Source organism: Nocardia sp. CY15 (genome assembly GCF_009829295.1).
In the GTDB taxonomy this organism is placed as follows: Bacteria; Actinomycetota; Actinomycetes; order Mycobacteriales; family Mycobacteriaceae; genus Nocardia; species Nocardia sputi.
The window spans coordinates 57,672-114,284 of sequence record NZ_VUOT01000009.1 but is presented as its reverse complement, the minus strand read 5'-3'; the positions used below and the strand labels follow the sequence as shown (position 1 = coordinate 114,284).

Below are 56,613 nucleotides of genomic sequence, written 5' to 3'. Positions count from 1 at the left end.
TATGGCAACCAATGCAACCGTAGGGGGTGGGCGGGTATTCCCGGTGTGGTGGTGTGGTCGCTTCTCTCCCGTACCCCGGTGGTGGCGAGCCCGGCTGGATTCGGGTAGCCGACTACGCGCGATTTTCGGTGCCGTGTCCGCAGAATCGGTCGCCACGGGTTTGGACGCACCGGAGGCTGAAGGGATTCGTATGACTGGTTATCGCGATTGGTTGGCGCCTGCTCCTAATCCGGAGCCGCCGTTGGACAGTTGTCGCGGCGCCGAGGCGCGGAGCGCGCCGCGCGATCCGGCGGTCGCTCGGGCGCTACCGTGCCGGCCGCGACCACGCGCGGGCTCCGGGCGGGCGAGTGCCGGTGTACGCGGAGCGGTGCGTCGCGGGCATGCGTCCGCGACGTCTATCGAGAATGAGACACGGGCGCAGGCATGCCGGTTCGCCGAGTCGGCGGTACGAATCGTCCTCGAGGTGCTCGACCGCAGGCGACCGGTGCCACAACTCGCCGCGGTCGCCGACGCCACGGTCGTCGCCGCGGTGCGCACGTTGATCGGCGCCGGTCTCGTGCCGGGCAGCGCTCTCGGTGCGGCGGTGCCGATCCGGGTGAGCGTGGTCCTCATGGATGCGCGGACCGCCGAGGTCTTCGCCGCGTACGGCCGCGGCAGTCGTCGTTTCGCCTTGGCGGCGCGCATCGTCCGGACCCGCTCTGCCGGCTGGCGGCTGACGGCCCTGCGTATCCGATGACGCGGCCCGAAGCGCTCAGCCGAGCTGAATGGGTCGGCGCGCCATGTCGGACCAGTACCCGGCAGCCGTGCACCAGGACACGGCCCTCGACGTGTCAGCGCAACCCGCGCGCCAGTACCACCCGCTCGATGTGGCGGCCTCGGCCCCGCCGATGACGATGCGCGACGCGCCTCTCCCGCGCCGCGTGCGACGAGCACGGCGCGAACGGATCGGCGCGTGGAGGGGCGAGCGGGCCGCCGGCGCTGTGCGCCCGCAGTCCAGCAGCACGGCCGAGTCGCTGAGCGGCCAGCACCTCCGCGCCCCTGCCACAGGGCGCCGTCGCGGACGGGGTGGGGAGGTCGCGCGCCGACTCGCCCGCTGACTCAGGCCAGCGAGGCCAGCCAGTCGTGCATCCACGACAGGGCGGTAGCTCCGCCGCCGACGGGGTAGCTGCCGTAGGCGGTGTGCGCCTCGGAGCGGTAGAACTCGTCCAGCAGCCGCGCGCGTTCCTGGTTGGCCGACTCCGACAGCTGGCTCTGCAGCACCGGGAGTCCGCCGTTGGACATCAGATCGCCGACGATGGCGCCCATTTCGAGCTGGTAGCGCCAGAGATAGGCCGGGTCGGGATAGGAGGTCTGGGCCAGGAAGCCCGCGAAGCGGGTCACGAAATCGTCGGAGGCCGTGGAGCAGTAAAGGTCGCCGATCGCGCAGATGGTGCGGGTCTGCGGGGTGAGGAAACCGAATCCGCCGATGCGCGGGCCGCCCGCTCCCGCGCCGCCCACCGGCGGGCCGACCAGCGCATCGGTGGGGGAGCGGCGCGGGTCGGACAGGAGTCCGACCGCGACGATCCGATGCGGTGGCACCACGCCGATGCCGGTGCCGATCTCGGCGGCGAGATCGCCCGCGGCGTCCGCACCCTGGCTGTAGCCGAGCAGCGCGATCTTGGTCGCACCGCATTCCCTGGCCATCGCCGCGATCAAGCCGCGGGCATTGTCCGCGGCTTCGCGCTTGGAAGCGCCGTAGACGTCGCTCTCCCAGGGGAACGCGGTCGCGGCGTAGCTGACGTAGTCCACGCGCACCGAGGGCGGCAGGCCATTGGTGACTCCGGCCAGCATCCCGGGCCCGGGTCGCTCGTTGTCCGGATGGTCCGTGGTCTCCCATGTTCCCGGGATCGCTACGACGTACATGCTCGGACAGTCCGGTGTGGCGAGGGCGGGTCCGCTGCCCGGTCCCACACACGACAGCGCCATCGCCGTGATACCGATGGCCGCCGAGATCCACTTCGATCGCATGGCGTTTGCTCCTGGTAGTCCACGCGCCGCAGGCGCTCCCCGGCAGGAATCGGCCTCCGCCGGAGCCGTGCGGTGGTCGAACCCGGCCCCGTCGAAGGCTGCATTGAGACTCGCTGGTCTCAAAGTGCAGCCAGGATAGCGAGAGTGTGGGAGACAGCACAATCGAGTGGATGAGTGACGCGCATCACAGCGGATTGAGTCACGGCGGCGCTTGATGATTGCTATCAGCCTTGTGTGAGCAAGACGTTCATGGCCTGCGCCCATTGATCGATGGTTGCCGTGGCGGCGCGCTCGGTGGTGCGCAGTGGGCGGGACATCGCGGTGCCGCGCAGTATCGCGATGGTGAGATCGCGAACGGCCGGATAGCGCGGATGGGCGACAATGTCCGGATCGAACAGGGTGTCCACTACGCGGTGCAAGTCGCGCCCGGCTTTTCGTTCGGCCGCGCGCAACGCCTCGGCAAGCGCGGGATCGGTCCGCGCGGCCGCCCACAGTTCGAATTCGGCTTGCGCCGCCGGCCGGGTCATCGACTCGTACAGGGCGGTCAAGGCGCGCACGGTGGGATCGGCCCCGGCGCCGAGTCCGGTCGCGACTTCGCGAACGGCCGCCTCGTTTCGCGCGACCAGATGGCCGACCAGTTCGGCGATCAACGCGCCGATGGTCGGGAAGTGATGCAGCAGCGCTCCGCGGCTGACACCGGCCGCGCGCTGCACGGACAGGGTGGACAGTGCCCGGTACCCCTGCTCGGCCAGCAGGTCGGCGGCGGCCTCGAGGATGCGAACCCGGGTCGCCCGCTTCTGCTCCTCGCGCACTCCGGCCATCATCGTCTCCCTCCGTCCACGGCGACATTTTCACAGTCAATGTTGACTGTCAAATGGTCGGTGCACCAGACTGCGAAGACAGGTGCCGGACGACGTCGAAGGGAACAGCGATGACCGACAGTGACATCCAGGCCGATGACGGTGCGGGCGCGTGGTATCGCGATTGGACGGAGACGCCGGATTCGCCGTGGACGGGCCGCCCGGAGCCGGACGCCGCGCGCGAGTACCGGACACTCACCTACGAGCGAGACGGCCGTATCGCGCGCATCACCTTCAACCGCCCGGACAAGGGCAACGCCATCACCCCCGACACCCCGCAGGACCTGGCGCACGCGGTCGAACGCGCCGATCTGGACCCTCGGGTGCACGTGATCCTGTTGTCCGGGCGCGGCAAGGGATTCTGCGGGGGATACGACCTGAGCCTGTTCGCCGAGCAGAGTTTCGCGGTGGCGGGCGGTCCCGGCGACGCGGCGGGGACGGTCGTCGACCCGGTGGTCCAGGGCCGCAACCACGACCCGGCGCGGACCTGGGATCCGATGATCGACTACGCGATGATGAGCCGGTTCAATCGCGGTTTCGCCAGCCTGATGCAGGCGAACAAACCGACCGTGGCCAAGCTGCACGGCTTCGCGGTGGCGGGCGGCAGTGACATCGCCCTGTTTGCCGACCAGATCATCTGCGCCGACGACGCCAAGATCGGCTATCCGCCCACCCGGGTCTGGGGCGTTCCCGCGGCGGGAATGTGGGCGCATCGCCTCGGTGACCAGCGCGCCAAGCGCCTGCTGTTCACCGGGGACTGTCTCACCGGAAAACAGGCGGTCGAATGGGGCCTGGCGATCGAATCCTGGCCCGCCGACGAACTCGACGCGCGCACCGAGGAATTCGTCGCGCGCATCGCGCGCATGCCGATCAACCAGCTGATGATGGCCAAACTGGCGCTGAACTCGGCGCTGTACGCCCAGGGAGTGGCGAACTCCGGCATGATCAGCACCGTCTTCGACGGCATCTCCCGGCACACCAGGGAGGGCTACGCCTTCCAGGAGCGGGCCGTCACCGCGGGCTTCCGCGCGGCCGTCCGGGAACGCGACGAACCGTTCGGCGATCACAAGCGGCGTGGGGCGCGGGAGTGAGCCGCTGCTGATCGGACATCCTCGTGCGAGGGCGGCGGCCGCGTCCGGATGCCGTCGGATCGAGAGACCACCGGCGCAGGAGCACGCCGGGAGCGGTGATCGATCCGCCCGCGCCCGGCGTCCTTCCAGCGGCTCAGCGGATGGGCGGCGTCTTTCCGGTTTCCTCGTCCTCGAGGTCGTAGCCGAGCCGCACGTCATGAGCGACTTCGCCGCCGCTCACCGTGATCCGGCTGGTCACCGGGGGGTAGCCGCGCGCAAGGACCGTGTAGTCGCCTTCGGCGAGATCCGTGACGACATAACGCCCGTGCTCGTCGGTGCGGGTCGTCGCGGTGGGCACGCCCGCCGCGTCGAACACGCTGATCTGCACGTCCGAGACCGCCCGCCCGTCATCCGACCACGCCGATCCGGCCAGCACCGCCATCGGCGCGAGCTCGATGTCGTGGTGCAGCAGCCCGCTGTCCGGCACGGTGAGCGCGGTCGCGCTGGGCCGCATGTGCTCGGCGACCGCGACCAGGGTGTAGGTGCCGGGTACCACGCCGTGGCACACATAGGCGCCGTCGGCCGCCGCGCTCGCGGACCTGACGACCTCACCGTCCAGGTCGGTCAGTGTGACGGTCGCGCCCGGCAGCGGTTCGCCGCCGGTGCCCGACCGGACCACGCCGGACACCTCGCCGGAGCCGAGCAGCGTGATGTCGACCTGCTGCGGCCGCTCGCCCACGACGACATTGACCGCCGCGGGCTGGTGCCCGGCGGCCGACACGATCAGCACGTAATTGCCCGCGTCCGGCGCCCCGAGGAGGTAGCCGCCGTCCGCGCCGCCGCTCGTCCGGGCGGCTTGCCGTCCGTGGTGGTCGATCAGGGTGAGCGCGGCAGCGGGTACCGCGCGGCCGTCTTCGCGATGGACGTAGCCGCCGAGTGAGCGGCCTTCGTACTCCGCGCCGTCGAAGCTCGCGCGTGGCTCGCGCCGGTGCGCGCCGTTACCCGCGGGATCGCCCGAGGCGTAACCGCTCGCCGCCGCGGCGAGTACCGGCTCCGGTTCCGACAGCGCCCGCGCGGCGCCTTCCCAGACTTCATCCGCGTCCCAGTGCGATCCGACGGCTTCCGTCTCCTCGATCGGTGCCTGCGCGACGGGCACGGGATCGTCGCGCAGCGGAATCTCTTTCATGAACAGCAGCACGAAGCAAGCGAGCAGCGCGACTCCGGCCGCCGCGTAGAACACGCCGTGCATGGAGTCGGTGAAGCCGGTGAGGATGGGCGCCTTCAACTGCTCGGGCAGCGCCGCGATGCCGCTGGTGTTGGCCTGCATGGCACTGAGCTGGTCGGCGCCGAAGCCGGGCGGTAGCTCGCCGCCGAACGCGTCGATGATCCGGTGCGGCAGCAGGTTGAACAGGATCGTCAGGAACACCGCGACGCCGAGCGTGCCGCCCATTTGCCGGAAGAACGTGGCCGACGCGGTGGACACACCCATGTCCGAACGGGGTCCGGCGTTCTGCGCGGCGATGATCAGCGTCTGCATGCAACAGCCGAGCCCGAAACCGACCACGCCGCCGTAGGCCAAGGGTTGCCACAGCGGGCTGTCGTAGTGCACCTGCGCGTACAGCAGCGCGCCGACCGCGACGATGAACGTGCCCGCCACCGGCAGGATCTTGTAGCGACCGGTCACCTTGGTGATCCGTCCGGCCAGCTGTGAGCCGATCGTGATGCCGAGCACCAGGGGAAGCATCAGCAGACCGGCTTTGGTCGGCGAGTAGCCGCGCACTACCTGGAAATACTGCGGGACCATGGTGATTGCGCCGAACATCGCGACGCCGACGATGAACCCGCCCACGATGGTGACGCTGAAGGTCGAATTCCTGAACAAGCGCAACGGGATCAGCGCCGAGTCCTTCATCAGGAACTCGACCAGGACGAACAGCAGCAGGCCGGCCGCCCCGATGCCGTAGCACAGCAGCGACCGCTGCGCGGACCATCCCCAGTGACGCCCCTGTTCGGCGACGATCAGCAGCGGCACGACGCCGATCGCCAAGGTCAGCGCGCCGAACCAGTCGATCCGGTGATTCTGGCGCTGGTGCGGCACGTTGAGCACTTTGGCCACCACCAGCAGGGCGAGCAGGCCGACCGGAACGTTCACCAGGAACACCCACCGCCAGCCTTCGATGCCGCCGAGCTGTTCGTAGTCGGAGAAGAAGCCGCCCAGCACCGGGCCGAGCACCGTCGCGGTACCGAAGACCATCATGAAATAGCCCTGGTAGCGCACGCGTTCCCGCACGGGGACGATATCGCCGATGATGGTGAACGCCAGCGACATCAATCCGCCCGCGCCCAGGCCCTGGAACGCGCGGAACGCGGCGAGCTGGTACATCGACGTGGCGAAAGTGCACGCCACCGACCCGATGACGAACAGGCCGATGGCGGTGAGATAGAAGGGCTTACGGCCGTAGATATCGGCCAGTTTGCCGTAGAGCGGCGTGGTGATCGTCGCGGTGATCAGGTAAGCGGTGGTCGCCCAGGCCTGTTCGTCGAAACCGTGCAGGCTGTTGGCGATCCTGACGATCGCGACGCTGACGATGTTCTGGTCGAGGGCGGCCAGGAACATGCCGAGCAGCAACCCGGACAGGATGGTCAGGATCTGCCGGTGGGACAGTGACGTGTCCGCGCCTGCGTCCGGGTTCCGCGGAGCCCGGGTGGTGGAATTCGTCATGGATGGGCCCTATTTCGGATCGGCTGGGTGTCGGGGAGTGGTCTCTATTCCTGCGGTGAGCCGGTCGAGCAGAGCGGTCAAGGTATCGCGGTCCGGTGCGGGCCAGTCGGCCAGGATGCCCGCCAGCCACCGGTTGCGCAGCGCCCGGTTCTCCTCGAAGACGCGAACGCCCTCTTCGGTGGCCGCCAGCACGCACGCACGGCCGTCGACCGGGTCGGCCCGACGCTCCACCAAGCCGTGCGCCACGAGCGATCTGCTCTGTCTGCTGATGGTCGAAGCCTCGGCGTGCAGCAGCTCGGCGAGTCTGCCCGCGCGCTGTGGTCCTTCGTGCACCAGGCAGAACAGCACGGAGTAGGCGAGTCGCTCCAGCCCGTCCGGCCCGGGCCGGGCAGGCTGCCACTTCGCCCGGTTGAGAGCGCGCATGAACCGGACCAGCCGCTGACCGAGTTCGTCGGCGGCCGCGAGTTCGGCCGCTGTGACCGGGCGCTCGCGAGCGGTTGCGGACATGACAATCACCTCGACGTTCCCCACCGGCAGATTTGTTTGGCAACGACAACTAGTTGCTTTTGGCAACTATACATCTCGGTTGCCAGAGGTCTGCGAGGTGGGTCACTCCCGAGCCGCGTTGCTACCGTCGATGGCGTGTCCGAGTCGCTCGTCCGCTTCCGCGCCGCCTTGCCGCCCGACCGCCGATGGGAGCCGGTCGTCGGCGGGGAGTCCGACGCCGTGGTGTTCCGGTCCGCCGACGGCGCCCGTTATGCCAAGTGCGTCGATCCCGGTGGGGTCACGGCGCTGGAGTTGGAGCGGGACAAAATCGCCTGGCTCGGCGGCTACGGTATCCCCGGTCCCCAGGTGCTGGACTGGCGGACCGGCGACGGCGGCGCCTGCCTGGTCACCAGCGCCATCCCCGGCGTGGCCGCGGACGCTGTCGGCCCCGACGCTCTCACGCGCGCATGGGAGTCCATCGCGGACGCGGTGCGACGCCTGCACGATGTGCCCACCGGAGAGTGCCCGTTCGACCGAGGCTTGGCGCGGATGTTCGCGATCGCCCAGGATGTGGTGGCCCGGGGTGCGGTCCATCCCGAATTCCTCCCCGAGGAGCAGCAGGACACCCCGCCCACCGTCCTGCTCACCAGGCTGGCCACCGAGTTGGCGCCGAGGATGATCCAGGAGTCCGTCGAAGCCGTGGTGTGTCACGGCGATCTGTGCCTGCCCAACATCGTCCTCGACCCGGACACGCACACGGTCGCGGGTTTCATCGACCTCGGCCGCCTCGGTGTCGCCGACCCGTACGCCGATATCGCTCTCCTGCTGGCCAATTCGCGGGAGTCATGGCAGGACGAGCGGCGCGCCGAACACGCCGACCGGGCCTTCGCCGACCGCTACGGCATTGATCTGGACGCCGAGCGTCAGCGTTTCTTCTTGCATCTGGACCCGTTGACTTGGGGTTAGCCGGGGCATATCGCGGGCTCGGCCGGCACGGGCGGGCGTGACTGCGAGCGCACCGACCGTTCGGTCCTGATAAACCGGTGTTTCCGTGCTCCGGGGCAGCTGGGCGTGGTTCGGTCTTGTCTGTTGAGCATTTGACCGACAAAATCCAGGGAAATATGCAATGTTGTTATTGCGCAACGGCATTGAGAGGGAACCCACGGTGGCCGAGTAGGCACCGGTAAAAGGGGGTGCGGCGAGATCATGTCGTCGAACACATCCGGGCCCGGCGGCCGACGCGCCCGCCCGGGCCAGGTCCGGGCCGAACGTGTGCCCACGTGGCCAGGGATGCTCTCCGCCCACGAGCCGCCGTCCCACCGGCGCGGGGCGCCGCGCGATCGCCGCCGCGCTCGTCGCGGCCGACGCCGCGCTTGGCTGGTCGGAGGTGTCGGGCTGGCCGCCTCGCTCGCCGCCGCCGCGCTGGTCCTGGTCTACACGGGCGCGGCCTCCGCGCCACGGCAATCGGCCACCGTGGCCGACCCGGTGCTGGGCGGCGGCCCCGGCTGCGAGCCGACGCGCGGCGAACAGCTGGTACGCGGCAACGGAACCGGCTCGACGGCCTCCGGCGCGGAGGTGATCCTGGCCTTCCAGCATGCCTACTATGTGGCTCGCTCGGGCGCGGTCGCGCGATCGCTGACGGTGCCCGACGCCGCGGTACCACCGGTGGGCGTGATCGACGCGGGCATCGCCTCGGTACCAGCGGGAACCCAGCACTGCGTCATGATCACCCCCATGCTCGACGGGCGCTACGACGTGGTGATCACCGAGTTGCGGCCCGACTCCGCCAACCGCACCTATCGTCAGTTCGTCACCGTGGCCACCGTCGACGGCAAATCCACCATCATCAAGATCGCCGCGCCGAACTGAGCCGCCCAGCGCGGTGACTGCCGCGGACCGGCGAGCCGGACGGCTCGACGCTCGAGACGCGACCGCCGACGAGCATTCGGCGACGCCGCGTCCGCGCTACTCGAGCCCGGCGACCTTCCGGCAGCGCCAGTCCAGGTAGTTGATCAGCATCCAGAAGTCCTCGAACGCCGGGTTGGTGGTCTGCCCGTGGTGGTAGCGGTAGTAGATCTGCTGCGCGATGACGGCTAGGCGGAACAATCCGAAAACCTCGTAGAACGGCCAGTTCTCGGCGGAACGGCCGGTGCGCGCGCAGTAGTGTTCGACGATCTGGGCCCGCGTGAGCATGCCGGGCAGGTGACTGGGTTGGCGGCGGGAAGCCCGCATGACCTCGTCGTCGTCGGCCTGCACCCAGTAGGCCAGCGCGCCACCGAGATCCATCAGCGGATCGCCCAGGGTCGCCATCTCCCAGTCGAGTACGCCGACGATCGCGCCCGAGCCCGACGGGTCGAGCACCAGATTGTCGAGGCGGAAGTCGTTGTGGATGACGGTGGTGGCGACGTCCGCGGGCTGGTTGGCGTCGAGCCAGGCCATCACCGCGGCGAAATCGCCGACATTGTCGGTGCGGGCGTCGACGAAGCGCCGCGACCAGCCCGCGACCTGGCGGCCGACATAGCCCGCGCCCCGCCCGATGCCGGTCAGTCCGGCGGCCACCGGATCCACCTCGTGCAGTTCGATCAAGCAGTCGAAAGCCGCGGTGGACAATCGCCGCGCCTGGTCGGGAGACAGGCTCATGCCCTCCGGCAGATCGCCGCGCAGAATCGTGCCGGCCACGCGCTCCATCACATAGAACTCGCTGCCGATCACATCAGCGTCGGCGCACCGGGCCACCATCCGCGGGACGTAACGATAGTGCGGGCGCAACCGCTGCTGCACCAGGAACTCCCGGCCCATGTCGTGCGCGGAAGCCGCCTTCTTGCCGGTCGGCGGGCGGCGCAGGATCAAGTCGCGGTCCGGGTAGCGCAGCAGATACGTCAGATTGGACGCGCCACCGGAGAATTGGCGCACCTGCGGCGGCTCGGCCAGACCGGGCACCTGGCCGGCGAGCCAGGTGTGCGCGGCGTCGACGTCGAAGGCGTCCTCCGGCCGGACGGCGGCGGCCTCCGTCGCGCTCACCGGTCGCTACCGTACTTCCGTAGCTCTTGGCGCGCGATCAGGTTGAGGTGTACCTCGTCGGGGCCGTCGGCGAAGCGCAGCGAACGAATGCCCGCGAACGCGCGCGCCAGCGGGAAATCGTCGGAAAGTCCGGCGCCGCCGTGCAACTGGATCGCCATGTCGAGCACCTCCTGGGTCATCCTCGGCACGACCGCTTTGATCTGGGAGACCTCGCTGCGCGCTCCGACCAGGCCCTTGGTGTCCAGCAGCCAGGCCGTGTGCAGGACGAGCAGCCTGGCCTGATCGATCGCGACGCGCGCGTTGGCGATCCGCTCCCGGTTGCCGCCGAGATTGGCCAGCGGCTTCCCGAACGCGGTGCGCGAAAGGCTGCGACGGCAGGCGAGTTCGAGCGCACGCTCGGCCAAGCCGATCGCGCGCATGCAGTGGTGGATGCGGCCGGGCCCGAGGCGGCCCTGGGCGATCTCGAATCCGCGTCCCGGCCCGGCGATCACGGCGTCCAGCGGCAGGCGCACGTCGGTGAAGGTGACTTCACCGTGGCCGTAGGGCTCGTCCAGGTAGCCGAAGGTGGTGAGCATCCGCTCGATCCGCACGCCGGGGGTGTCCAGCGGGACCAGCACCATGGAGTGGCGCTGGTATGGGTGCGCCTCCGGGTCGGTGAGGCCCATGAAGATGACGAATTTGCAGTTCGGATGGCCGACGCCGGTGCTCCACCATTTGCGGCCGTCGAGCACGATCTGATCGCCGTCCACTACGGCGGTCGCGGCCATATTGGTCGCGTCGGAGGAGGCGACCTCGGGTTCGGTCATGCAGAACGCCGAGCGGATCGTGCCTTCCAGCAGGGGGCGCAGCCACTGTTGGCGCTGCTCCGCGCTGCCGTAGTGCAGCAGGACCTCGGCGTTGCCGGTATCGGGCGCGTTGCAGTTGAACACTTCCGGCGCCCAGCCGGAAGCGCCCATCGCCTCGGCCATCGGCGCGTAGTCGACGTTGGTGAGGCCGGCGCCGAGCTCCGGGTCGGGCAGGAAGAGGTTCCACAGACCCGCGGCCCGCGCCTTCTGTTTCAGTTCCTCGACCACCGGCGGGACCTCCCAGGGCGACTCCCGCAGGAAGGCGGCGTGCTCCTCGTCGCGCGGCTCGATCTCGTCGCGCACGAACTGCCGCACCTGATCGGTGAGGCGGACGGCTCGGTCGGAATGCGTGAAATCCATACCCATCCTCGAGGCTCGCTGAGCATTGCTCAACTTCCGGTCGGGTCATTGGTAGCATATTGTTGAGCATTGCTCAATAGAGGAGGGTGGATGTCGGAGGTTGCCGTGGAGCCCGGCGGCCGCCGCTCGGCGGACGATCGACGCAGACAACTGATCGGCATCGGTCTGCGCATGCTGATCGACCGTCCCTGGCACCAGATCACCGTCGACGCGGTCGCGCAGCAGGCCGGCATCTCACGCGGGCTGCTGTTCCATTACTTCCCGACCAAGCAGGACTACTACGCCCAGCTCGTCGGCGCCGCGTCGCAGCGATTCCTGCGCGCCACCGGTCCGGATCCGGACGCCGCGGACCCGCTCGCGTCGATGATCGCCAACTTCGTCGGTTACATGCGCAGGCGCAGTGGCCCGCTGGTGGCGCTGCTGCGCGCCGCGGGGCAGGACCCGGTGCTCGAGTCGATCATGGAGCAGATGCACGACGAGCTGACCGACCGGGTCTTCGCGGCTCTCGGCAGGTCCGCCCGGTCGACCGCCGAACGCCTGGTGGTGCGCTCCTGGTGGGCGATGGCCGAGGATCTCACGGTGCAGTGGTCGGCCCGGGACGACGTCGAGCAGGACCGGCTGGACCGGTTGCTGTTCGACACCTTGTCCCGAGTGCTCGATTCGGTGGACAGCGAGCGCGCGGCGGGTCGCCACTGACGGCTCGCGCACAACCAGTTATCGCGCGCCGAGATCCGCGGTTCGAGCCGTGGCGGCGGAATGGCTCGCGGGAAACCGAACCACCTCGACATAGGGTGGTCAATGGTTGGAAGCGCGGTTCGACACCAGCGGCAAGGACGTGCTGCCCGGGCTGCGGCGCCAGGGCGTCGAACCAGGGCACAGAGGGGAAATCACGCCGTGCCGCGTGTGTCGTCCACGGCGCGCCGAATAGTTTTACGAGTTGGCAAATGAATAGTTTCGCCGACGGCGGTGGATCGACTATGAATGAAACGTGCCGTTGCCATACGTGATCACTTGTCTGCCATCGAATCTCCCCGGCGGGGAGCGCTGATGGTCATCGAACATCCCATCGAGGACGAGGTTACACAGCTGGCGAGGCGGGTCGAGAAGGCCCGTGGACGGCTCGCCTACCAGTTCGATCCGGCGCTTACCGAGGCGCTGTCGGAAGACGAACTGCATGCCGAACGTGAGCTCGCCGAACGGATTCGCACCCAGGAGCGCGGACAGCGCTGGAAAGAGGCGCAGGCTGCCGCCGCGGCATCCGACCGCGCCAGGCAGACCACCGAAGCGATCGAGAAGGCCGACATGCGAGACCTCCTGCTCGCCCGCAAGGCGATTGCCGCGCAACGACGCGAATCCAGCCCGCACGCGAAGCTGGCCTCGCTCTACCGGCATCGGTCCTGGTCGCTGCGCGCGCTGGCGGGTGTGGTCGCGGCGGGCATGTTGTGGTCGGCGGTCAACGTCCAGCACAACATCGCCCCGGGTGGCGCGACCGATCCGCTGTACTGGTTCAGTTACCTGCTCGAAGGCATGATCAGCGTCTGCCTGATCATCATCATGATCGGCACCAACAAGGTCGCCGAATGGGGCGTCGTCGACAACCGCCGTCAGGTCGCGGCGGCCGAAATCGCCCTGCTGGCCCTGACCGTCAGCCTCAACACCTATCCCTACCTGCGTGCGGGCGCCTGGTACGACGCGGCCGTGCACGCCATCGCGCCGGTGATGATCGGCGTCGCGCTGCTCATCCACGACGCCGCGAGCGCCCGCTACGGCATGGCCATCGCCAGGGCCACCGAGCAGGTCCGCGACCTGCCCGACCCGGCCGAGCAGATCCGGCTCACACTGCCCAGATACCGCATGCCGGTCGCGCCCGAGGCGCCGGGCATCCCGCACGAGTACACCGATCACGACCCGCAGCCCGTCGTGGCCGCGGCAGCGGTGGAGGTCGTCGAGCAGGAGCAGGCCGAGGTCGCCGAAACCGTCGGTGCGCCGGAAGTTTCCGACGAGCAGCCCGTGGACATGGTGAAAGCCGAGAAGAAGCGTGCGCCGGTCCCGACGCCGCGCAAGCCGGTGCTGCCCGAGTCCATCGAGGATCTCGACGCGATGGAAGTCTTCCAGACGCGTCCCACCACACCGGTGAAGGTCAAGGACACCGAGGCCACGATCGCCGCCAACGGCAGCGCGCCCTCGACCAACGGAAAGAAGCCCGTGGCCGCGGAGCCCGTGGCGCTCGGAGCGGTTTCCGCGACCGAGACCGCTACGCGTGGCCCGGCCGAGGAGCCGACCGCGGCGAAAGTCGTTGTTCGTCAGACCGCTTCGGCCAAGCCGCGTACGCCGGTGCCGGACACCGAGGTCCCGACGGCCGAGATCCCGGCGGTCGCCCAGCGCCCGCTCGCTGACATCGACAGCCTGATGCCGGAACCCAAGAACGGCAAGAACAGCCCCAAGCCGGACGTCGCACAGCCGCCGACAGCACGCCAACCGGACATCTACGACACCGGTTCGTTCCGTGTCGCCGACATCCTCGAGCAGGAACTCGCCGAACTGCAGGCCGAACGCCGCCGCGCCCGCGCCCAGAGCAGGCAGCGCTCCGCCTCCACCGCGGGCCGCGAGTCCTAGCGAGCCCCGTTCCCGGCATCGATGCCCGCCGGCGCACCACGCGTCGGCGGGCATTGTCGTCTTCCTCGCGTCGCATCGGAGCTCGACGGCGCTCGAACAGACACCGGTAGACCGGCGAGCCGTCAGTTCAGCGCTCGACTCGGCCAGAGGGCTGGCTTCGGCCCATTCCGCCAGTAGGCGAGGGCGTCGTACAGCGGGACGCGGCCTCGACCGTCACGCGCAGCGAGTGGGCTGGGGGTGTCGCCGAAGTCGCCGCGGTCCTCGGCGTCCGCGTCGTCGCTCGACTGCTGAGAGCAGATCCGCCGACGGCAGCACGGGCGCGGTTCGCCGCTGTGAGTCCGGCACCGTGGAACCATGACTCACGATGACAAGACCCCGATGTTCAGCTGGCGGGCCAGAGAGCAGCTGCTCAGCCGCCGCATAGTCGTGCTCGACGGCGCCCTCGACGACGACAACGGGACGCTGCTGATGACCCAGCTGCTCACTCTCGCCGCCGAGGACCCGGAAGCGGGCATCTCCTTGTGGATCCATTCGCCGGGCGGATCGGTTCCGTCGATGCTCGCCATCCGTGACGTGATGCGGCTGGTGCCATGCGAAGTCTCCACGCTCGCTCTCGGATTGGCCTGTAGCGCGGGGCAATTCCTCTTGTCGTCGGGGAGCAAGGGCCGGCGCTTCGCGTTGCCGCACGCCAGGGTGCTGATGCACCAGGGATCCGCGGGCATCGGCGGCACCGCCGTCGATGTCGAGGTCCAGGCCGACGACTTGCGCTACACCGTGGACACGGTGCTCGGCATCATCGCCGAGGACACCGGCCAGCCGTTCGACCGGATCTACGAGGATTCGCTGCACGACCGCTGGTTCACCGCGGCGCAAGCCAAGGAGTACGGCTTCATCGACCACATCGTCGACTCGTTCGGACAGATCGTCCCGCAACGTCAGCGGATCGGGATCTCGGCATGAGCGGTCAGGCCTGGAGGCGGCAGCGCCAGCTTGACCCCGCAAGGCCCCGCTGATGCCGACAGAAGACACAGCATGAGCGGTCAGGCCTGGAGGCGGCAGCGCCAGCGTGACCCCGCAAGGCCCCGCTGATGCCGACAGAAGACACAGCATGAGCGGTCAGGCCTGGAGGCGGCAGCGCAGCGTGACCCCGCAAGGCCCCGCTGATGCCGACAGAAGACACAGCATGAGCGGTCAGGCCTGGAGGCGGCAGCGCAGCGTGACCCCGCAGGGGCCCGCTCATACCGGAAGTGGACACATCATGAGCACCTACACCATCCCCAACGTGATCGCCCAGCATCCACGCGGCGGCGAGCGGATCACCGACATCTACTCCCACCTGCTCGCCGAGCGGATCGTCTATCTCGGCACGCCGATCGACTCCGGTGTGGCCAACGCGCTCATCGCGCAGCTGCTGCACCTGGAATCGGAGAGCCCCGAGCAGGAGATCAACCTCTACATCAACTGTGAGGGCGGCGACCTGTCCTCGATGCTGGCCGTGTACGACACCATGCAGCACATCCAGTCGCCCGTGCAGACCACCTGCGTCGGCCAGGCGATCGCGGTGGGCGCGGTGCTGCTCGCGGGCGGCGAGCCCGGCCGCCGGTCCCTGCTGCCGCACGCCAGGGTGGTGCTGCACCAACCCGCCGCGCGCGGGCAGGGAACGATCCCCGATCTGATCCTGCAGGCCGACGAGCTGGTGCGGATGCGGGCGGAGATCGAGTCGATCCTGTCGCGGCACACCGGGCAAACGGTGGAGCGGCTACGGCGCGACACCGACCGCGACCGGGTCTTCACCGCATCGGCCGCGGTCGAGTACGGCCTCGTCGACCAGGTCCTGGGGCGCCGCGACTGATCAGGCCGCCGACGCCATGAGCGTGGGCCCGGTGCCGGAGCGCGGCGCCGACCGCCGCAGGAAGGCGACCCTGCGGCGGGCGCGGAGTTCGTCCGCCACCTGGCCGGTGAGCTCACCCAGCGTGGTCCCGAGTGATCCGGCCAGGGCGGCGATCATCTCGCTCGACGGCTCCTTGCGTCCCCGCTCCACCTCCGACAGGTACTGCGGGGAAATGCCCGCCCGCTTAGCGGTTTCCACCAGCGTCTCGCTCCGGTCCTGCCGCAGCGTGCGCAACTGTTCGCCGAGCACCTCGCGCCAGAGGGGTTCCGGGGGCGTCTGCGGTTCCGGCTGCCGAGGCCGGTCGTCGCGTCCACCGGGGATCGAGTGAAGTCTCGGGTGCTCGGTCATGGTCCGAGCGTACGGTTGCGGGTGACGGGTTCGCCCGGCATTACGCTCTGGGCGTACAGGGCCGTTCCAGTGGACGGAATTCGCGGATCCGGCGTGGTCGCCGCCGTAATCGGAGCGGACCGAGGATGATGGGGAACCGTGCCAGAGAATCCGAAGGTTCCCGATCTCAAGCCGCGCAGCCGCGACGTCACCGACGGCCTGGAGCGAACCGCCGCCCGCGGGATGCTGCGCGCGGTCGGTATGGGCGACGAGGACTGGGAGAAGCCGCAGATCGGAGTGGCCTCCTCGTGGAACGAGATCACTCCGTGCAATCTGTCCCTGGACCGGCTCGCCAGGGGTTGCAAGGACGGCGTCTTCTCCGGCGGCGGCTTTCCCATGCAGTTCGGCACCATCTCGGTGTCCGACGGCATCTCCATGGGGCACGAGGGGATGCACTTCTCCTTGGTCTCGCGTGAGGTGATCGCCGACAGCGTCGAGACGGTGATGCAGGCCGAGCGGCTCGACGGCTCGGTGCTGCTGGCCGGCTGCGACAAATCGCTGCCCGGGATGCTGATGGCCGCGGCCCGGCTGAACCTGGCGAGTGTGTTCCTGTACGCGGGGTCGATCCTGCCCGGCCTTGCCAAGCTCTCCGACGGCAGCGAGCGCGAGGTGACGATCATCGACGCGTTCGAGGCGGTCGGCGCGTGTGCCCGCGGGCTGATGAGCCGCGAGGACGTCGACGCCATCGAGCGGGCGATCTGTCCCGGCGAGGGCGCCTGCGGCGGCATGTACACCGCCAACACCATGGCGAGCGCGGCGGAGGCGCTGGGTATGTCGCTGCCCGGCAGCGCCGCGCCGCCCGCGACAGATCGTCGCCGTGACGGTTACGCCCGTCGTAGCGGCGAGGCCGTGGTCGAGTTGATCCGGCAGGGGATCACTCCCGCCGACATCCTCACCAAACCCGCGTTCGAGAACGCCATCGCGGTCGTCATGGCCTTCGGCGGGTCGACCAATGCCGTGCTGCACCTGCTGGCCATCGCGCACGAGGCGAACGTCGACCTGACGCTGGACGATTTCGCTCGGATCGGGCGCCGTGTCCCGCACCTCGCCGACGTCAAACCCTTCGGTAACCATGTGATGACCGACGTGGATCGCATCGGCGGCGTGCCGGTCATGATGAAGGCATTGCTCGACGCCGGGTTGCTGCACGGCGACTGCTTGACCGTGACGGGAAGGACGGTGGCCGAGAACCTGGCCGACATCGCCCCGCCGGATCCCGACGGCAAGGTGATCCGCGCGATGGCGTCGCCGATCCATCCGAGCGGTGGCATCACCATCCTCACCGGTTCTCTCGCGCCCGATGGCGCCGTGGTCAAGTCGGCGGGCTTCGACTCCGACGTGTTCACCGGCACCGCAAGGGTTTTCGATCGGGAACGACCGGCGATGGATGCCCTCGAAGACGGCACGATCGTGGCGGGCGACGTCGTCGTCATCCGGTACGAGGGGCCGAAAGGCGGCCCCGGGATGCGCGAGATGCTGGCCATCACCGCCGCCATCAAGGGCGCGGGCCTGGGCAAGGACGTGCTGCTGCTCACCGACGGACGGTTCTCCGGCGGCACCACTGGCCTGTGCGTCGGACACGTCGCACCGGAAGCCGTGGACGGCGGCCCGATCGCGTTCGTGCGCGACGGCGACCCGATCCGCCTCGACGTCGCCGCGGGCACTCTCGACTTGCTGGTCGACGCCGACGAACTCGCCCGCCGCCGCGAAGGCTGGGACCCCCTGCCGCTGCGCTACACCCGCGGCGTCCTGGCCAAATACACGAAGCTGGTGGGCTCGGCATCGATCGGTGCCGTCTGCGACTGAGCGTTCGTCCTCCTGCGTGATCTCCCGGCGATCTCATGGTCGTCTGGCTCGCTGCCACATGCTTCGAGCCGTGCGTCGAAGTCTTCGGCGCACCGTTGAATTCGATTCCACGGCCTGGAGGCGAAGCGGTGCCAAAATTAAGCTACTAATTTGTAGCTACAGTTGCATAGCTACTTTTTCGTAGCTATATTGGCGATCGTGAATGCGATGAAGCCAGCGGAGAAGGGTCGCCGCACCAAGCACGAGTTACGTGCCGATTGTCATGCGGCCGTCATCGCGGAGGCTGCCGAGACCGGCCTGGGGCGGCTGGCGATGGAGGGGGTCGCGCGGCGCGCCGGCGTCGCCAAGACCTCGCTCTACCGGCACTGGTCGACGGTCGAGGAATTGCTGATCGAGGCGCTGGCACAGGCGTACCCGGTCGAAATGCCGTCCCCGGCGGGCGGGAACCTGCGCGGGGACCTGCTCCGGGCGCTGGAGCAGCTGACCGATTGGCTGTCCGGTCCGACCGGGTCGGCCACGGCCGCGATCCTCGGTGAACGGCAGCGACGGCCCGATCTGGTCGAGTCGTTGTACCGCAATGTCTTCGACCTGCGCGGCGGCCGGTTCACCCGAACGGTCCTCGACCACTACGCGGCGCTCGGCGAAATCGACGGCGCCCTGATCACGCCGATAGTCAGCGATATCGGCGAGGCGCTGGTGATCAAGCATCAGATCGACACCGGGCAGTGGCCCGACGAGCGCGTCCGAACGGCCATCGTGGACGAAGCCCTGCTGCCCGCGCTCGGTTTCCCACCTCCCACAGAGAAGAGAAAGACGAAATGACTGGCGCACCTGCCAACCCGATCCACGTCGACTGGGCCGCGACCACCGGCACTTCGCGCACCACGTTGACCACCCACCTGTGGACAGCACCGCCGCTGCGCCGGGGCTCACCGATCCACGACAAGGCCTTCGACGCACTGCGTGCGCTCGACGCCGAGCTCGTTCGATTCCTGCCCTGGTACTCCCATCCGCGCATCGCGGTCGCGGAGCTGGCCCCGCCCACCGCGACCGAGACGTCCTGGAATTTCGAGCTGCTCGATCCGCTGGTCGAGGACTTCATGGACGCCGCGGATGGGCGTCCGGTCGTCGCGAACTTCGCGACCATCCCGGCCTGGATGTTCCGCACCGAGGAGCCGGTGACCGTCGCGGAGGACCCCGACGAGATCCACTGGGACTACGAGCGAGGCACCGAATTCCGCGATCCGACATTCACCGAGGTCGCGGACTACTTCTACCGCGTCGCCAGCTGGTATATCGCCGGCGGGTTCACCGACGAACTGGGTCGCCGCCACGAGTCCGGACACCACTACCGTTTCGCCTATTGGGAAGTTCTGTGCGAACCCGACCTCGGGCACCGGATCGCGCCGGCGGACTACACGAGGCTGTACGACGCGATCGTCGAACGACTGCGTCCGCTCGACCCCGACATGAAATTCGTCGGCTTGTCGCTCAGTCACATGCACCGGGATCCGGAGTATTACTGGCAGTTCCTGGATCCGGCCGTACACCGTCCCGGCGTGCCGGTCGACGCGTTCTCCTATCACTTCTACGCGTCGTCGGACATCGTCAACCCGTTCGGCCCAGAGGGTAACGCGCCATACGAACACTGGCGCGACATCTTCTTCGCGCGAGCCGATGGGTTCCTGGAGCAGGCGCGGTTCATCGACGGGATCCGGCGCAGGCTCGCCCCGGCCGCCAAAACGTTCATCAACGAAATCGGCACGTACCCCGCTGATGTGATGAATCCGAACCCCGAGATCCCCGAGGAATATTGGGCGCTCAGCGCTGCGGTCCAGTCCTATCTCTGGGCCGAACTCGTGGCGCTGGGCGTCGACGTGGTCGGCATCGCGGAGTTCATGGACTACCCCGGGATGATTCCCGGCACATCGCTGATCGACTGGGAGACCGGCGCCCCGAACCTGCGCTACGAGGCGCTGGCATTGCTGCTGCGGCACTTCGGCCCTGGTGATCAGCTGGCCGCGACCAGCACCGCCTTTCCCGACCCACGGGTACACGCCCAAGCTTTCGTCACCGCCTCCGGCGAACGAAAACTCGTGGTGATCAACAAGACCGAGGCTGTGCTGACGATTCCCCTCGATTCCTCTTTCCTGCCGGTCGGCGTCGAGCAGGTCGGGTCCACGGGCCTGCGAGCCACACCGCTCACCGATCCCGTCCTGCTCCTCGACGGCTTCGCCACCGCCGTCGTCAGCTGCTGAGGGCACAGCGCGGACCGTCGGCAGTCGCGCGGCCCGAGCGCGGGTTCCGTCGGGAGTAGGAGGCCGTGCACCTTGGGTCCCGCGCTGCGAAAAACGCTGCTGCGCGGGACCTTCGGCTGTGCGACCTACCTGGACTCCGGCTACCTGCCCGCCGCGCGAGCGATCAGGTCACTGACCGCATCGGGCGCGGAGACCGAGACGGCGTGTGAAGCGGAGACCTCCACGACGTGCGCGCCGGCGCGTTCGGCCATGAATCGCTGCGCTTCCACCGGAATGTTCTTGTCCTCGCTGGTGACCAGCGCGAATGACGGGATGTTCCGCCAAGCCGTTGCGGTCGCGGGCTGTTGCAGGGCAGCAAGCGCGACCGGCCGCTGAGTCGCGGCCATCAGCTCCGCGGTGGCGGCGGGCACGTCGGCGGCGAACTGCCGGTGGAATTCCTCTTGCCGGATGTAGAGCTCGGTGCCCGCGCCCCCGTCGGGAAGCGGATAGGAGGAGGGCCTGGTGGTCGGCCCGAGCGTCGATCCGGGGAACTTGTCGGTCAATTGCAGTGCGCTCTCACCTTCGTCGGGAATGAACGCGGCGATGTAGACCAGCGCTTCGACATCGGTTCTCCCCGCGGCGGCGACCGTGATGACGCTCCCGCCGTAGGAATGACCGGCCAGGATGCACGGCCCCTCGACGGAGTCGAGAACCGAGGCCACATACGCGGCGTCACTGTCGAGGCCGCGCAGCGGATTGGCGGCCGCGATCACGGAATGCCCTTGTGCGCGCAGCCGTTCGATGACTCCGTTCCAGCTGGAGGAGTCGGCGAACGCGCCATGGACCAGCACGATGGCCGGTGCGGGGGAAGAACTGGTGGACTCGGTGCTCACAGGTGCGGTTCCTTCGAATTCGGTCGTCGGGTACAGGTCAGGCGGTGTGCAGGGCGGACCGCAGCGTCGCGACGGCTTGCGCTACCGCGGCTTTGGCGGCTTGGGTGTCGTGCAGCGCGTTGACCATCACGAAGTCGTGGACGATCCCGCCGTAGCGCACCTGGGTGACCGGCACGCCCGCGGCGCGCAACTTGCCCGCGAAGGCTTCGCCCTCGTCGCGCAGCACGTCGGCTTCGGCGGTGATGACCAGCGCGGGCGGCAGTCCGGCCAGCTGGTCGGTGCTCGCGCGCAGAGGAGAAACGGTGATCTGCGCGCGCTCCTGCGCACTGGTGGTGTACTGATCCCAGAACCACTTCATGCCCTCGCGCGTGAGGAAGTAGCCCTCGGCGAACTGCTCGTAGGAGCCGGTGTCGAAGTTGGCGTCGGTCACCGGATAGAACAGCACCTGCTGGAGGAACGAGACGTCGCCGCGCTCCTTGGCCATCAAGGTCAGCGCGATGGCCATGTTGCCGCCGACCGAGTCACCCGCGATCGCGATCCGGGACGAGTCGAGGCCCTTCTCGCCGCCCTCGGTGGTGACCCACTGGGCGACGCGATAGGACTGCTCGTTGGCCACCGGGTAGCGCACGTCCGGTGACCGGTCGTACTCGGGGAACACCACGGCCGCGTGCGCGCCGACTGCGAGATCGCGCACCAGGCGGTCGTGGGTGTGCGCGTCGCCGAACACCCAGCCCGCACCGTGGGTGTAGATGATCACCGGCAGCGTCTCGGTGACGCCTTGCGGCTTGACGATCCGGGCTCGCACCGAGCCGGTCGGCCCACCCTCGACGGTGACCCACTCCTCATCGATCTCGGGCTTGAAGATCGGCGAGTCCTGCACGGAGTCCACCGCTTTGCGGCCCTCCTCGGGCGGGAGCTGGTAGAGGAACGGCGGCTGCGAGGTCGCGTCGACGAACTCCTGCGCCGCCTGTTCGAGCGAGATGCCCAGCGGGTTTCCTGACATGATGGTGCCTTTCTCGTAGAGGGGACTGCCTTGACTCAGGACAATTGAGCGATCGCGTCGGTGATGACGGCCACGACTTCGTCGGGGTGGGTCTGCATCACCAGGTGTGGTCCATCGATCTCGACGATCGAGCGCAGTCCGGCTCGCTTGTAGCCGAACCGTTCGACGTCGGGATTGATGGTGCGATCGGCGCTGGAGACGATGCCCCACGCCGGTTTCGTCTTCCACGCGGCCGCCGAGGCGGGCTCGTTGAAGGCGATCGCCGACAACGGCCGTTGCGAGACCGCGAGGACCTTGGCCTTCGCCGGATCGAGACCCGCGGCGAAGACATTCGGGAAGGCGTCGATGTCGACCGAGACGTCCGTGCCGGGCTCGGCGCCCTCCACCGGATACGGCGCGTAGACGAGGTTGGCCGCCAGGTCGGAATCCGGGAATCCGCCCTGCAACTGCCCGAGGCTCTCGCCTTCTTCCAGGGCGTAGCCGGACACGTAGACCAAGCCGGCGACATTGTCCGCGACGCCGGCGACGGTGATGACAGCGCCGCCGTAGGAGTGCCCGGCCAGCAGCACCGGGCCGTCGATCTGCTCGACGAACGACTCGATGTAAGCCGCGTCCGCGGACAGGCTGCGATTGAACACTGGGGGCACGACGACGCGATGGCCTCGTTCGAGCAGCCGTTCGGTGACGGGGGACCAGCTCGAGCCATCGGCGAACGCGCCGTGGACCAGGACGATGGTCGGACTTGCCGGGGCGGACATGGCATTCCTTTCTCCAGCGCGCGGTGACGGCGCTGTGCATGCGCCAGTCTCGGTCGGATACCCAGTGCCGCGCCCCTCCCCACGGGCCACAAAAGCCTCCGATCAGGACACGGCCTGTTCCATCACCACGTCCAGCCCGGCGGCCGAGCCGGTGGAACGGAAGCGCTGCTGGTACTTGCTCGGGGAGATGCCCAGCCGGGCCACGAACGCGCGGCGCAACGCCTCGCTGCCGCCATACCCCGCGGCCATGGCGGCCTCCGTCACGCTGTATCCGGCGTGCAGCATGTCCCGGGCCATCCCGAACCGGATGAACGAGACGTATTCCGCGGGCGAGCGCTCGAGTTCCGCGCGGAAGAGCCGGGTCAGATGCCGCACGCTGACCCGCGCGTGGGCGGCCAGGGTCTGGACCGTGTGCGGATACGCGGGATCCGCGCAGATCAAATCCACCACTCCGCGGACGAGAGGACTGCGCGGCACCGGTCCGCTCAGCGACGCGGAGAATTGTGATTGACCGCCCGCGCGCTGCATGTAGACCACCAGCGACTGCGCTACACGCCGCGCGACGTCGGCGCCGTGGTCCTCTTCGACCAGCGCCAGCGCGAGATCGACGCCCGCGGCGACCCCCGCTGAGCTGTACAGGTTGCCGTCCCGCACGAAGATCGCGTCCGGGTCCACCTCGATCGACGGGTATCGCCGCGTGAGGTCGGCCGCGAATTTCCAGTGGGTGGTCGCGCGCCTGCCGTCGAACAGGCCCAGGTCGGCCACCACGAACGCGCCGCTGCAGACCGACGCCAGCCGCCGGGTGTTGCAGGCAAGATGCCGCGCGGCTGCCAGAACCTCGGGCGTCACGAATTTGCCCGGTGGAAGCTCGCTCCCCGGAATCACCACCGTGTCGAAGCGGCCCGCGTCCGCGACCGCGCAGCTCACTTCGATCCGCGCGGCGATCGAGGTCTGGGCATCCTTACCGTCGGCCGAGACCAAGACCACCTCGTACCCCGCCACCGATTGGTTCGCCTCGACGAACACCTCCGCGGGCCCGGCGAAGTCGAGCATCTTCACGCCGTCGAAGACCAGAATGCCCACTCGTTTGCGAGGACGGGCGGTGAAGTTGGAAGACATGTCAACAGTATTGTGGAGTAGCGGCTCCAGAACAAGTGGATGTGTGTGACCTCGCACAGTGATTGGTACGGTGAGGACATGGGACGGCCGCGACAGTTCGATGAATCGAACATGCTCGACGCCGCGACCGAGCTGTTCTGGTCGAAGGGTTTCGACCGCACGTCGGTAGAAGATGTCTCGCTCGCGACCGGTGTCGGCAACGGGAGCATCTACGCCGCTTACGGCAGCAAGCGCGGACTTTTTCTCGCTGCGTTCGAACGCTATTGCGAGCGGCGTGCGCACTTGGTCCGCGAGGCCATGGGTTCGGCGGGCGGCTCGGCGCGATCCGCGGTGCGTGCGCTCTACCGCGCGATCATCGAAGACTGTGCCGCGCATCCGGATCGGCGCGGCTGCCTGATGATCAACAGCATCGCCCATCTCGGTACCCGGATCCCCGAAGTCGCCGCTATCGGCAGCCGGACCACCGCCGCGATGGAGCACGGCGTCGCCGAGCGGTTGCGACCCGCCATGCGCGGCGCCGGAGACGACGACGAAGCCACGCTCTCGGCCGTCAGCGCCAACGTCGTGGTGGTCGCTCAAGGGCTGATCCAACTCAGCCGCTTGGGAACTCCGACGCAGCGGTTGCACGAGATCGCCGATGTGTCGACTGCGGCCCTGCCGCAGGCATGGGCCGACCAGCTCGTCCACTGACCCGGTCCAGGGGAGTTCGCGCCGTGCCGACGATCCGCTTCGCGCTCGACCCCTCGCACCGGGGACCGGCTCGACGCACGGTGTTCACCGACAGGCCTCGGCTCGTCGTCCGGCTCGACGGCGCGTGATACGAATCAGGGAAGCGTGGTGGTCGCGCGGCCGACCCGGCTGGTTGGCGACCGACCTCAGAGGTAGGGGAAGCAATCGATGTCGCGGTGGGTGAAGCAGGGCTGCTCGACCGGTCGCAGCCAGCGGGCGGGGACCCGTAGCGGTTCGACCTCGGGCAGGCGCACTGGCCGGTCTTCACCGTCGAACAACGTCCCGCGCACCCGGAACACGCCGAACGGCAGGCCGAGATCGTGAGCTTGTTCGGTCGTCAACACCACCGCGATGCGGGAGTTCGCGGTGATCCGCAGTCCTTCGACGATGATCGGATCACAGGTGTGGTCGATCTCCGTGACGGTGAGCCGGAACCTGCCGCCTCGTAGCCACGACCACGCCCACGAGAGCGAGCCCGGCTGGTCGCAGTCGGGGTAGCGGCTGCGCGGCAGACGCTGCGGGACCAGCACCATGTAGGTGCACCCGACCTCGATTTCGCGGGTCCGCATACCTTTCAGCGTGACCGTCGCACCGGCTCCCTCGCAAGGAAACCGGCAAATACAGCGCATCACGTGGGGGCGCAGCCGCAGGTCCGGGCGCCCGGGTCGCCCGGGCGGAGGTTGGCCGCCGGGGCTAGCAGTCGGTTCCGGCGTCGAGGCTTCCCACGATCAGGTCGGTGAGCGCCGCGATGGCTTCGGCGACCGTGGTGCGTTCTCGGTTCAGCTCGGTCGCTATCGCCTCGGCCGCACCCAGCACACCGACGCAGCGCAACCGAAGCGCGTCGGCCGGGAGGCCGGAGTGCGGCAGGAGCGCGTCGGCCATCAGGTCCGCGTAGCTGTCGTACATCTCGTGCTGGATCGCCTCCATGTCCGGATTTCCTTTCAACGCGGCGGAAATGGCGTTGAACTCCGGCATGTCGGCGGCGCAGGCGAAGTATGCCGTACTCGTGACACGGGCGAGCTCCGCAGCGGTGGGCGCGGCCTCCCGCAGCGCCTGGGCAGTAGCGGCTCGCTGTCGTTCGTCGAGTCGCCGGTACAGCGCGAGCAGCAGGCCGGGACGGGTGCGGAAGTGGTCGTACACGATCGGCCTGCTCACCCCGGCGGCCTCTGCGAGGGTGGGCAGGGTCAAGCCGTCGGCGCCCTCGGCGCGCACGATCGCCAGGGCGGTGTCGAGCAATTGCTCCCGCCTCGCCTGCTTGGAGAGACGGGTGGATGTCGTCGTCATGGTCCTCCCTTGCGTCTTCGCCTCAGTGTAGCTACAAAGAGTAGGTTACAAAATGTAGCTTCACCCTTAGGAGAGGAATCACAGTGGAACATTCGAAATCCGTCCTGATCATGGGCGGTTCGGGCCAGGCGGGCTCGGGAGCGGCAGCGGTACTGCGCCGGTGGTATCCCACGCTGCCGCTGACGATCGCGGGCCGCGATCTCGGTCGGGCGCAGCGAGTCGCCGACGAACTCGGCGCGGCGACGGCCGTGACCATCGATCTGGAGCGCAGCGATCTCGGGCTCCCGGCCGACCACGGTTATTCGGCGGTGATCGCGACGGTGTGGGACGCTCGCCTGCACGGGCTGCGCTACGCGCTGGACCATGGGGTGCCGTACCTCAGCATCTCCAGCGGCATGGTGGACATCGCACCGGAGGTGGCCGCGGGCGTCCAGCGGCCGAGTGCCGCTCCGATCCTGGTGGCCGGCCACTGCTGTGCCGGTCTGGTCGTTCTCGCGACCTTGGACGCGGCACGGGAGTTCGACCGGATCGACACCATACGGATCGGCGTCGTACTGGACGACACGGACACCGGCGGCCCAGCGGCTGCTGCCGATCTGGAGCGCATGTTTGCCGCCACCCCGGCGGGATTCGTGCGTCGCGACGGGATCTTCACCTGGCTGAGCGAGCCCGACGCGCAGGTGGACGTGCCGAGTGTCGACGGCGTCGTGCTGCCGGGCCAGAGCGTCCCCATCCTGGACGTGCCCAGCCTCGCCGTCGCGACGGGAGCGCCGAACGTCCGCTTCGCGTTCGCGTTCGGTGAAACCGCGAGCAGGCGCCGCGGCGAACCAGCTTCCATCGAGGTCCGGATAGAACTCGAGGGAGTGGGGCGGGCGGGCGCGCCGCTGAGTACGAGCCGTTATCTCGTCCACCCGGTGGGGCAGCGCCCCTGGACCGCCCTCGGCGTCGCGCTCGGCGTCGAACGACTGCTCGGACTGCGCGGGGAACCCGTCACGCCGGGCCTCTACACTCCCGAAGCATTGCTCGACCCGGCCTACGTGGTCGAGCGGATGGCGGAGATCGGCACCACCTCCGTCAGCGTGTGAGGCATTGAAGCGCTGTGACTGGCTTCGCTTGCCGGTACACCTACCCGTCGGCCTGAAGGCTGCGACGTGGGCACATCAGGCCGGTGGGAATCGGAAACGTCAGGAGGCGGTGACGGTCAGGGTGTAGCCGGTCGCAGTGCCGTCGGCGGAGGACACGAGGAGTTGGTAGTCATTGCCGTCGGCGACGAGATCGGCGTGCGGAACCTCGGTGGCGACCATCGGCCCGATCAGCGGGGCCACCGAGACGCGGGCGTTGCCGTTCGGAGAGGACACGTCGAAGCTCAGGCGCTGCCCCGGCACCGTGGCGATGGAGTAGCTGTCGGACTTACCTTTGAGGACATTGCCATTGGCCTCGGTGCTGTTCTTGCCCGGCTGGATCTGCAGGCGCTGCACAGGGCCGGGCAACGAGGGAATGTCGGGCAGGGCTTGTGTGGTCGCGATGCCGACGGTCGCGGTGAAGGTGACGGCGGCTAGCACCGCGGGCAGGGTACGCGACAACGAACGAAACACTCGAGAAGCGGTCATGCGCCACATCTTTCCTCACGGGGTACGCGAGATAATATGCGGCCGAGTAAAACTGACGTATCTCCCCCGAAATGTGTCGATGGCGGCCGGGATGATCATCGTCTCCGCCGCCTACGGCGTCGTCGGCGTATTCGGTACCGACATGCCGCAGTTCGCCACCGCGGGCAGCCGCCCGGCCGGCTGCCCGCGCGTCTTGTGCAGTCCATGGTGGTATTCGGCGTGATCGTGTGATCATGACCTACCTCGGGCTCGCGGTGCTCGGTTTCGTGCGCGACTCGTTCGCCCGCATCACCGCCCGTTTCCCAACTCGCCCCGGGTCTTCTTCGGCGGCTTGATCGGCGCCTTCCTGATCGGACGCCCGTCAGTGGCACCGGCAGCTGCACCGCTGGATGTCCCTCCTCTTCACGGCGACGGTCGTCGTCTGTTTCGTCGCCGCCGCGCTGGGAATGATGGAGTCCGCGCTCTGGGTGTTCTACCTGCCGCTGCCCCGCTCTTCGTGCTCATGGGCACCGGTTTGTACATGTTCGTGCTGCCGTATCGCACGAAGCCCGGCAGCGGTCGCCCCGACCTCGTCGGACGCGCCTGATCAGGTGATCGCTACGAATGGGTTTCCTGCGTGGAGTCGCGACCGACGTGGAACCGTTCGTGGTAAAGCCGGGCGGCTTCGGCGATCACATCGGGACTCAATCGAGCCAGGGGCTTGATACCGGTTAGCAGAGGTTCGTGATCGGGTCCGGCCCCGGCGACCTGGCCGGTCAACAGCCACGCATAACGGTCTTGTTCCGCGCCCAGGTCGGCGTACTGCCGAATCCTGCGCGCGATCCACTCCACGGGCGTGCGCGTCCACCAATCCTCGGGCTCGATGGTGCTGACCGAGAGACCGGGCATGTCGTGGTCGGCCTCGTAGTCGCGGCTTCCACCTGCCTCACGGTCCCGGTCCGGGCCGTGGGAGTAACGCAGATATACCGTCGAGTCCGTGCGCTCGATGAGCCGAGCGATTTCGGTCAGCCGCCGCAGGGTGGGCAGTTCGGTCCCACCGACTTGCCGGCCCTGCCGCACCGAAGACGGGGGGAGGTCGTCGGCCGTGGAAACCGAGCGCGGACGAGGGGAGCGGTTCCGTTCGGTGTTGTCAGCGTCTTCGCCGCCCATGCGGTCTGGGTGCCCACTCACGCCGCAAAACACACAACCGGTCGGTCCGAGTTCTGTGCCCGCCGTGCTGTCGGGACGGCTCGTCGCCGGTGCCGAGCCGTCCCGATACCGCTCGTGGACGCCGCGCCAGGGGGATACCGCAGTTTCCGCCATGGGATTCCGGGAAAGCGACCACTATGCCCAGACCCGCGCAATTGGCGGTGGCCGCCTCGAGCCGGTGGACCGGCGAGGACGGCATTCGCTACCCCGGTGGCGACACCCACGCCTGGGTGCGTGGCACCAACCAGACCCTGTGCGGCGTGCCGTTGTCCCGTGCTCACTTGGCCCGCTTCCCCCATGTGCCCTGGGGTGAAGCGCAGTGGTTGGCCGACACCGGTGATCACCGGCTCGCGTTGTGCCGCCGATGCGCCGCCGCCATGCGCTCCGAGCGACCCCGCTGGCAGCGGATCAACCCACGCCCATGACCTCGAAACGGTGTTCTGCTTATGACGGACTCTGATCGGCGCGGTCGTGAGCTGCGGCGCCTGGCGGCGGAGATCTTCGGGTTGCCACGGCTGCGGGACGAACAGTTGACGGCGATGGAGCTCGTGCTCGACGGGCACGACGTGCTGGCCGTACTGCCGACCGGAGCGGGTAAATCGGCGATCTACCAGGTACCAGCCTTGCTGGTGGACGGTCCGACGGTGGTGGTTTCCCCCTTGATCGCGTTGCAGCACGACCAGATGGAGGGCATCGAGGACAGCAGAGCTCCCCGCGCGGTGGCACTGAACTCCGCACAGAGCCGCGGCGAGCGCCGGGACGCCTGGGACGCCCTGCGCCGAGGCGACGCCGAGTACGTGTTCTTGTCTCCGGAGCAGTTGGCCAAAGAGGAGCTGGTAGAGGCGTTGGCCGCGCTCGAAGTCGCTCTGTTCGTGGTGGACGAAGCCCACTGTGTTTCGGCGTGGGGCCACGACTTCCGGCCCGACTATCTGCGTCTGGGTCCGATGTGCGAACGTCTCGGGCACCCGCGGGTGATCGCGTTGACGGCCACCGCGGCGCCGCCGGTGCGCCGCGACATCGTGACCCGGCTCGGCATGCTGGATCACCGCGAGGTGATCGCCAGCTTCGATCGACCGAACCTGCACCTGGCGGCGCGCCGGTTCACCAGCGAATCCGACAAGCACGACGCCGTCATCGCGCATATCCGCGGATTGGCCGGCGACCCGCGGAACGGATGTGGTCTCCTCTACACCGCCAGCCGCAAGGACACCGATCGCTACGCCCGTGAACTCGACGCGGCCGGTGTGCGGGCAGCGGGCTACCACGCCGGGATGAAGACCGCCGACCGCGAACGGGTGCACCAGGATTTCCTGAACGGCGAGGTGGACGTGGTGGTGGCGACCTCCGCATTCGGGATGGGCATCGACAAGCCCGATGTCCGGTTCGTCGCGCACGCCTCGGTGCCCGACTCGCTGGACTCCTACTACCAGCAGATCGGCCGGGCCGGACGTGACGGCGACCCCGCCGAGACCATCCTGTTCTATCGGCCCGAGGATCTGAACCTGCAGCGGTTCCTCACCACCAGCAAACCGCCCACCGATACCGTCGACGCGGTCGCCCGCGCACTCGCGCGGCACGATCACCCGATTCCGCCGAAGCAACTCGCCGACGAGGTCGACGCGGCGCCCGCCCGCCGCACCCGCGCGGTCAACCTGCTCGAACAGGCCGGCGCTCTCACCACAACCGGGTCCGGCCGCCTCGCCTTCGATGCGGACCTGACCCCCGACGACGCCGCCGATCTGGCCCGCGATGCCGCCACCGCGCACGAAACGCTGATCACCTCTCGCCTGCGGATGCTGCGCGGCTACGCCGAAACCACCGACTGCAGGCGCCGCTACCTGCTCGGGTACTTCGGCGAGCAACTGCTCGAACCGTGCGGCAATTGCGACACCTGCGATGCGGGCACCGCCTCCGGCCGCGCCCGCGGCACCGATGAATTCCCGCTCGACAGCAGGGTTCGCCACGAACAATGGGGTTGCGGCGTCGTCCTGTCCGCCGAACAGGACCGCATCACTGTCCTTTTCGACGACTTCGGTTACAGAACCCTCTCCCTGCCCGAGGTGCGCAAACGCGGACTGCTCGTTCGCGCCCCCGACCCTTCCGGCGGGGTCTGCCCTGACGACGCCGACACCGAGGTGCACGGCGCGGACAGTAAGTCGCGGTCGCGGTAGTACAGACACCGCCGGAGGGGCTGTACGCGGCATTCGGGCTACATCAGCCGTCCGCTACATATCAACCGTGGATGAAAGCGGACTCCAGCCGCAGGTTGCGCCTAGGCGGACGAGACGGCTTTACTGACCGCGTTCGGACCGTCATAGGTCCGGTCGGGCATCGACTCGAGAGCATCGAGAACGTTCTCGTCCGCACCATTGTCCTTCGCGGCGGAAACGATCCCGTCACGATCACACGGATAATCGACGCCGGACAAATACTTCTGCACCTGAATGGGATTGACCTGGCTCATCTTCTTCTCCTCTCCGAGGATCCGAGATAGCGGACATCAGACGCACTACCACTGCCGGAGCTGCCCAAGCCAGGGATGACCACCGGCTCCCGTCCGTCGTGAATTCACCGCGGACACCTTCAAGGCTCAGGCCGGCTCGTGTGGGCGCAGATCACGTCGTAGGCGCGGACGGCGTCCTCGGGGGAGACGAGAACGAGCAGGCGATGGCGTCGACCGCGCCGGTCGGTCCATCCCACAGGTGAACGAATCCCGTGGGCGCGCAGAGTGTCTCTTACGACCTGCCCTGCGAACTCGCTGGCGACGGTGGCCGCAGGGACCAGCAGTCCGTAGTCTTCGGCGTGCCTGACACGGCGCAGTCTCATCGGTCGTGTCGTTCGCCGTCGCGGCGCAGCTGGTATTCCCGGAGAACGGCCAGTTGCCTGCGTTCCTCGGTGTGCTCGGTCGTCAGGAGACGCTCCGCTTCGGGCGCCGGATCCGGGCGGAGGAACGAACCCGGTCCGGGTTTGCCCGCCGACCCCAGCTTGTTCATCTTCTTCGGTACCGGGGCGCCTTGATGCTCGAGCGGAACCGGGTGGCCGTGGTCATCGACCGGGCCCAACGGCTGGTGCATCTCGATGTACTCGCCGTGCGGCAGGCGTTTGATCACGCCGGTCTCGATGCCGTGGGCGAGTAACGCGCGATCGCCGCGCTGCAAGCCAAGGCACATCCGGTAGGTCAGGAAGTAGGCCGTCGGCGGGCACAACAGCACCGCGATGCCGAAGAACCAGGTCGTCGCGTTGAGCGAGATGTTGAATCGCAGTGCGATGATGTCCATATATGAGAGCAAATGCTCCATAATTAAACCAGAGCACGGGCTCCACTTATTGGGTGAGTCGCGTCACCGAGCTCCCACTGAACCGCCGAGGGGTCATTGAGCTGCGAAAATCCCACATCGACCACCCGGCCGGTGAGTTACAGAGCAAGCGCTCTGTTATGCTTCGATCATGCCCCGTCCTCGTGTGCACGCTCTGGATCCACTCATGGATGCTGCCGAACAGCTGGCAGTCGACTCCGGACCCGCTGCGGTCACTGTCCGGGCGCTCTCGGAGGCCGCCTCGGTGTCCAATGGCGCGATCTATCACGCTTTCGGCTCCCGCGCCGGGCTGATGGGCCGGGTCTGGCTGCGCGCCGCGCAGCGTTTCCTGACTCTGCAGCGCGAGGCCGTGGATCGGGCACTGGCCGCGGGTAGCTCCCGCGAGGAGGTGATCGAGGCAGTCGTCGCCGCTGCCGACACTCCTGCCGAATTCCTGGTCCAGCAGCCGGTCTCGGGGCGTTTCCTGCTGACCGTGCCCCGCGAGGAGCTCCTCGGTTCCAGCGAGCTTCCCGACGACATCGCCGAGGAGTTACGCCAGCTCGATCAGACCCTTATCGAGCTGTTCGTGGGTTTGTCGCGCGGTGTGTTCGACCGCGCCGATCGCGAGGCCGTCGGCGTCATCCGTGAATGCGTGGTGGAACTGCCCACCGCGCTGCTGCTGCGCGGCCGCCGAGACCCCGATCCCGCGGTGCGTCAACGCCTTGCAGCCGCGGTCCGCGCGGTACTGGCCGTCCCTCTGGTCCCCCGCACCCCCACAACGAAGTGAAAGGCCACACCATGACCGCGAACCTGCGCTACCAGGACAAGATCGCCGTACTGAACCTCGGCGACGACGAGAACCGGTTCTCCCCGGACTGGCTCGACACCGTCCACGCCCACCTCGACACCGTCGAACGCGACGCCCAGGGCCTGATCACCACCGCAGACGGGAAGTTCTACTCCAACGGCCTGGACCTGGACTGGCTGATGGCCAACGGCGACCGCGCCGAATGGTACGTCGGCCGCGTCCAGGAACTGTTCGTCCGAATCCTCACTTTTCCGCTGCCCACCATCGCCGCGGTGAACGGCCACACCTTCGGCGCGGGGGCCATGCTGGCCATCGCCCACGACTACCGCGTCATGCGGCAGGACCGCGGCTACTACTGCTTCCCCGAGGTCGACATCAACATTCCCTTCACCCCCGGCATGGCCGCCCTCATCCAGGCCAAGCTCAGCCCCCACGCCGCCGTGACCGCCATGACAACCGGCCACCGGTTCACCGGCCCGGATGCCCTGGCCGCCGGACTCGTCGACGCCACCGCTGCCGAATCCGCGGTCCTCACCACCGCCATCGACCGGCTCACCCCCATCCTCGGCAAGAACCCCGCCACCCTCGCCGCCATCAAAACCACCATGTACAGCGCCGTCACCGCGGCACTGCGCTGACACCGCTCGAACCGAGGAAGACCGTCGATGACAACCACCACGGACCAGCCAGGCAGCACCAACCTCGCGCTCTGGAACACGCTGCAACGCTTGCCATTCGGCAACTGGTTCTTCACCCAGGCGCTGTGCTTCAAAGCCCCCTATTTCCGCAGTGTGCACCCTCTGCTCCAAGAGCTGCGACCAGGACTGTGCCGAGTCAGCGCGCCCAACCGCCGCAGCGTCCACAACCACCTCGGCACCTACCACGCCATCGCATCCTGCAACATGGCCGAGCTCGCCGGCGGCATGATGACCGACGCCACCATCCCGGCCACCCACCGGTGGATCCCGGTCGGCATGACCGTGGAATACAAATCCAAGGCAACCACCGCAGTGACCGCCGTCGCCCGACTCGACCCCATCCCCGAGTTCGGCGATGAACCCACCGAACTCCTCGTCCCGGTCGATGTCCTCGACGCCGACGGCAAAGCCTTCGTCACCGCCCGGATCATCATGCATGTCTCCAAGAAACGCTGACGCCCACACCGCCGTCTCGAAGCCACCTGGCACCGCGCCGCGCAATCCAGGTGACCAGGTGCGGACGCTGGTCGTGGGGAAGCTCGCCGGTCACGACATAATCGGCCCCAAGGTCGAGAGATGCTGATTGTTCCGGATGTTCGGAAAGACGTATGCCCGGACGCCAGCCCAGCGCGGTGAAGGTGATCTTGTCGAGGATCCGGCCTCCCGACACAGCAGAGCCCGTAGACGAGGTCGCCATGGGCGGGACGGACCACGCGGTTCGTGACCAGCGGTCCGTGAATGTGTTCCTGCAACGGCGACTGCGGCGGGATGACCGGCGCGATCACCGCTGACCACCCCCGGCGGCGGTGCCAGCGAACTTTCCGAGAGGGTCACCACTGTCGCGAAGTGGCAGATCTGGCCAAGAATCGAGGCAGGTCAGAGCATGTTTCCACTGGTCAGCCTCCGTGTGTGAGAGTGCACTCCAACACGCGGCACGAAAAAGTGTCACGACTGACGGGAATCTGTGCGCGAGAGGGGACTTGAACCCCTACGTCCGTGGACACCAGAACCTAAATCTGGCGCGTCTGCCAATTTCGCCACTCGCGCTTGATGGTACGACCGTCCAAACTCTACCGGGCGTTTCGTCCTTTACGCAGCATTGGGAGGGTGTGGCGTACTCGTCAGTAACCTTACCTGGGATTATAACGATTCAGTAACCCTCAATATGAGGGGCACTCATGTTTCCTACGCGTTGGTAACCCGATGGACCAGGGGGTTCAAACATGAGGCGCAGTCATGTTCCCCACGATTCTAGTACGTGTGTACCGGAATACTCCAAAGTAACGGCCACACGCGGGGGCAAACGTGAGGATTTCCTCATGATTTTGTGCCATCCTCGCCGGTATCAGGCCGATCACCCGCGATCACTCGTGAACCGGTAGGGACCGGCGTGTCGCCGAGGCATGTCGCATGGAGAAGGAAGTCGAAGCGTCTTGACGATCAACGAGAGCACCAAGGCCGAGGCCGGACAGAGCACGAAGGCGGTTGCCGCCGCCGGGAAGGCCGCGTCGGGCTCGGCGCGGTCGCCGCTGTTGGATCGTCTGCTCGGCGGCGAGCCGTACGCACTCGCCTTCGGTGGGCAGGGTGCGCAGTGGCTGAACGAGCTGGAGGAGATCGGGCGCGACAGCGCGCTGGAGCCGGAGCTGACCGCGCTGGTCAATGAGGCGGCCACGCTGCTCGAGCCGGTCGCGGCACAGTTGCTTGTGGTGCGCCCCGTCGGTTTCGACCCGATCGGCTGGATGCTCGAGAACGAGCTCGCCGACACCGAGGAGGGCGAGATCTCCGCGGCTCCGTCCGAGCGGGTGCTGCGCTCGGCCGCGGTGTCCATGCCCGGTGTGCTGCTGACCCAGGTGGCGGCCGTGCGCGCGCTGCGGCTGCAAGGTCTGGATCCGGCCGAACACGCGCCGGTGGCGATCGTCGGGCATTCGCAGGGTCTGCTCGCGGCGGCCGCGGTCGAAGCCGGCGGCGCGCGGGACGCGGAACTGCTCGCGGTGGCCCAGATGATCGGCGCGGCAGGTGGTTTGGTGGCGCGCCGGCGCGGACTGATGCCGGTCGGCGATCGTTCGCCGATGGTCGCGGTATCCAATGTGGATCCCGAGCAGTTGCGCGCTGTGGTGGCCGAGGTGTGCGAGGGAGCCGATCCGGCCGCGGCCGTGGTGGTCTCGATCCGCAACGGTCGTCGGCGCGCGGTGCTCTCCGGCCCGCCCGCGCAGCTGGAGCGGGTGCGTCAGCGGTGCGCGCAGATCCATGACGAGCAGGCGCGCGAACGCGACACCAAGGTGCGCGGTGGCTCGGTGTTCGCTCCGGTCTTCGAAGACGTGGCCGTCGACGTGGCCTTCCACCACCCCGCGCTGGCCGACACCGTCGACCTGGTGAGCAGCTGGGCCACCCAGTGCGGCTTGGACGCCGAGCTGGCGGGCCGACTGGCGCGCGAGATCCTGGTCGATCCGATCGACTGGGTGGGCATCGTCGAGGGCGTGATCTCCGCGGGTGCGCAATGGATTCTGGACCTGGGCCCGGGCGATCTGCTGTCGCGGGTCACCGGGGGCACGTTGAAGGGCACCGGTCTCGGCATGATCGCGGCCGCCACCCGTGCCGGACAGCGCAGCCTGCTCACCCCGGGTGCGGCGCCGGAGCCGGCGACGCCGTGGTCGGCGTTCGCGCCGCGGCCGGTGCGGCTGCCCAACGGGCGCATCGTGGTCGAGACCACGTTCACCAAGCTGACCGGGCGCTCGCCCATTCTGCTCGCGGGCATGACCCCGACCACGGTCGACGCGAAGATCGTCGCGGCCGCGGCGAACGCGGGCCACTGGGCCGAGCTGGCCGGCGGTGGACAGGTGACCGAGCAGATCTTCGCCGACCGGGTGGCCGAGCTGAAGAAGCTGCTGCACCCGGGGCGTTCGGTGCAGTTCAACTCCTTGTTCCTCGACCCCTACCTGTGGAAGTTGCAGCTGGGCGGTAAGCGGCTGGTGCAGCGGGCCCGCTCGGCGGGCGCCCCGTTCGACGGTGTCATCGTGACCGCGGGCATCCCGGAGCTGGAGGAAGCCGTCGCGCTGATCCAGGAGCTCACCGAGGTCGGCATCCCGCACGTCGCGTTCAAGCCCGGCACGGTGGCCCAGATCCGGGCCGTGCTGCGGATCGCCGACGCGGTACCGGACTACCCGGTGATCATGCACATCGAGGGCGGCAAGGCCGGTGGCCACCACTCTTGGGAGGACCTGGACGATCTGCTGCTGGCCACCTACGCCGAGCTGCGCAACCGCGCCAACGTGGTGGTGTGCGTCGGCGGTGGCATCGGAACCCCCGAGCGCGCGACGGAGTACCTCACCGGCCGGTGGGCGGTGCGGCACGGTTATCCGGTGATGCCGCTGGACGGCGTGCTGGTCGGTACGGCGGCCATGGCCACGCTGGAGGCGACCACCGCGCCGGAGGTCAAGCAACTGCTGGTGGACACGCCCGGCACCCCCGACTGGGTCGGGGCGGGCACCGCGTCCGGCGGCATGGCCTCGGGCCGCAGCCAACTGGGCGCCGACATCCACGAGATCGACAACGCCGCCTCGCGCACCGGCCGCCTGCTGGACGAGGTCGCCGGCGACGCCGACGCGGTCGCCGCACGCCGGGACGAGATCATCGCGGCGCTGAACGCCACCGCCAAGCCCTACTTCGGCGACCTGGTCACCATGACCTACCAAGACTGGCTGGAGCGCTACGTCGAGCTCGCGGTGGGACTGGACCGCCGCAAGGACTTCGACTGCGGCAGCGATCTGGGCGAAGCGATCGCCGAGGCCACCCGCTCGGTGTGGCTGGACATCACCTGGCGCGACCGGTTCGCGGAGATGATGCGCCGCACCGAATCCCGGCTGCATCCGGCCGACCGCGGCGAGATTCCCACGCTGTTCGCCGGCGACGAGGACTTCGAGGACCCGGTCGCCGCGCTGTGCACATTGAAGGACGCCTACCCGGCGGCGGCGCAGACCCTGCTGCACCCGGCCGACGTCCCGTTCTTCGTGTCGCTGTGCAAGACCCCCGGCAAGCCGGTGAACTTCGTGCCGGTTGTGGACGCCGACGTGCGCCGCTGGTGGCGCTCGGATTCGCTGTGGCAGGCGCACGATCCGCGCTACTCGGCCGATCAGGTGTGCGTCATCCCCGGCACCGTCTCGGTCGCGGGCATCACCCGGGTCGATGAGCCGGTCGGCGAACTGCTCGACCGCTTCGAACAGGACACGGCGTACTCCCTGGTGCGTGACGGCGTGACGCCCGCCGCGGTGGACGCGCGGCGCACAGCGGGTGTCACCAGCGGCCCGATCGACGCCGTGCTCGCCGCACCGGACGTCCAGTGGGCCGGGCGCACCACGATCAGCCCGGTGCATCGGCTCGGCGATCTGTCCGAATGGGTCGTCGACGGCCAGGGCGCGGTGCATCCCTCCAGCGGCGCGACACTGGTCGAGACCACCGGCCCCGAGCCGGAGCACGCTTACTTGGAGCTGACGGTTCCGCTGGCGGCGGGCAAGGCGGTGCGCATCCGGATCACCGTGCCGACCTCCGTCTACAACGGTGGTGCCCCGGTCGTCACCGAGGCCGACGCCGACTCGGCCATGAGCGCGCTGCTCGCGGTCGCCGCGGGGCAGGATCTCCCGGAGGTCAAGGGCAAGGTCGCGCACGTGAACCTGGCCTGGACACCGGATCTGATCGCCGACCACGCTGGAGTCACCGGCTCCGGTCTGCCCGCTACGCTGAGCACGCTCGGCCGTACCGTGCCCGACGTGCTGGTCGGCGCCTGCTGGCCCGCTGTGTTCGCGGTGCTCGGCGCGACCCGCACCGCCAAGGGCGAGAGCGTCATCGAAGGCATGCTCGACCTGGTCCACCTGGACCACCAGGTGCACCTGGCCGGCGACTTGCCCGCCGATACCAGCGTGCTCGCGGTGCGCGCGGAAGCCGGGGAGACCCTCGACACCGACCTCGGCCGCGTCGTCGAGGTGCACGTGCGGATCACGGCCATGCTGGACAAGCCGGAGACCGGGATGTCGATGCCGGTGCTGGCCACGCTCACCGAGCGATTCGCGATCCGCGGACGCAACGGCGCGGGCGAGCTCACCGATCCGCCGCGCGCGGCGGGCACGGTGTCCGACGCGGCCACCGACACTCCGCGCAGGCGTCGCCGCGACGTCACGATCGTGGCCCCGCGCACCATGCACGCCTTCGCCGCCGTCTCCGGCGACCACAACCCGATCCACACCAGCGAATCCGCCGCGAAGCTCGCCGGGCTCGGCAGCCCGATCGTGCACGGCATGTGGCTGTCGGCGGCCGCTCAGCACGTCGTGTCGGCGGTCGATCCGGATAGTTCCGCGCCCGCGCGGTCGCTGACCGCGTGGACCACCCGATTCCTCGGCATGGTCCGCCCCGGCGCCGCGATCGACGTGCGCGTCGAGCGCGTCGCGGTCGACGCGGGCAGCGAGATCGTCGAGGTCTCCTGCCGGACCGAAGGCGAGCTGGTGATGACCGCGACCGGTCGCACCGTCGCACCCAAGACCGTCTACGCCTTCCCCGGACAGGGCATCCAGCGCAAGGGGATGGGGCTGGACGCCCGCTCCCGGTCGAAGGCGGCCAAGGAGATCTGGGAGCGCGCGGACAAGCACACCCGTGCGGCGCTCGGCTTCTCGATCCTCGCGGTGGTGCGGGACAACCCGACCTACCTGAAGGCGCGGGGCGTCGAGCACCGGCACCCGGATGGCGTGCTGCACCTGACCCAGTTCACCCAGGTCGCCATGGCGACCCTCGGTGTCGCCCAGGTCGCGGAACTGCGCGAGGCCGGTGCGTTCGTCGAGGGCGCGATGCTCGCGGGCCACTCGGTCGGCGAGTACAACGCGCTCGCGGCCGTCGCCGGGGTGCTTCCGCTGGAGGCGGTGCTCGAGGTGGTGTTCCAGCGCGGTTCGGCGATGCACGAGCTGGTGCCGCGGGACGCGCAGGGGCGCAGCGACTACCGCATGGCCGCGATCCGGCCCTCGCAGATCGGGCTGCCCGACGCGGAGGTCGTCGATTTCGTCAAGGAAGTCGGTGACCGGGTCGGGGAATTCCTCGAGGTGGTCAACCTGAACCTGCGCGGGTCGCAGTACGCGATCGCGGGCACGGTGGCCGGACTGGAGGCGCTGGAGGAGGAGATCGACCGCCGCCGCGCCGAATTCGGTGGCAAGCGGGCGTTCATCCTGGTCCCCGGCATCGACGTGCCGTTCCACTCGACGGTGCTGCGCAAGGGTGTGCCGGAATTCCGGCAGAAGCTCGAACAGCTGCTGCCGGTGGACCTGCGCCCGGAGGTGCTGGTCGGCCGCTACATCCCGAACCTGGTGCCCAAGCCGTTCTCGCTGGAGCGGGCATTCGTCCAGGAAATCGCGGATCTGGTGCCGTCCGAGCCGTTGGCCGCGGTGCTGGCCGACTTCGACAGCTGGGCGGCTCGGCCGACCGAGCTGTGCCGCGTGGTGCTGGTCGAGTTGCTCGCCTGGCAGTTCGCCAGCCCCGTGCGCTGGATCGAGACGCAGGACCTGCTGTTCACCGACGTCGCCGACGGCGGCCTCGGGATCGAGCGGTTCGTCGAGATCGGTCTCGGCGCGACGCCGACGGTCGCCAACCTGGCGAGCCAGACGCTGAAGCTGCCCGCTTTCGGTGGCGCCAAGGTCGAGGTGCTCAACATCGAGCGCGAGGCGGCGATCGTCTACGCGACCGACACCGATCCCGCGCCGATCGACGAGCCTGTCGAGGAGCCTGCGGCCGCCGCGCCTGCGGCAGCGGCCGTCGCCGCCGCCCCGGTCGCCGCGCCCGCCCCGGCTTCGGGCGGCCCGCGACCGGATGACATCGCGTTCACCGCCGCCGACGCCACCCGCGTGCTGATCGCGCTGTGGACCAAGCTGCGGCTGGACCAGATCGGTCCGGTGGACACCATCGAAGGCCTCTGCGACGGTGTGTCCTCCCGCCGCAACCAGTTGCTCGTCGACCTCGGCTCCGAGCTGTCGCTCGGCGCGATCGACGGCGCGGCCGACGCCGACATGGGCGCGCTGTCCGCGACGGTGGAGCGGCTGGCCCGCACCTACCGTCCCTTCGGCACGGTGCTCACCGACGCCATCGGCGATCACCTGCGCAAGGTGTTCGGCCCGTCCGGCAAGCGTCCGGCCGCCATCACCGACCGGGTGAAGAAGGTCTGGGAACTCGGTGACGGCTGGGCCAGTCACGTGACCGCGGAAGTGTCGCTGGGTACCAGGGAAGGAACCAGCGTGCGCGGCGGCGACCTGGGCGGACTGGTCTCCGGTGCGCTGAGTGACGCCGCGTCGGTCGACGCGGCCATCGACGCCGCCGTGCAGGCGGTCGCGGCCCGCCGCGGTGTCTCGGTGTCGCTGCCCTCCGCGGGTGGCGGTGGCGGTGCGACCGTCGACGCCGCCGCACTGGGTGAGTTCACCGAACAGATCACCGGACGCGACGGCGTGCTGGCAACGGCGGCGCGCGTCGTGCTCGAACAGCTCGGGCTGTCGGAGCGGGTCTCCGCGCCGGAGACGACCGAGGACTCCCTGGTCGATCTGGTGTCGGCCGAACTCGGTTCGGACTGGCCGCGTCTGGTCGCGCCCGCGTTCGACGCCCGCAAGGCGGTGCTGCTCGACGACCGGTGGGCCACGGCGCGCGAGGATCTGGCCCGGCTCTGGCTTTCCGACGACGCCGGCAGCGGCAACGGGCCGGTCACCGGGTTCATCGGGGCAGGCGAAGCCGTGGCCGCGCAGGCGAACTGGTGGCGGCAGCGGGCGATGCACGAGGCGCGCTCGGTGCTCGCCGGGCTGTACGAGCGCATCGCCGAGGCGGCCCGCAGCACCGAGGAGCCCGGCCTGTGGTCCTCGGACATCGCGGTGATCACCGGAGCGAGCAAGGGGTCCATCGCCGCGGCGGTGACCGGCAGGCTGCTCAGCGGCGGAGCCACAGTGGTGGTCACCACCTCGGCGCTGAACGACGAGCGCCTGCGCTTCTACCGGAAGCTCTACCGCGACAACGCCCGCCACGGCGCGGCCCTGTGGGTCGTGCCCGCCAACATGGCGTCCTACCAGGACATCGACGCACTGATCGACTGGATCGGCACCGAGCAGGTCGAGAACGCCGGCGGCACCAAGGTCAAAATCAAGGACGCGATGACGCCGACGCTGCTGCTGCCGTTCGCGGCGCCGCGAGTAGCCGGTGACCTCGCCGACGCAGGCGCGCGCGCCGAAATGGAAATGCGAGTGCTGCTCTGGTCGGTCGAACGGCTGATCGGCGGGCTGTCCAAGCTGGGCGCCGACCACGACGTGGACGCGCAACTGCACGTGGTGCTGCCGGGTTCGCCCAACCGCGGCTTGTTCGGCGGCGACGGCGCCTACGGCGAGGCGAAGGCGGCGCTGGACGCCGTGGTCGCCAAGTGGCGGGCCGAGAAGTCGTGGTCGACCCGGGTCACCTTGGTACACGCGCTGATCGGCTGGGTGCGCGGCACCGGTTTGATGGGCCACAACGACCCGGTGGTCGAGGCGGCCGAGAAGGCGGGCGTGCAGACCTGGTCCACTACCGAAATGGCCGACGAGCTGCTCAAGTGGTGCACCTCGCGGGCCCGTCAGGTGACCGTGAGCGGACCGCAGCAGATCGACCTGACCGGTGGATTGGCCAGGGCCAAGCTGGATCTGCCCGCGCTGGCCAAGCAGGCCGCGGAGCAGGCGGAGGCGCGGACCGACGCCGACACGGGGCGCACGATCGCCGCGCTGCCCGCGCCGCCGACCGTGACCTCCGCGATGCCGGTGCCCGAGTGGGGCGAGGTGAGCGCGGATCCGGCCGACATGGTGGTCATCGTCGGCGCGGGCGAGCTCGGCCCGTACGGCTCGGCGCGCACCCGCTTCGAGATGGAGGTCTCCGACGAACTGTCGGCGGCGGGCGTGCTGGAACTGGCCTGGACCACCGGCATGGTCAGCTGGGAGAACGACCCGAAGCCGGGCTGGTACGACACCGCCTCCGGCGACTACGTGCCGGAGCACGAGCTGGCCGAGCGCTACCACGACGCCGTGGTCGCCCGGTGCGGTGTGCGCCGCTACGAAGACGACGGCGCCATGACCGACAACACGGCCCCGCTGATGACCTCGGTCTTCCTCGACCAGGACCTGTCGTTCACAGTGGGCGGCGAGGCCGAGGCCCGCGCCTTCCACGCCGCCGATCCGGAGCACACGGTGATCACGCCGGTCGCCGATTCCGGTGACTGGACCGTGACGCGCAAAGCAGGCACCGAGATCCGCGTGCCCCGCCGGGCCAAGCTGTCGCGCACCGTCGGCGGCCAGATCCCGACCGGCTGGGATCCCACCATCTGGGGCATCTCGCCCGATATGGCCGCCTCGGTGGACCGCGTGGCGCTGTGGAACATCGTGTGCACGGTGGACGCGTTCGTCAGCTCCGGGTTCAGCCCCGCGGAGCTGTTGAGCTGGGTGCACCCCTCGCTGGTCGCCAACACGCAGGGCACCGGCATGGGCGGCATGTCCTCGATGCGCTCGCTCTACGTCGACAACCTGCTCGGCGAGCCGCGCCCGAACGACATCCTGCAGGAGGCCCTGCCGAACGTGGCGCTGGCGCACGTGGTGCAGTCCTACGTGGGCAGCTACGGCGCGATGGTGCACCCGGTGGCGGCTTGCGCCACCGCCGCGGTGTCGGTCGAAGAGGGTGTCGACAAGATCCGGCTCGGCAAGGCCGATCTGGTCGTGGCAGGCGGATACGACGATCTCGGGATCGAGGGCATCGTCGGCTTCGGTGACATGTCGGCCACCGCGGATTCGGCGGCCATGAGCGCCAAGGGCATCAGCGACCGTTACTTCTCCCGCGCCAACGATCGCCGCCGCGGCGGGTTCATCGAATCGCAGGGTGGCGGAACGGTTCTCCTGGCGCGGGGCAGTGTCGCGCTGGAGATGGGCCTGCCGGTGCTGGGCGTGGTGGCCTACGCGCAGTCCTTCGCCGACGGCGTGCACACCTCCATCCCGGCTCCGGGTCTGGGTGCGCTCGGCGCCGGTCGCGGTGGGACGGAGTCCCGGTTGGCGACCGAACTGCGCAAGCTCGGCGTGACCCCGGACGAGATCGCGGTGGTGTCCAAGCACGACACCTCGACGGCGGCCAACGACCCGAACGAGTCCGAGCTGCACGAGCGCCTCGCGACGGCCATCGGACGCTCGGACGGTGCTCCGCTGTTCGTCGTCTCGCAGAAGACCCTCACCGGGCACGCCAAGGGCGGTGCCGCCGCCTTCCAGCTCATCGGCCTGTGCCAGGTGCTGGAGCAGGGCGTCATCCCGCCCAACCGCAGCCTCGACTGCGTCGACGAGAAGATGCGGCCGTACCCGCACCTGGTCTGGGTGCGCGAACCGCTGCGGCTGGGCGATCGCCTTCCGCTGAAGGCCGGTCTGGTCACCTCGCTCGGCTTCGGCCATGTGAACGGCCTGCTGGCGATCGTGCACCCGGAGGCGTTCATCCAGGCCATCGAGCCGGGGCGGCGCGAGGAGTACCAGCGCAGGGCGCAGGAGCGTCACCTTGCCGGACGGCAGCGGTTCGTGGAGGCGATGTGCGGCGGCGCGCCGCTGTACGAGCGTCCCGCGGATCGCAGGCTCGGCGGAGAAGGCGCACCGGCCACGCGGGTTCGGCAGCTGGAGGCCGACATGCTGCTCTCGCCGGAGGCACGCCTCGGGCAGGACGGCGCGTACCGGGTGGACGGAATCGGATGCGCGTAACCGGAAGCGCGGCGGGGCAACTCGCCGCGCCGGGTTCACGCCCGCGCTCGTCGAGCACGCCGTAGGCTGCCCGCCTATGACGATCCTCGGTATCGGCTTGGACTTGGTGACCATCTCCGAGTTCGCCGAACAGCTCGAACGCGCCGGTACGACCATGCTCCGGGAAAGCTTCACCGCGGGAGAGCGGCGCTACTGCCAGAGCAAAGGCACCGACCCGGCGCGCAGCTACGCGGCGCGGTGGGCGGCGAAGGAGGCGGTGCTCAAAGCTTGGGCATCGTCGCGGTTCGCCCGCCGTCCGCAGATCGGGGACAACCCCTATCCGCTGATCGAGGTGGTCAACGACGCGTGGGGCAGGCCGAGCATCAAGCTGCACGGCCTGGCCGCCGAATTCCTGCCCCGGGTAAGGGTTCACCTGTCGTTGACGCACGACGGCGACACCGCCGCCGCGATGGTGGTGCTCGAGGACCCGGGGGAGCTGGCCGACCTCATCGAAGGCCGCGACAGCGCGGGTTGAGCCGCGCGGTGGTCCCGGTTCCCGCCGGGGCCACCCGCTATCGTTCGCTGCCGGTACGCGATTCCTTCTCCGCGACGAGCAGGTAGGCGACCATCAGCCGCTTGAGTTCGGCGACGGCTTCGGCGCTGCTCTGCTCGTCCTGCACCGAGAAATTGAGCATGGAATAGACCACGTGCACCAGCACTTCGGCCATCATGGTGCGCCGCGCGCGCGGGGTGCGCGGTGTGAGCGGCCGCAGCATCTGGGACACGACCTCGGCGAACTGCTTCTCGTGGATCGCGCCCGTGGCCCGGGTGGAGGGGGTGGACTGCATGGCCAGCCACACTTCCCGCCGGGACGGGTCGGTCATCCAGAGGTTGGCCAAGTGGTCGACGAACTGGTTCATGTGCCGCAGCCAGTCCAGCGACGGGATCTCACCGTGGAAGTCGGCCAGCTCCTGGGAAACGGCAACCAGGTCTTGACGGTTCAGCTCGCAGACGATGACGTACTTGTTGGCGAAGAACTGATACAGCGTGCCGATCGGCACCTCGGCCCTGGCCGCCACCTCCTCACAGGTGAACGACTCGAAACCGACCTCGACGAGCAGTTCCCTCGACGCCTGCAGTAAGGCGTCGAACTTGCGTTTGCTGCGTTCCTGCGTCGGCCGGCGTCGCGGCATGAGCTCCTGTGGGTCGTCCTGCAGCTCCAACGCAGGGTCCAGACGGTGCTTCGACCTGGCCTCCGCGCGTACTTCCACGCCTCCAGGCTAACGGTAGGGACAAGCGGGCGATACGCGCATCCGCTGTTCGTGTCCAGGCGTCTCGCTTATCGCTACCCATCCGTGGCCGATGTGGTGCCGAACCTATACCGAGCGCGCGTGCATCGCGACGTGTGTTCCGAGCAGGGGAATCCATGGGGCTCATGGCTTTCGGCAAGTCCGTGAGCTCGGTCAATGCGCAGAGGGAAGGCGTGATCAGTGGTGGCTGAATCTGTGGTGACTCTCGGCGTTTCCACCGAACGAGGAGCCGTGCACGCGGTGGCCCTCGCCGAGGGCGAGAAACTGGCCGACCGGGTACTGCTGCGCCGGGTGGTGCGAACCGACGGCGACGGCAAGGCGGACGTGGCCGCGGCGGTCGAGACCGCGCTCAACGCCCTGGCCGCGGGGCTGGAGGCGGATCGAGAGGTCGGCGGCGTGGCGGTGGTCTATCGGGATGCCGCGGAGCGGCGGGCCATCGTGACGCGGTTGGCGGCCGGTCCGTGGCACAGCGCCTCGATGGTCTCGGCGAAGTCGGCTCATCTGAGCGTGGCGAGCATGATGACGTGGCTCGATGCCTACGACAACTTGCTGATCTGCGAGGTGGTGCCCGGATACCAGGCGTTCACCCTGGTCGACCGCGGCCGCCGGCGGGTGCTGGCCGCGGTGGGGCAGGCGGGCCGGGCTACGCCGCGGTCGCTCGGCATGGGCGTCGCGGCGGCGTGGGAACAGTTGGATGCGGCCGCGGCGCGGCCGGACGCGGTGGCGCTGATCGGCTCGGCGGGCGCCGCGTCGGCGGTGCTGACGGCCGTCGAGGAATTCGGCGCACCGGTGATCCCTTGTACGGTGGCCGCTTTCGCGTCCGCGGCGGGTGCGGCATTGAGCGCGCGACTCGAGCAGGACAGCTATGGCGAGTCGTTGAGCGAGCCACAGCGTGCGCGCGGCGGGGTCGCGGTGTTCGCCGCCGCCGGTGTGCTGGCCAGCGGAATGGTCGTCGGCGGGAGTTACATGCTCAACGACTCCTCCCGCTCGATGCCCACCGTCGTCATGGCGGACTCCCGGGTCGAGGACGCCGGTGCGGCGCAGGCGGGAGATCCGGCCCGGCCAGGCACCACGCACGGGCATGGCTCGTTCGGCGGGCCGCTCGGCTCCGGCGCCGATGGCATCGCGACCGAAGAGGGTCTGGAACAGCGCTGGGGTGCTGCCACGCGCAATCATCCGCTTCCGCTGGTGGCCGCCGACGCCACGGAAGAAGCCGAGACCGATGCCACGGAGGAGGCTGAGACCGATGCCACGGCGCCGCTGGTGCCGGGTACTGGAGTCCCGTCCGATCGCGTGGTGGGCGCGCCCGACGGCGCGCTGCTCTTCCCTGGTGAGGCTCCACCACCTGCCGTGTTCACTCCGGAAGCCGCGGACTGGTGGGACGAGCATCTGCGTTTGATGGCGCAATGGGCCGCGCAGCAGGTACTGCAGGCCTGAGCCTGTCCAGCGGCATCTCGACTTCGGCCCGGCGCCCCTGCGGCGCCGGGCTTTTCGCTGCCGGTCGGCTACACCGACAGGTCGCGGCGCAACTTGGCGACGTGGCCGGTGGCGCGGACGTTGTACTGCGCGACGGCGATCTCGCCCGCTTCGTCCACCAGAAAGGTCGAGCGGATGACGCCGACGACCGTCTTGCCGTACATCGTCTTCTCGCCGTACGCGCCCCACGCGGTGAGCACGGTGCGGTCGGGATCCGACAGCAGCGGGAAGGTCAATCGCTCGGCGTCGCGGAACTTGGCCAGCTTGGCGGGCTTGTCCGGCGAGATGCCCACGACGTCGATGCCCGCGCCGTCCAGATCGGCCAGGTTGTCGCGGAAGTCGCAGGCTTGCTTGGTGCAGCCGGGCGTGCTCGCGGCGGGGTAGAAGTACACGATCACCTTGCGACCGCGGTAGTCGGACAACGAGACGTTCTTGCCGTCGGCGTCGGAAAGCGTGAAGTCGGGGGCGGTGTCGCCGCGGGAGAGTCGTTGGTTGGTGGTCACCTCCAGCACGGTATCCGAACGCCCGGACAAGAGATCTTCGCGCGGCCGGATGGCGCGAGGTGAGGGCGGATACACTCGTCCGCGAGCCCTGGGTGCTCCGCGAACGGCCGAGCATGCGGCCCCGGTTCGTGGCCCGGTGCGGCAATCGACAACAGGAGGGTGGAACGTGGCAAGGGATACCGAGCGGATCGAGCAGGAGATCGAGGCCGCCCGCACTCGGCTGGCGAGCACGCTCGACGAACTCGCGGTACGCGCGGATCCGCACCGCATCGCGGACGACACCAAGCACATCGTGGTCGCGAAGCTCAACGAGCCGAAGGTGAAATACAGCCTGATCGGCGCCGCAGCCCTGTTCGTCGGGCTGGCGCTGCTCAAGATCTTCCGCTGAGCTGTGGAAACGACGACACCCGGTGTGGCGCTGCCCACCGGGTGTCGTCGTTTCGCGGTCGGTTCAGACCGTCGGGCAGGCGAAGCCGTCGCCGTCGGGATCCAGGTGCGGGCCGTAGCCCGGTTCGCCGCGGAACAGCGGCGCACGGCCGGCGTTGCGGGCGTCGTCGCAGTTGGCGAAGGCGCCACCGGCCGAACCGGTCTGCGACAGACCGGCCGAGCCGGTCGCGGCCGAGCCGGTGTCGACGGCCGACGAGCCGGTTCCGGCGGATCCGGATGGGGGGGCGGCTAGGGCGGCGGGAGCCGCGAGAAAGGTCAGTCCCGCGACGGCCGCGCTGACGGAGAGCCGGCGAACGTTCATGTATTCCTCTATGTGGTTGCTGCGGTGGATGCGGCGTCCGACCGGACGCCGCATCCACTGTTGTGACGGGCCGCGCTCTTGTCAACCTCGGGGGGATGGAACTAGGGCATTAGGGGATCCGCCCCCCCGACGCCTTTCATGCGGTCGTCCCGATGGCGCGGATGTGCTCTGCCGGGATGTTTCCCATGCGTCCGGCCTGGTAGTCCTCCATCGCGTCGATGATCTCCGCGCGGGTGTTCATCACGAACGGCCCGTACTGCACTACCGGTTCCCGGATCGGCTGTCCGCCGAGCAGCAACACCTCGAGCGCGCCGGTCCGATTGTCTTGGCGCGCATCGGCTGTCACGGTGATCGAGTCGCCGCCGCCGAAGACCGCCAGCTGACCTTCGCCCAGCGGCCTGCGCTCCCGTCCCACCGTGCCGCTACCGGACAGCACGTACGCCATGGCCGTAAAGTCCTGCGGCCATGGGGTTTCGAGTAGGCCGCCGGGAGTGAGCGAGGCGTGTGCGTAGGCGATCGGGGTGTAGGTCGAACCGGGCCCGGTGAATCCGCCGACGTCTCCGGCGATGAGCCGGACCAGCGCGCCGCCGTCGTGTGAACTCACCAGGGTCAGTTCGCGGGCGCGCAGGTCCTGGTAGCGCGGTGCCGCGAACTTGAGCGCGCGCGGCAGGTTCACCCAGAGCTGGATGCCGTGGAACCAGCCGCCGGAGGCGACCATTTCCTCCGGCGGGACCTCGTCGTGCAGGATGCCGGAGCCCGCGGTCATCCATTGGGTGTCGCCCTCGCCGATGACGCCGCCTCCGCCCTGTGAGTCGTGGTGCACCATGGTGCCGTCGAGCATGTAGGTGACCGTCTCGAAGCCGCGATGCGGATGCCAGGGCGCGCCCTTCGCCTCGTATGGTTCGTAGGCGACGGGGCCCATCTGGTCGAGCAGGATGAAGGGATCGGCGGTGCGCAGATCCATGCTGGGGAAGGGCCTGCGCACCTCGAACCCCGCGCCTTCGCGCTGTTTGTGCGCGGTGACCACGGTGCGGACCTGCCGCGCACGCGAGGTCGCGTCGGAACGGGGCAGGCGTGGCAAAACCATGATGTCGGGAACGGTGACGGCGGGCATCGGGACCTCCTCGAGATTTGGTGTCCATGTCAACCAACCGTGACTACACTTCATTCCCATGGTCCGGTGGTTGAGTGACGACGAGCAGGCGACCTGGCAGGCCTATGTGCGGCTGCGCCAGCGTTTGGATGGGGCGATTTCCGCCGGGCTGGCCGAGGACGGCCTGTCCCTGGCGGACTACGAATTGATGGTGGCGTTGTCGGCGGCGCCCAACGGGTGTTTGCGCGCCAAGGAACTGGCCGCCGATGTGTGCTGGGAGAAGAGCCGGTTGTCCAAGCATCTGGCCAGGATGGACGCTCGCGGACTGGTCGAGCGGCGGCCCGCCGAGGAGGATGCCCGCGGCATCATCGTCCAACTCACACCGGAAGGGCGCGTCGCGCTGGAGCGGGCCGCGCCCAACCACGTCGATCTGGTCCGCCGCGTCTTCATCGAGCCGCTGACGCCGGGTGAGGCGCGAGCGCTGCGCGCGCTGGCGGACAAGGTGGTCGCCGAGGTCGAGCAGGTGACCGAACTGGGGGCCTGATCGGCCGGTGCGTACCGGACGCGAGCTATTCGGGTTCGCCGCCGCGCCGCCATCGGCGCCACCATCGGCGGCGCAGACGCGGCCCGGCCTCGTCGGACAGCGCTGGAGAGGACGCTGTGGTCGCGCTGCCGGGTTGCTCGCGCTTCGGCTCCGCGGCCGAGCGCGTGATCCGCCACTGGGCGACGATCTCGTCGGCGTTCACCGGCGCGATCGGAACGAACGGTCCTTCCGGCATGCGCAGCCAATCCACGATGCGTTTGTTGAGTTCGCTCACCGCCGCACGCACTTGGCGTTCGGTGGTCAGCTCACGCACGTCCTCGGACAGGTGCTCGATATCGCGCCGCAGTAACAGCGACGGCGGTAACAGCGCGTCTCCGCTGACCCCTTCGCGACGCAGATAACCGCGCAGCCACCAGTCCTCGTCGGAAGCTGTGCCCGCTCCGGGAATCGGCTTGCCGGTGCCGGGCAGGTTGTCGAACTCGCCGCGCTCGGCCGCCTCGTGGATCTGCTTGTCGACCCACGATTCGAAAGTCTGCTTCGGCGGCTTGCGCTCGGTCATGGCGACGGCCGGATCGGCGGATACATGACACCACTCTACGGAAGTCTGTAGTAGACGTGGAACGCGTTCTGCGGGAAGGGTTTTCGCCGACGCTCAGGACCACGGTGTGATCGGCGGCTTCACCCAGAGCAGCTTCTCGTCGGTGTGCTCACGCCGGGCCGAAGGATGCTCCTGATGGCGGGCGGCCCACTCGTCCTTCTCCGCCAGCAGCTTCGCCACCGTAGCCCAGGTCTCGTCCGTGCTCGGCGGATTGGTTTCGGCGGCTCTGGCCAGTTTGCGCCGGACGGGTGCGGGCATCGCGAGCACCTCGGCTCCGGTGATGCCGCGCTGCCAGAGGTAGCTCGCCAGCCGCCGCGCTTTCTCGGCGCGGCTCTTGGCCGCCGCGTCGCTGTGTGCGTAGTCGGTCATGGCACGTCCACGGGGTCGTAGGTGCGTCGACCCTAGCCGACCGGCCCGGAAGGCGCCGCAGCCTCCCCGGCGGCGGAGAGGCTGCGTGCGTGCGGACTCAGTACGCGCTGTTGACGTTGTCCATCGAGCCGTAGCGGTGCGCGGCGTAGTTGCAGGCGGCGACGATGTTGGCGACCGGATCCCAGACGTCGAAGGGCGTGCCGGGGACGTGGTAGGCGGCGAAGGTGGGGTCGATCACCTGCAGCAGGCCCTTGGACGGGATGCCCGCGGCGGCGTTGGAGTCCCACAGGTTGATGGCCTGGGGGTTACCGGTCGACTCGCGCATGATGTTGCGGTGGATGCCCTCGTAGGTGCCCGGGATGTTGTTGGCCCGCATGATGTCGAGCGCCTGGCGGATCCAGCCGTCGAGGTTGTTCGCGTAGACCGGCGGGGCGGGGACGGGCAGCGGAGCCGGAACCGGCTCCGGGAGGGGAGCGGGCGCGGGAGCAGGGGCGGGGGCGGGCAGCGGCGCGGGGATCGCCTCTGCGACCGGCGCGGCGACCGGAGCGGGCGCGGCGGCGGCCTGCTGCTCGGCCACCATGGCGATGCGAGACGGGACGCTGTTGTCGGCGACGGACGACGCGGAGCAGGCGGCTACGGCAACGACACCCGCGGCCGCGGCGGCGACGGTGACGGTCTCGCGTAGCGAGGGACGGCGAAGGGCGGAAGGGCGTCTGTCAGGCATTGCGAATCGGTTCCTTGGTCGGGGACTTACTCGATCCGGCCGCGTTCGGGCAGCACGGATCCTGCGGCGTACGCTCAGAGGCGTGCGCCGAAACGGCCATGTGCTGTTGTGTGGTTTTGTTGTGGGGGACCGTTCGTGTCCCCGGAACGCGACACGCTTCGTGCGTGCGGCGCCGGACCGCCCTCGGTGGGGCTCGGCCGCGGTGTCGCGCGGGACTTCGCATCCTCGATGCGAAGAAATGGGGCGGAAGTATGGGATTGCGGGTCCGTTGCCGGATTCCGCTCCGCCGATCACGGGGGTTGGCTGCCGCCTTCCGTGTGATCGTTACCGAATCGGTGTCTACAACTCCTCGGGCTGACCAAACTTCAGGTCGCTTTGTGACCTGATTGCAGAATGGTCACGCTTGGTGAACGGAAGGTAAACAGATTTCGAACGACAGGTGCCGTCGATCTTGGAAAGCTCAGGACCGCGTTGTCGAATCGTTATCCAACCTGGGAGTTTGCTGCTAAACCTCTTGTGCTATAGATCACAGAAGTTTTCGGCTGTATTGCCTGGATTCAGCGGCGGAGCGCGCGTATTGGTGTCTGAATTGAGACAGCTGGTGCTTCTGAGAAAAGGCGCAGGTCACGGCGATGTCACGGGACTGCGGGCGATCCGGAGACAAAAAACCGTGCCCTTGCCAGCCGATGACTGGCAAGGGCACGGTTCTTGTGAAGTGCGCCATCAGGGACTCGAACCCCGAACCCGCTGATTAAGAGTCAGCTGCTCTGCCAATTGAGCTAATGGCGCCTGCTCCGTGTTCCGGTGCGGGACAAACCTTAACAGGCCTGCCCCGCAGAAGTGAAATCGTGTCCTGACCGGCCCTGATGTGCCGGCTTCTCGCCAGGTGGACCAGCCGTAACGCCCAGGCGCGCGGAGTTGATCTATCGGTTGTAACGCTGCAGTGACGGACGTGGTGTTCACATTGGCCTGGACGTGACGCACTGGCAGAATGTCCGATTGTGGTTGAGACCGCCCGCTGCACGGCGGGGTGAGGGCGTGGCGGTCCATCCGAAGCCATCGGTGTGTCCTGGAGCACCGAGACTTTGAAACGGGGTTGGAGATGATTGGTGGTCAGGGTCGGCGCAAGCCGGCCGCACGGTGGTCGATGCGCAAGATCGCGGGGCCGGTGATCGTCGTCGCCGTCGCAGCACTGGCGTTGACGGGATGTTCGGCATCCGACGCCACCGATGCGGCGCAGGTGGCCATCGACCGCAACCCCATCACCGAATTGATCAAGCCCAAGCTGCTGTCGCCGGTGAAGGACGGGGAGGTCGGCGTCTCGCCGGGCGTCCCGATGGCGTTCAAGGTGGAGGACGGCAAGTTCACCGATGTGACGTTGACCAGCCCCCAGGGCAAGTCGGTGAACGGCAGGCTCGCCGCCGACGGGCGATCGTGGGAGACCACCGAGGTACTCGGCTACGGCAAGACCTACCGTCTGAAGGCCGACGCGATCGGGCTCGGCGGCGCGAACTCGGCGACGCTGAGCTTCACCACGAGCTCGCCCGGAAACCAGACCAAGCCCTACCTGATCCCGGGTGAGGGGGAGGTGGTCGGTATCGGCCAGCCGGTGGCCATCCAGTTCGACGAGAACATTCCCGACCGCAAGGCCGCGCAGTCCGCGATCAAAATCACCACCGAGCCGCCGGTCGAGGGCGCGTTCTACTGGGTGAACAACCGCGAGGTGCGGTGGCGGCCGGAGCATTTCTGGGCTCCGGGGACGAAAGTCACCATCGACGTGAACGTCTATGGGCGTGATCTCGGTAACGGTCTGTACGGCCAGGACAACATCCACTCGTTCTTCACCATCGGCGACGCGGTGATCTTCACCGCCGACGACGACACCAAGCAGGTGACCGTCGAGCAGAACGGTCAGGTGATCCGGACCATGCCGACCTCGATGGGCAAGGACAGCACGCCCACCGACAACGGCATCTACATCGTCGCCGACCGGCACGAGAAGATCATCATGGATTCCTCCACCTACGGCGTAGCGGTCAACTCGGCAGACGGGTACCGGACGCCGGTGGACTTCGCCACGCGGCTGTCCTACAGCGGCATCTTCTTCCACTCGGCGCCGTGGTCGGTCGGTGCGCAGGGCTACAGCAACACCAGTCACGGCTGCCTGAACCTCAGTCCGGCGAACGCGCAGTGGGTCTATCAGAACGCCAAGCGCGGTGACATCACGATCGTGAAGAACACCGTGGGCGGCACCTTGTCCGGCGTAGACGGGCTGGGTGACTGGAACATTCCGTGGTCGGTCTGGAAGGCGGGCAACGCGGACGACAATCGCTGAGCCGAAGACAGACGCCGAACGGGCCACCGGAGCGAATCCGGTGGCCCGTTCGGCGTTTCCGGGGAAAGAAAAAAGGCCCGGGTGGCTCCGATCTCTCGGAGCCACCCGGACCACTGGGGTGAGCGACGGGACTCGAACCCGCGACAGCCAGGATCACAACCTGGTGCTCTACCAACTGAACTACGCTCACCATCGCCGGTGAACAACCGGCGGGCTAGATATTAGCGTGTCTACCCGCCGACTCCCTAATCGGTTTCTGGCGAGCCGTTGACCTGGGCTGATTCGGTCCGCTCGACGGTGATCTCGGATACCTCGGCGGCGATGGCGGCGATCTCGATGGTGGAGGGGCCGGGCGGGGCGACGAACGCGGTACGCCGGTAGTACTCCAGCTCCCGGATGGACTCCTGGATGTCGGCCAGCGCGCGGTGGCTCAAGCCTTTCTCCGGCTGGCCGAAGTAGATGCGCGGGTACCAGCGGCGGCACAGCTCCTTGATCGAACTGACGTCGACCATCCGGTAGTGCAGGTGTGCGTCCAGCAGGGGCATGTCCCTGGCGATGAAACCGCGATCGGTGGCGATCGAGTTACCGGCCAGCGGCACGGTGCGCGGCGTGGGGATGTACTGGCGGATGTAGTCGAGCACGCGCTGCTCGGCCTCTTCGAGGGTGACGGTGGAGCGACGGACCTCCTCGGTCAGCCCGGAGCGCGCGTGCATCTCGGCGACGACCGCGGGCATCGCGGCCAGCGCGTCGTCGTCGGCGTGGATGACGATGTCCACGCCCTCGCCGAGGATGTTGAGATCGCTGTCGGTCACGAGCGCGGCCACCTCGATCAGCTTGTCGCTGTCCAAGCGCAAGCCGGTCATCTCGCAATCCATCCACACCATGTATTTGTCGGACACTCGTGCAACATTAGCCGGGTGCTGGTCCCGTGCCCGCGGTACGGCACGGCAATCGCGCAGCTGCCGATGCGCCCTCCAACCTGACCGGCAGGGATACAGTTGGTCTCAGATCGGCACATGGTGTTTCGGTGTGACAGGCAAACACTGCGTAAAGCAGTCGGAGCCGAATCCGGACGACAGGACGTGCGATGACCACCCCTCAGGAGAAGGCCGCCGCGGCGCGCAGGGCCGCCGACGAAGCGGCGCGCATCGCAGCGGAGGCAGCCGCCGCCGCGGAGGCCGCCGAACGTGAACTCGCCGAGCGAACGGCGGTCGGCGCGGCGGACGACGCGCGACACGACGAACCGGTCGGCGAGCGCGAAGACGTGCCCGCCGCGCGGCAGATCGCCGCGGGCTACGCATTCGAAGGCGCCGCGCTGGAGCTGGGCGCCGTCGTGGTCGACGGGACGGTGGATCCCACCGCGCGCGTCCGTATCCCGATACGGATGACGAACCGGCACGGTCTGGTCGCCGGAGCGACCGGCACGGGGAAGACCAAGACCCTCCAATGCATCGCGGAGCAGTTGTCGAGCGCCGGGGTGCCTGTGGTGCTGGCCGACATCAAAGGTGACCTGTCCGGCTTGTGCGAGCCGGGGCAGCTCAGTGACAAGCTCGCCGCGCGCATCGCGGAGACCGGCGCCACGGAATGGGCGCCGACCGGCTTTCCGACCGAATTCGTCTCGCTGGGCACCACCGGGACCGGGCTCCCGATCCGCGCGACGATCAGCTCCTTCGGCCCGGTGCTGCTGAGCAAGGTGCTCGAGCTGAACGAGACACAGGAATCCACCCTCGGCCTGATCTTCCACTGGGCCGACCGAAACGGCCTCGCGCTGCTGGATCTGAAGGACCTGCGCGCCGTGATCACCCATCTGACCAGCCCGGAGGGCAAGCAGGACCTGAAGGGTATCGGCGGGGTCTCCGCGGCCACCGCGGGAGTGATCCTGCGAGCCCTGGTGAACCTGGAGGCCGACGGCGGCGACACGTTCTTCGGCGAGCCCGAACTCGACCCGGCAGACCTGGTGCGGGTCGTGGACGGCAAGGGGGTGATCACGCTGTTCGAGCTCGGCGCGCAGGCGGCGCGGCCGGTGATGTTCTCCACCTTCCTGATGTGGGTGCTCGCCGACCTGTTCCAGACGCTGCCGGAGGTCGGCGACGTGGACAAGCCCCAATTGGTCTTCATCTTCGACGAGGCGCACCTGCTTTTCTCCGACGCCTCCAAGGCTTTCTCGGAGCAGGTGGAGCAGACCGTGAAGCTGATCCGGTCCAAAGGCGTGGGCGTGTTCTTCTGCACCCAGCTGCCCACCGACATCCCGAACCAGGTGCTCTCCCAGCTCGGGGCCCGCATTCAGCACGCGCTGCGCGCGTTCACCCCTGACGACCAGAAAGCGCTGTCGAAGACCGTCCGCACCTACCCCAGGACCGGTGTCTACGACTTGGAGCAGGCGCTGACCTCTCTCGGCACCGGCGAGGCGATCGTGACCGTCCTCTCCGAAGAGGGCGCGCCGACGCCGGTGGCATGGACCAGGATTCGGCCGCCTCGTTCACTGATGG

50 protein-coding genes, 3 tRNA genes and 1 pseudogene (1 of these 54 cut by a window edge) are annotated in these 56,613 nt (G+C 68.6%); 26 read left to right on the top strand and 28 right to left on the bottom strand.

Going from position 1 to position 56,613, the window contains the following annotated elements; genetic code table 11:
- The first annotated feature begins 367 nt into the window (after positions 1-367).
- The gene (locus GVY39_RS13725) at positions 368-736 is read left to right on the top strand and encodes an Rv3235 family protein (protein ID WP_159924234.1); all 369 of its coding nucleotides are present in this window, start codon (positions 368-370) and stop codon (positions 734-736) included.
- 362 nt (positions 737-1,098) lie between these two features.
- Here GVY39_RS13725 and GVY39_RS13720 read toward each other — a convergent pair whose 3' ends face one another.
- Positions 1,099-2,007 (bottom strand): cutinase family protein, encoded by a 909-nt coding sequence (locus GVY39_RS13720; RefSeq protein ID WP_159924232.1) that lies wholly within the window; start codon positions 2,005-2,007, stop codon positions 1,099-1,101.
- 224 nt (positions 2,008-2,231) lie between these two features.
- Positions 2,232-2,831, bottom strand: a complete 600-nt coding sequence (locus GVY39_RS13715) for a TetR/AcrR family transcriptional regulator (protein WP_159924230.1) — start codon at positions 2,829-2,831, stop codon at positions 2,232-2,234.
- Between the two features lie 107 nt (positions 2,832-2,938).
- Between GVY39_RS13715 and GVY39_RS13710 the strand changes: the two genes are divergently transcribed.
- Complete coding sequence (locus GVY39_RS13710; RefSeq protein ID WP_159924228.1) at positions 2,939-3,958, top strand: crotonase/enoyl-CoA hydratase family protein; 1,020 nt, start codon at positions 2,939-2,941, stop codon at positions 3,956-3,958.
- Between the two features lie 133 nt (positions 3,959-4,091).
- Here GVY39_RS13710 and GVY39_RS13705 read toward each other — a convergent pair whose 3' ends face one another.
- Together GVY39_RS13705 and GVY39_RS13700 are read right to left on the bottom strand one after the other, a co-directional pair.
- Positions 4,092-6,659: an MFS transporter gene (locus GVY39_RS13705; protein WP_159924226.1), complete on the bottom strand. Its 2,568-nt coding sequence runs from the start codon at positions 6,657-6,659 to the stop codon at positions 4,092-4,094.
- A 9-nt stretch (positions 6,660-6,668) separates the two neighbouring features.
- Positions 6,669-7,166: a MarR family winged helix-turn-helix transcriptional regulator gene (locus tag GVY39_RS13700; RefSeq protein ID WP_159924224.1), complete on the bottom strand. Its 498-nt coding sequence runs from the start codon at positions 7,164-7,166 to the stop codon at positions 6,669-6,671.
- Between the two features lie 135 nt (positions 7,167-7,301).
- On the opposite strand from GVY39_RS13700, the gene GVY39_RS13695 reads away from it, so the two are divergent.
- Complete coding sequence (locus GVY39_RS13695; RefSeq protein WP_159924223.1) at positions 7,302-8,111, top strand: APH(3'') family aminoglycoside O-phosphotransferase; 810 nt, start codon at positions 7,302-7,304, stop codon at positions 8,109-8,111.
- 240 nt (positions 8,112-8,351) lie between these two features.
- Positions 8,352-9,014, top strand: coding sequence for a hypothetical protein (locus tag GVY39_RS13690; protein WP_159924222.1), 663 nt, complete (start codon positions 8,352-8,354; stop codon positions 9,012-9,014).
- Between the two features lie 96 nt (positions 9,015-9,110).
- On the opposite strand, the gene GVY39_RS13685 is transcribed toward GVY39_RS13690, so the two are convergent.
- Positions 9,111-10,166 (bottom strand): phosphotransferase family protein, encoded by a 1,056-nt coding sequence (locus tag GVY39_RS13685; protein WP_159924221.1) that lies wholly within the window; start codon positions 10,164-10,166, stop codon positions 9,111-9,113.
- Positions 10,163-11,371, bottom strand: coding sequence for an acyl-CoA dehydrogenase family protein (locus GVY39_RS13680; protein WP_159924220.1), 1,209 nt, complete (start codon positions 11,369-11,371; stop codon positions 10,163-10,165). Before GVY39_RS13680 ends, GVY39_RS13685 begins: the two co-directional genes overlap by 4 nt.
- A gap of 90 nt (positions 11,372-11,461) precedes the next feature.
- On the opposite strand from GVY39_RS13680, the gene GVY39_RS13675 reads away from it, so the two are divergent.
- The 4 genes from GVY39_RS13675 (at position 11,462) to GVY39_RS13660 (ending at position 15,839) form a co-directional block, all read left to right on the top strand.
- Positions 11,462-12,067, top strand: coding sequence for a TetR/AcrR family transcriptional regulator (locus GVY39_RS13675; protein ID WP_159924219.1), 606 nt, complete (start codon positions 11,462-11,464; stop codon positions 12,065-12,067).
- Positions 12,068-12,418: 351 nt separating this feature from the next.
- Positions 12,419-13,987, top strand: coding sequence for a hypothetical protein (locus GVY39_RS13670; RefSeq protein WP_159924218.1), 1,569 nt, complete (start codon positions 12,419-12,421; stop codon positions 13,985-13,987).
- Between the two features lie 354 nt (positions 13,988-14,341).
- Entirely contained in the window at positions 14,342-14,947 is a 606-nt protein-coding gene (locus GVY39_RS13665; RefSeq protein ID WP_159924217.1) for a ClpP family protease, read from the top strand.
- A 298-nt stretch (positions 14,948-15,245) separates the two neighbouring features.
- Complete coding sequence (locus GVY39_RS13660) at positions 15,246-15,839, top strand: ClpP family protease (protein WP_159924216.1); 594 nt, start codon at positions 15,246-15,248, stop codon at positions 15,837-15,839.
- Here GVY39_RS13660 and GVY39_RS13655 read toward each other — a convergent pair whose 3' ends face one another.
- Complete coding sequence (locus GVY39_RS13655; protein WP_159924215.1) at positions 15,840-16,226, bottom strand: helix-turn-helix domain-containing protein; 387 nt, start codon at positions 16,224-16,226, stop codon at positions 15,840-15,842.
- 138 nt (positions 16,227-16,364) lie between these two features.
- On the opposite strand from GVY39_RS13655, the gene ilvD reads away from it, so the two are divergent.
- The 3 genes from ilvD (at position 16,365) to GVY39_RS34355 (ending at position 20,329) form a co-directional block, all read left to right on the top strand.
- Positions 16,365-18,071, top strand: coding sequence for a dihydroxy-acid dehydratase (gene ilvD / locus GVY39_RS13650; RefSeq protein ID WP_159924214.1), 1,707 nt, complete (start codon positions 16,365-16,367; stop codon positions 18,069-18,071).
- 207 nt (positions 18,072-18,278) lie between these two features.
- Positions 18,279-18,893, top strand: coding sequence for a TetR/AcrR family transcriptional regulator (locus GVY39_RS13645; protein ID WP_159924435.1), 615 nt, complete (start codon positions 18,279-18,281; stop codon positions 18,891-18,893).
- Entirely contained in the window at positions 18,890-20,329 is a 1,440-nt protein-coding gene (locus tag GVY39_RS34355; RefSeq protein WP_159924213.1) for a hypothetical protein, read from the top strand. Before GVY39_RS13645 ends, GVY39_RS34355 begins: the two co-directional genes overlap by 4 nt.
- Positions 20,330-20,469: 140 nt before the next feature.
- Here the strand turns inward: GVY39_RS34355 and GVY39_RS13635 are convergent, their stop codons facing one another.
- The 4 genes from GVY39_RS13635 to GVY39_RS13620 all read right to left on the bottom strand — a co-directional run bounded on the left by GVY39_RS13635 (position 20,470) and on the right by GVY39_RS13620 (position 24,081).
- Positions 20,470-21,201 (bottom strand): alpha/beta fold hydrolase, encoded by a 732-nt coding sequence (locus GVY39_RS13635; protein WP_195071535.1) that lies wholly within the window; start codon positions 21,199-21,201, stop codon positions 20,470-20,472.
- A gap of 37 nt (positions 21,202-21,238) precedes the next feature.
- Positions 21,239-22,204 carry an alpha/beta hydrolase gene (locus tag GVY39_RS13630; protein WP_159924212.1) on the bottom strand — a complete coding sequence of 322 codons (966 nt, stop codon included), beginning with the start codon at positions 22,202-22,204 and terminating at the stop codon, positions 21,239-21,241.
- 35 nt (positions 22,205-22,239) lie between these two features.
- The gene (locus GVY39_RS13625; protein ID WP_159924211.1) at positions 22,240-22,962 is read right to left on the bottom strand and encodes an alpha/beta fold hydrolase; all 723 of its coding nucleotides are present in this window, start codon (positions 22,960-22,962) and stop codon (positions 22,240-22,242) included.
- A gap of 102 nt (positions 22,963-23,064) precedes the next feature.
- On the bottom strand, positions 23,065-24,081 hold the full coding sequence (locus GVY39_RS13620) for a GlxA family transcriptional regulator (RefSeq protein WP_159924210.1): 1,017 nt from the start codon (positions 24,079-24,081) through the stop codon (positions 23,065-23,067).
- A gap of 78 nt (positions 24,082-24,159) precedes the next feature.
- On the opposite strand from GVY39_RS13620, the gene GVY39_RS13615 reads away from it, so the two are divergent.
- Positions 24,160-24,771: a TetR/AcrR family transcriptional regulator gene (locus GVY39_RS13615; protein WP_201295218.1), complete on the top strand. Its 612-nt coding sequence runs from the start codon at positions 24,160-24,162 to the stop codon at positions 24,769-24,771.
- A 185-nt stretch (positions 24,772-24,956) separates the two neighbouring features.
- Here GVY39_RS13615 and GVY39_RS13610 read toward each other — a convergent pair whose 3' ends face one another.
- Both GVY39_RS13610 and GVY39_RS13605 read right to left on the bottom strand, forming a co-directional pair.
- The gene (locus GVY39_RS13610; RefSeq protein ID WP_159924209.1) at positions 24,957-25,379 is read right to left on the bottom strand and encodes a hypothetical protein; all 423 of its coding nucleotides are present in this window, start codon (positions 25,377-25,379) and stop codon (positions 24,957-24,959) included.
- Between the two features lie 124 nt (positions 25,380-25,503).
- On the bottom strand, positions 25,504-26,094 hold the full coding sequence (locus GVY39_RS13605) for a TetR/AcrR family transcriptional regulator (protein WP_159924208.1): 591 nt from the start codon (positions 26,092-26,094) through the stop codon (positions 25,504-25,506).
- Between the two features lie 83 nt (positions 26,095-26,177).
- On the opposite strand from GVY39_RS13605, the gene GVY39_RS13600 reads away from it, so the two are divergent.
- Positions 26,178-27,179: a saccharopine dehydrogenase gene (locus GVY39_RS13600; protein WP_159924207.1), complete on the top strand. Its 1,002-nt coding sequence runs from the start codon at positions 26,178-26,180 to the stop codon at positions 27,177-27,179.
- 99 nt (positions 27,180-27,278) lie between these two features.
- On the opposite strand, the gene GVY39_RS13595 is transcribed toward GVY39_RS13600, so the two are convergent.
- Positions 27,279-27,704, bottom strand: coding sequence for a hypothetical protein (locus GVY39_RS13595; protein WP_159924206.1), 426 nt, complete (start codon positions 27,702-27,704; stop codon positions 27,279-27,281).
- 91 nt (positions 27,705-27,795) lie between these two features.
- On the opposite strand from GVY39_RS13595, the gene GVY39_RS34970 reads away from it, so the two are divergent.
- Positions 27,796-27,927, top strand: coding sequence for a hypothetical protein (locus GVY39_RS34970; RefSeq protein WP_255466154.1), 132 nt, complete (start codon positions 27,796-27,798; stop codon positions 27,925-27,927).
- 374 nt (positions 27,928-28,301) lie between these two features.
- Here GVY39_RS34970 and GVY39_RS13585 read toward each other — a convergent pair whose 3' ends face one another.
- A complete protein-coding gene (locus tag GVY39_RS13585) occupies positions 28,302-28,853 on the bottom strand; it encodes a DUF6098 family protein (RefSeq protein ID WP_236565444.1) in 552 nt (183 codons plus the stop codon).
- A gap of 176 nt (positions 28,854-29,029) precedes the next feature.
- On the opposite strand from GVY39_RS13585, the gene GVY39_RS13580 reads away from it, so the two are divergent.
- Positions 29,030-29,317, top strand: a complete 288-nt coding sequence (locus tag GVY39_RS13580) for a hypothetical protein (protein WP_159924204.1) — start codon at positions 29,030-29,032, stop codon at positions 29,315-29,317.
- A gap of 21 nt (positions 29,318-29,338) precedes the next feature.
- Entirely contained in the window at positions 29,339-31,063 is a 1,725-nt protein-coding gene (locus tag GVY39_RS13575; RefSeq protein ID WP_159924202.1) for an ATP-dependent DNA helicase RecQ, read from the top strand.
- A 101-nt stretch (positions 31,064-31,164) separates the two neighbouring features.
- Here GVY39_RS13575 and GVY39_RS13570 read toward each other — a convergent pair whose 3' ends face one another.
- Together GVY39_RS13570 and GVY39_RS13565 are read right to left on the bottom strand one after the other, a co-directional pair.
- Positions 31,165-31,356 carry a DUF2795 domain-containing protein gene (locus GVY39_RS13570; RefSeq protein ID WP_159924200.1) on the bottom strand — a complete coding sequence of 64 codons (192 nt, stop codon included), beginning with the start codon at positions 31,354-31,356 and terminating at the stop codon, positions 31,165-31,167.
- Between the two features lie 358 nt (positions 31,357-31,714).
- A pseudogene (locus GVY39_RS13565) lies at positions 31,715-32,167 on the bottom strand (cytochrome b); the annotation flags it as partial.
- A 172-nt stretch (positions 32,168-32,339) separates the two neighbouring features.
- On the opposite strand from GVY39_RS13565, the gene GVY39_RS13560 reads away from it, so the two are divergent.
- From GVY39_RS13560 to GVY39_RS13550, 3 genes are read left to right on the top strand one after another with little or no spacing between them, the layout of a single operon-like run.
- On the top strand, positions 32,340-32,975 hold the full coding sequence (locus tag GVY39_RS13560; RefSeq protein ID WP_159924198.1) for a TetR/AcrR family transcriptional regulator: 636 nt from the start codon (positions 32,340-32,342) through the stop codon (positions 32,973-32,975).
- An 11-nt stretch (positions 32,976-32,986) separates the two neighbouring features.
- Complete coding sequence (locus GVY39_RS13555; RefSeq protein ID WP_159924196.1) at positions 32,987-33,634, top strand: enoyl-CoA hydratase-related protein; 648 nt, start codon at positions 32,987-32,989, stop codon at positions 33,632-33,634.
- Positions 33,635-33,661: 27 nt separating this feature from the next.
- Positions 33,662-34,150, top strand: coding sequence for a hotdog fold domain-containing protein (locus tag GVY39_RS13550; RefSeq protein WP_159924194.1), 489 nt, complete (start codon positions 33,662-33,664; stop codon positions 34,148-34,150).
- Positions 34,151-34,659: 509 nt separating this feature from the next.
- Here GVY39_RS13550 and GVY39_RS13545 read toward each other — a convergent pair.
- Positions 34,660-34,741: transfer RNA gene (locus GVY39_RS13545), tRNA-Leu, on the bottom strand.
- A 386-nt stretch (positions 34,742-35,127) separates the two neighbouring features.
- Between GVY39_RS13545 and GVY39_RS13540 the strand changes: the two genes are divergently transcribed.
- Positions 35,128-44,445 (top strand): type I polyketide synthase, encoded by a 9,318-nt coding sequence (locus GVY39_RS13540; protein ID WP_236565443.1) that lies wholly within the window; start codon positions 35,128-35,130, stop codon positions 44,443-44,445.
- A 76-nt stretch (positions 44,446-44,521) separates the two neighbouring features.
- Positions 44,522-44,959 (top strand): holo-ACP synthase, encoded by a 438-nt coding sequence (locus GVY39_RS13535; protein ID WP_043721202.1) that lies wholly within the window; start codon positions 44,522-44,524, stop codon positions 44,957-44,959.
- A gap of 37 nt (positions 44,960-44,996) precedes the next feature.
- On the opposite strand, the gene GVY39_RS13530 is transcribed toward GVY39_RS13535, so the two are convergent.
- Positions 44,997-45,617, bottom strand: a complete 621-nt coding sequence (locus tag GVY39_RS13530) for a TetR/AcrR family transcriptional regulator (protein WP_223522150.1) — start codon at positions 45,615-45,617, stop codon at positions 44,997-44,999.
- Positions 45,618-45,914: 297 nt separating this feature from the next.
- Here GVY39_RS13530 and GVY39_RS13525 point away from each other — a divergent pair, with 297 nt between their 5' ends.
- Positions 45,915-47,171: a hypothetical protein gene (locus tag GVY39_RS13525; RefSeq protein WP_159924190.1), complete on the top strand. Its 1,257-nt coding sequence runs from the start codon at positions 45,915-45,917 to the stop codon at positions 47,169-47,171.
- A 68-nt stretch (positions 47,172-47,239) separates the two neighbouring features.
- Here the strand turns inward: GVY39_RS13525 and bcp are convergent, their stop codons facing one another.
- Positions 47,240-47,713, bottom strand: a complete 474-nt coding sequence (bcp, locus tag GVY39_RS13520; RefSeq protein WP_159924188.1) for a thioredoxin-dependent thiol peroxidase — start codon at positions 47,711-47,713, stop codon at positions 47,240-47,242.
- 166 nt (positions 47,714-47,879) lie between these two features.
- Between bcp and GVY39_RS13515 the strand changes: the two genes are divergently transcribed.
- The gene (locus GVY39_RS13515) at positions 47,880-48,101 is read left to right on the top strand and encodes a DUF3618 domain-containing protein (protein WP_159924186.1); all 222 of its coding nucleotides are present in this window, start codon (positions 47,880-47,882) and stop codon (positions 48,099-48,101) included.
- 63 nt (positions 48,102-48,164) lie between these two features.
- On the opposite strand, the gene GVY39_RS13510 is transcribed toward GVY39_RS13515, so the two are convergent.
- Together GVY39_RS13510 and GVY39_RS13505 are read right to left on the bottom strand one after the other, a co-directional pair.
- The gene (locus GVY39_RS13510) at positions 48,165-48,461 is read right to left on the bottom strand and encodes an excalibur calcium-binding domain-containing protein (RefSeq protein ID WP_040865425.1); all 297 of its coding nucleotides are present in this window, start codon (positions 48,459-48,461) and stop codon (positions 48,165-48,167) included.
- Between the two features lie 136 nt (positions 48,462-48,597).
- Positions 48,598-49,575, bottom strand: a complete 978-nt coding sequence (locus tag GVY39_RS13505) for a pirin family protein (RefSeq protein ID WP_159924184.1) — start codon at positions 49,573-49,575, stop codon at positions 48,598-48,600.
- A gap of 58 nt (positions 49,576-49,633) precedes the next feature.
- Here GVY39_RS13505 and GVY39_RS13500 point away from each other — a divergent pair, with 58 nt between their 5' ends.
- Positions 49,634-50,098 carry a MarR family winged helix-turn-helix transcriptional regulator gene (locus tag GVY39_RS13500; RefSeq protein ID WP_159924182.1) on the top strand — a complete coding sequence of 155 codons (465 nt, stop codon included), beginning with the start codon at positions 49,634-49,636 and terminating at the stop codon, positions 50,096-50,098.
- Positions 50,099-50,123: 25 nt separating this feature from the next.
- Here GVY39_RS13500 and GVY39_RS13495 read toward each other — a convergent pair whose 3' ends face one another.
- The 4 genes from GVY39_RS13495 to GVY39_RS13480 all read right to left on the bottom strand — a co-directional run bounded on the left by GVY39_RS13495 (position 50,124) and on the right by GVY39_RS13480 (position 52,578).
- Complete coding sequence (locus tag GVY39_RS13495; RefSeq protein ID WP_159924180.1) at positions 50,124-50,657, bottom strand: DUF1992 domain-containing protein; 534 nt, start codon at positions 50,655-50,657, stop codon at positions 50,124-50,126.
- Between the two features lie 93 nt (positions 50,658-50,750).
- Entirely contained in the window at positions 50,751-51,065 is a 315-nt protein-coding gene (locus GVY39_RS13490) for a hypothetical protein (RefSeq protein WP_159924170.1), read from the bottom strand.
- Between the two features lie 97 nt (positions 51,066-51,162).
- Complete coding sequence (locus GVY39_RS13485) at positions 51,163-51,789, bottom strand: transglycosylase SLT domain-containing protein (RefSeq protein WP_159924168.1); 627 nt, start codon at positions 51,787-51,789, stop codon at positions 51,163-51,165.
- Positions 51,790-52,505: 716 nt separating this feature from the next.
- Positions 52,506-52,578: transfer RNA gene (locus GVY39_RS13480), tRNA-Lys, on the bottom strand.
- A gap of 313 nt (positions 52,579-52,891) precedes the next feature.
- Between GVY39_RS13480 and GVY39_RS13475 the strand changes: the two genes are divergently transcribed.
- Positions 52,892-54,124 (top strand): Ig-like domain-containing protein, encoded by a 1,233-nt coding sequence (locus GVY39_RS13475; protein WP_159924166.1) that lies wholly within the window; start codon positions 52,892-52,894, stop codon positions 54,122-54,124.
- 114 nt (positions 54,125-54,238) lie between these two features.
- Here GVY39_RS13475 and GVY39_RS13470 read toward each other — a convergent pair.
- Both GVY39_RS13470 and orn read right to left on the bottom strand, forming a co-directional pair.
- Positions 54,239-54,314, bottom strand: a tRNA-His gene (locus GVY39_RS13470).
- A gap of 55 nt (positions 54,315-54,369) precedes the next feature.
- Entirely contained in the window at positions 54,370-55,008 is a 639-nt protein-coding gene (orn, locus tag GVY39_RS13465; protein WP_283780061.1) for an oligoribonuclease, read from the bottom strand.
- Positions 55,009-55,211: 203 nt separating this feature from the next.
- On the opposite strand from orn, the gene GVY39_RS13460 reads away from it, so the two are divergent.
- Positions 55,212-56,613 carry the 5' portion of a helicase HerA-like domain-containing protein gene (locus tag GVY39_RS13460; RefSeq protein ID WP_159924162.1) on the top strand. It continues 296 nt past the right edge of the window, so only the first 1,402 of its 1,698 coding nucleotides appear in the window; it begins with the start codon at positions 55,212-55,214; its stop codon lies beyond the right edge, outside the window.

Bases quoted from the DNA above. Each gene is read 5' to 3' on its own strand.
- GVY39_RS13720 (WP_159924232.1), bottom strand. From the start codon at position 2,007: ATGCGATCGAAGTGGATCTCGGCGGCCATCGGTATCACGGCGATGGCG.
- GVY39_RS13715 (WP_159924230.1), bottom strand. From the start codon at position 2,831: ATGATGGCCGGAGTGCGCGAGGAGCAGAAGCGGGCGACCCGGGTTCGC.
- GVY39_RS13710 (WP_159924228.1), top strand. From the start codon at position 2,939: ATGACCGACAGTGACATCCAGGCCGATGACGGTGCGGGCGCGTGGTAT.
- GVY39_RS13705 (WP_159924226.1), bottom strand. From the start codon at position 6,659: ATGACGAATTCCACCACCCGGGCTCCGCGGAACCCGGACGCAGGCGCG.
- GVY39_RS13700 (WP_159924224.1), bottom strand. From the start codon at position 7,166: ATGTCCGCAACCGCTCGCGAGCGCCCGGTCACAGCGGCCGAACTCGCG.
- GVY39_RS13690 (WP_159924222.1), top strand. From the start codon at position 8,352: ATGTCGTCGAACACATCCGGGCCCGGCGGCCGACGCGCCCGCCCGGGC.
- GVY39_RS13680 (WP_159924220.1), bottom strand. From the start codon at position 11,371: ATGGATTTCACGCATTCCGACCGAGCCGTCCGCCTCACCGATCAGGTG.
- GVY39_RS13675 (WP_159924219.1), top strand. From the start codon at position 11,462: ATGTCGGAGGTTGCCGTGGAGCCCGGCGGCCGCCGCTCGGCGGACGAT.
- GVY39_RS13670 (WP_159924218.1), top strand. From the start codon at position 12,419: ATGGTCATCGAACATCCCATCGAGGACGAGGTTACACAGCTGGCGAGG.
- GVY39_RS13665 (WP_159924217.1), top strand. From the start codon at position 14,342: ATGACTCACGATGACAAGACCCCGATGTTCAGCTGGCGGGCCAGAGAG.
- GVY39_RS13660 (WP_159924216.1), top strand. From the start codon at position 15,246: ATGAGCACCTACACCATCCCCAACGTGATCGCCCAGCATCCACGCGGC.
- GVY39_RS13655 (WP_159924215.1), bottom strand. From the start codon at position 16,226: ATGACCGAGCACCCGAGACTTCACTCGATCCCCGGTGGACGCGACGAC.
- GVY39_RS13645 (WP_159924435.1), top strand. From the start codon at position 18,279: ATGAAGCCAGCGGAGAAGGGTCGCCGCACCAAGCACGAGTTACGTGCC.
- GVY39_RS34355 (WP_159924213.1), top strand. From the start codon at position 18,890: ATGACTGGCGCACCTGCCAACCCGATCCACGTCGACTGGGCCGCGACC.
- GVY39_RS13630 (WP_159924212.1), bottom strand. From the start codon at position 22,204: ATGTCAGGAAACCCGCTGGGCATCTCGCTCGAACAGGCGGCGCAGGAG.
- GVY39_RS13625 (WP_159924211.1), bottom strand. From the start codon at position 22,962: ATGTCCGCCCCGGCAAGTCCGACCATCGTCCTGGTCCACGGCGCGTTC.
- GVY39_RS13620 (WP_159924210.1), bottom strand. From the start codon at position 24,081: ATGTCTTCCAACTTCACCGCCCGTCCTCGCAAACGAGTGGGCATTCTG.
- GVY39_RS13615 (WP_201295218.1), top strand. From the start codon at position 24,160: ATGGGACGGCCGCGACAGTTCGATGAATCGAACATGCTCGACGCCGCG.
- GVY39_RS13610 (WP_159924209.1), bottom strand. From the start codon at position 25,379: ATGCGGACCCGCGAAATCGAGGTCGGGTGCACCTACATGGTGCTGGTC.
- GVY39_RS13605 (WP_159924208.1), bottom strand. From the start codon at position 26,094: ATGACGACGACATCCACCCGTCTCTCCAAGCAGGCGAGGCGGGAGCAA.
- GVY39_RS13595 (WP_159924206.1), bottom strand. From the start codon at position 27,704: ATGACCGCTTCTCGAGTGTTTCGTTCGTTGTCGCGTACCCTGCCCGCG.
- GVY39_RS34970 (WP_255466154.1), top strand. From the start codon at position 27,796: ATGATCATCGTCTCCGCCGCCTACGGCGTCGTCGGCGTATTCGGTACC.
- GVY39_RS13585 (WP_236565444.1), bottom strand. From the start codon at position 28,853: ATGGGCGGCGAAGACGCTGACAACACCGAACGGAACCGCTCCCCTCGT.
- GVY39_RS13580 (WP_159924204.1), top strand. From the start codon at position 29,030: ATGCCCAGACCCGCGCAATTGGCGGTGGCCGCCTCGAGCCGGTGGACC.
- GVY39_RS13575 (WP_159924202.1), top strand. From the start codon at position 29,339: ATGACGGACTCTGATCGGCGCGGTCGTGAGCTGCGGCGCCTGGCGGCG.
- GVY39_RS13570 (WP_159924200.1), bottom strand. From the start codon at position 31,356: ATGAGCCAGGTCAATCCCATTCAGGTGCAGAAGTATTTGTCCGGCGTC.
- GVY39_RS13560 (WP_159924198.1), top strand. From the start codon at position 32,340: ATGCCCCGTCCTCGTGTGCACGCTCTGGATCCACTCATGGATGCTGCC.
- GVY39_RS13555 (WP_159924196.1), top strand. From the start codon at position 32,987: ATGACCGCGAACCTGCGCTACCAGGACAAGATCGCCGTACTGAACCTC.
- GVY39_RS13550 (WP_159924194.1), top strand. From the start codon at position 33,662: ATGACAACCACCACGGACCAGCCAGGCAGCACCAACCTCGCGCTCTGG.
- GVY39_RS13535 (WP_043721202.1), top strand. From the start codon at position 44,522: ATGACGATCCTCGGTATCGGCTTGGACTTGGTGACCATCTCCGAGTTC.
- GVY39_RS13530 (WP_223522150.1), bottom strand. From the start codon at position 45,617: ATGCCGCGACGCCGGCCGACGCAGGAACGCAGCAAACGCAAGTTCGAC.
- GVY39_RS13510 (WP_040865425.1), bottom strand. From the start codon at position 48,461: ATGAACGTTCGCCGGCTCTCCGTCAGCGCGGCCGTCGCGGGACTGACC.
- GVY39_RS13505 (WP_159924184.1), bottom strand. From the start codon at position 49,575: ATGCCCGCCGTCACCGTTCCCGACATCATGGTTTTGCCACGCCTGCCC.
- GVY39_RS13500 (WP_159924182.1), top strand. From the start codon at position 49,634: ATGGTCCGGTGGTTGAGTGACGACGAGCAGGCGACCTGGCAGGCCTAT.
- GVY39_RS13495 (WP_159924180.1), bottom strand. From the start codon at position 50,657: ATGACCGAGCGCAAGCCGCCGAAGCAGACTTTCGAATCGTGGGTCGAC.
- GVY39_RS13490 (WP_159924170.1), bottom strand. From the start codon at position 51,065: ATGACCGACTACGCACACAGCGACGCGGCGGCCAAGAGCCGCGCCGAG.
- GVY39_RS13485 (WP_159924168.1), bottom strand. From the start codon at position 51,789: ATGCCTGACAGACGCCCTTCCGCCCTTCGCCGTCCCTCGCTACGCGAG.
- GVY39_RS13475 (WP_159924166.1), top strand. From the start codon at position 52,892: ATGATTGGTGGTCAGGGTCGGCGCAAGCCGGCCGCACGGTGGTCGATG.
- orn (WP_283780061.1), bottom strand. From the start codon at position 55,008: ATGGTGTGGATGGATTGCGAGATGACCGGCTTGCGCTTGGACAGCGAC.